This is a genomic window from Nocardia araoensis NBRC 100135 (genome assembly GCF_000308435.1).
Taxonomy (GTDB): Bacteria; Actinomycetota; Actinomycetes; order Mycobacteriales; family Mycobacteriaceae; genus Nocardia; species Nocardia araoensis.
In genome coordinates, this window is sequence record NZ_BAFR01000015.1 from 1 (window position 1) to 56,694 (window position 56,694).

50 protein-coding genes and 3 pseudogenes are annotated in these 56,694 nt (G+C 69.2%); 31 read left to right on the forward strand and 22 right to left on the reverse strand.

What is annotated here, in order from left to right:
• The first annotated feature begins 684 nt into the window (after window positions 1–684).
• Window positions 685–2,397 (forward strand): glycoside hydrolase domain-containing protein, encoded by a 1,713-nt coding sequence (locus ON21_RS36705; RefSeq protein WP_083880363.1) that lies wholly within the window; start codon window positions 685–687, stop codon window positions 2,395–2,397.
• 190 nt (window positions 2,398–2,587) lie between these two features.
• Here ON21_RS36705 and ON21_RS02745 read toward each other — a convergent pair whose 3' ends face one another.
• Together ON21_RS02745 and ON21_RS02750 are read right to left on the reverse strand one after the other, a co-directional pair.
• Window positions 2,588–3,013, reverse strand: a complete 426-nt coding sequence (locus ON21_RS02745) for an HIT family protein (RefSeq protein WP_039794948.1) — start codon at window positions 3,011–3,013, stop codon at window positions 2,588–2,590.
• Window positions 3,014–3,063: 50 nt separating this feature from the next.
• Window positions 3,064–3,441 carry a PH domain-containing protein gene (locus ON21_RS02750; protein WP_039794949.1) on the reverse strand — a complete coding sequence of 126 codons (378 nt, stop codon included), beginning with the start codon at window positions 3,439–3,441 and terminating at the stop codon, window positions 3,064–3,066.
• 181 nt (window positions 3,442–3,622) lie between these two features.
• On the opposite strand from ON21_RS02750, the gene purD reads away from it, so the two are divergent.
• Window positions 3,623–4,894: a phosphoribosylamine--glycine ligase gene (purD, locus tag ON21_RS02755; protein ID WP_039794951.1), complete on the forward strand. Its 1,272-nt coding sequence runs from the start codon at window positions 3,623–3,625 to the stop codon at window positions 4,892–4,894.
• 121 nt (window positions 4,895–5,015) lie between these two features.
• Here the strand turns inward: purD and ON21_RS02760 are convergent, their stop codons facing one another.
• Window positions 5,016–5,999 carry a M23 family metallopeptidase gene (locus tag ON21_RS02760; protein WP_039795007.1) on the reverse strand — a complete coding sequence of 328 codons (984 nt, stop codon included), beginning with the start codon at window positions 5,997–5,999 and terminating at the stop codon, window positions 5,016–5,018.
• Between the two features lie 53 nt (window positions 6,000–6,052).
• Here ON21_RS02760 and ON21_RS02765 point away from each other — a divergent pair, with 53 nt between their 5' ends.
• The 4 genes from ON21_RS02765 to ON21_RS02780 all read left to right on the forward strand — a co-directional run bounded on the left by ON21_RS02765 (window position 6,053) and on the right by ON21_RS02780 (window position 9,958).
• Complete coding sequence (locus ON21_RS02765) at window positions 6,053–7,219, forward strand: pyridoxal phosphate-dependent aminotransferase (RefSeq protein ID WP_086006347.1); 1,167 nt, start codon at window positions 6,053–6,055, stop codon at window positions 7,217–7,219.
• A 128-nt stretch (window positions 7,220–7,347) separates the two neighbouring features.
• Window positions 7,348–8,046, forward strand: coding sequence for a TetR/AcrR family transcriptional regulator (locus tag ON21_RS02770; protein ID WP_245562434.1), 699 nt, complete (start codon window positions 7,348–7,350; stop codon window positions 8,044–8,046).
• 6 nt (window positions 8,047–8,052) lie between these two features.
• Complete coding sequence (gene purB, locus ON21_RS02775) at window positions 8,053–9,474, forward strand: adenylosuccinate lyase (RefSeq protein ID WP_039794955.1); 1,422 nt, start codon at window positions 8,053–8,055, stop codon at window positions 9,472–9,474.
• Between the two features lie 61 nt (window positions 9,475–9,535).
• Entirely contained in the window at window positions 9,536–9,958 is a 423-nt protein-coding gene (locus ON21_RS02780; protein ID WP_039794956.1) for an HIT family protein, read from the forward strand.
• Window positions 9,959–10,140: 182 nt separating this feature from the next.
• On the opposite strand, the gene ON21_RS02785 is transcribed toward ON21_RS02780, so the two are convergent.
• Entirely contained in the window at window positions 10,141–11,229 is a 1,089-nt protein-coding gene (locus tag ON21_RS02785; RefSeq protein ID WP_039794957.1) for an alkene reductase, read from the reverse strand.
• 46 nt (window positions 11,230–11,275) lie between these two features.
• On the opposite strand from ON21_RS02785, the gene ON21_RS02790 reads away from it, so the two are divergent.
• The 3 genes from ON21_RS02790 to ON21_RS02800 all read left to right on the forward strand — a co-directional run bounded on the left by ON21_RS02790 (window position 11,276) and on the right by ON21_RS02800 (window position 14,672).
• Window positions 11,276–11,647 (forward strand): MerR family transcriptional regulator, encoded by a 372-nt coding sequence (locus tag ON21_RS02790; RefSeq protein ID WP_039795011.1) that lies wholly within the window; start codon window positions 11,276–11,278, stop codon window positions 11,645–11,647.
• A 10-nt stretch (window positions 11,648–11,657) separates the two neighbouring features.
• Entirely contained in the window at window positions 11,658–13,826 is a 2,169-nt protein-coding gene (locus tag ON21_RS02795) for a S9 family peptidase (protein ID WP_051020250.1), read from the forward strand.
• A 144-nt stretch (window positions 13,827–13,970) separates the two neighbouring features.
• Entirely contained in the window at window positions 13,971–14,672 is a 702-nt protein-coding gene (locus ON21_RS02800) for a DUF2334 domain-containing protein (protein ID WP_039795015.1), read from the forward strand.
• Between the two features lie 120 nt (window positions 14,673–14,792).
• On the opposite strand, the gene gad is transcribed toward ON21_RS02800, so the two are convergent.
• Window positions 14,793–16,184: a glutamate decarboxylase gene (gene gad, locus ON21_RS02805; protein ID WP_039794958.1), complete on the reverse strand. Its 1,392-nt coding sequence runs from the start codon at window positions 16,182–16,184 to the stop codon at window positions 14,793–14,795.
• Between the two features lie 183 nt (window positions 16,185–16,367).
• Here gad and ON21_RS02810 point away from each other — a divergent pair, with 183 nt between their 5' ends.
• Window positions 16,368–17,723, forward strand: coding sequence for a dipeptidase (locus ON21_RS02810; protein ID WP_039794959.1), 1,356 nt, complete (start codon window positions 16,368–16,370; stop codon window positions 17,721–17,723).
• Window positions 17,724–17,725: 2 nt separating this feature from the next.
• On the opposite strand, the gene ON21_RS02815 is transcribed toward ON21_RS02810, so the two are convergent.
• Entirely contained in the window at window positions 17,726–18,370 is a 645-nt protein-coding gene (locus ON21_RS02815; protein ID WP_039794961.1) for an MBL fold metallo-hydrolase, read from the reverse strand.
• Window positions 18,371–18,501: 131 nt separating this feature from the next.
• Between ON21_RS02815 and purS the strand changes: the two genes are divergently transcribed.
• Together purS and purQ are read left to right on the forward strand one after the other, a co-directional pair.
• Complete coding sequence (gene purS / locus ON21_RS02820) at window positions 18,502–18,738, forward strand: phosphoribosylformylglycinamidine synthase subunit PurS (RefSeq protein WP_039794963.1); 237 nt, start codon at window positions 18,502–18,504, stop codon at window positions 18,736–18,738.
• Complete coding sequence (purQ, locus tag ON21_RS02825) at window positions 18,735–19,412, forward strand: phosphoribosylformylglycinamidine synthase subunit PurQ (protein WP_039794965.1); 678 nt, start codon at window positions 18,735–18,737, stop codon at window positions 19,410–19,412. The genes purS and purQ overlap by 4 nt, the downstream gene beginning before the upstream one ends.
• Window positions 19,413–19,702: 290 nt before the next feature.
• On the opposite strand, the pseudogene ON21_RS02830 reads toward purQ, so the two are convergent.
• Window positions 19,703–20,305 (reverse strand): annotated as a pseudogene (locus ON21_RS02830) (ABC transporter substrate-binding protein); the annotation flags it as partial.
• A gap of 49 nt (window positions 20,306–20,354) precedes the next feature.
• On the opposite strand from ON21_RS02830, the gene ON21_RS02835 reads away from it, so the two are divergent.
• Complete coding sequence (locus ON21_RS02835; RefSeq protein WP_039794966.1) at window positions 20,355–20,786, forward strand: MarR family winged helix-turn-helix transcriptional regulator; 432 nt, start codon at window positions 20,355–20,357, stop codon at window positions 20,784–20,786.
• Between the two features lie 227 nt (window positions 20,787–21,013).
• On the forward strand, window positions 21,014–22,312 hold the full coding sequence (locus ON21_RS02840) for a M18 family aminopeptidase (protein WP_039794967.1): 1,299 nt from the start codon (window positions 21,014–21,016) through the stop codon (window positions 22,310–22,312).
• Here ON21_RS02840 and ON21_RS02845 read toward each other — a convergent pair.
• Complete coding sequence (locus tag ON21_RS02845; protein WP_083880364.1) at window positions 22,261–23,574, reverse strand: glycosyltransferase 87 family protein; 1,314 nt, start codon at window positions 23,572–23,574, stop codon at window positions 22,261–22,263. The genes ON21_RS02840 and ON21_RS02845 overlap by 52 nt on opposite strands.
• Before the next feature lie 170 nt (window positions 23,575–23,744).
• Here ON21_RS02845 and purL point away from each other — a divergent pair, with 170 nt between their 5' ends.
• Window positions 23,745–26,039 carry a phosphoribosylformylglycinamidine synthase subunit PurL gene (gene purL / locus ON21_RS02850; RefSeq protein ID WP_039794968.1) on the forward strand — a complete coding sequence of 765 codons (2,295 nt, stop codon included), beginning with the start codon at window positions 23,745–23,747 and terminating at the stop codon, window positions 26,037–26,039.
• 61 nt (window positions 26,040–26,100) lie between these two features.
• Here purL and ON21_RS37825 read toward each other — a convergent pair.
• Window positions 26,101–26,223: pseudogene (locus ON21_RS37825) on the reverse strand (YiaA/YiaB family inner membrane protein); the annotation flags it as partial.
• 227 nt (window positions 26,224–26,450) lie between these two features.
• Here ON21_RS37825 and ON21_RS02860 point away from each other — a divergent pair.
• The 3 genes from ON21_RS02860 to ON21_RS02870 all read left to right on the forward strand — a co-directional run bounded on the left by ON21_RS02860 (window position 26,451) and on the right by ON21_RS02870 (window position 29,433).
• Window positions 26,451–28,184, forward strand: a complete 1,734-nt coding sequence (locus ON21_RS02860; RefSeq protein ID WP_039794969.1) for an alpha/beta hydrolase — start codon at window positions 26,451–26,453, stop codon at window positions 28,182–28,184.
• Between the two features lie 32 nt (window positions 28,185–28,216).
• Complete coding sequence (locus ON21_RS02865) at window positions 28,217–28,903, forward strand: CPBP family intramembrane glutamic endopeptidase (RefSeq protein ID WP_063821005.1); 687 nt, start codon at window positions 28,217–28,219, stop codon at window positions 28,901–28,903.
• A gap of 140 nt (window positions 28,904–29,043) precedes the next feature.
• A complete protein-coding gene (locus ON21_RS02870; protein ID WP_039794971.1) occupies window positions 29,044–29,433 on the forward strand; it encodes a sterol carrier family protein in 390 nt (129 codons plus the stop codon).
• A gap of 52 nt (window positions 29,434–29,485) precedes the next feature.
• Here ON21_RS02870 and ON21_RS02875 read toward each other — a convergent pair whose 3' ends face one another.
• Window positions 29,486–30,754, reverse strand: a complete 1,269-nt coding sequence (locus ON21_RS02875) for a YhgE/Pip domain-containing protein (protein ID WP_039794973.1) — start codon at window positions 30,752–30,754, stop codon at window positions 29,486–29,488.
• Window positions 30,755–30,959: 205 nt separating this feature from the next.
• On the opposite strand from ON21_RS02875, the gene purF reads away from it, so the two are divergent.
• Entirely contained in the window at window positions 30,960–32,549 is a 1,590-nt protein-coding gene (gene purF, locus ON21_RS02880) for an amidophosphoribosyltransferase (RefSeq protein ID WP_039794975.1), read from the forward strand.
• A gap of 64 nt (window positions 32,550–32,613) precedes the next feature.
• A complete protein-coding gene (locus ON21_RS02885; protein WP_039794976.1) occupies window positions 32,614–33,000 on the forward strand; it encodes a hypothetical protein in 387 nt (128 codons plus the stop codon).
• 19 nt (window positions 33,001–33,019) lie between these two features.
• On the opposite strand, the gene ON21_RS39830 is transcribed toward ON21_RS02885, so the two are convergent.
• The gene (locus ON21_RS39830) at window positions 33,020–33,502 is read right to left on the reverse strand and encodes a hypothetical protein (RefSeq protein WP_245562435.1); all 483 of its coding nucleotides are present in this window, start codon (window positions 33,500–33,502) and stop codon (window positions 33,020–33,022) included.
• On the opposite strand from ON21_RS39830, the gene ON21_RS02895 reads away from it, so the two are divergent.
• From ON21_RS02895 to purM, 5 genes are all read left to right on the forward strand, one after another.
• Entirely contained in the window at window positions 33,402–34,970 is a 1,569-nt protein-coding gene (locus tag ON21_RS02895; RefSeq protein WP_373281097.1) for an ABC transporter substrate-binding protein, read from the forward strand. The two genes, ON21_RS39830 and ON21_RS02895, sit on opposite strands and share 101 nt — an antisense overlap.
• Window positions 34,971–35,095: 125 nt before the next feature.
• Window positions 35,096–36,106 carry an ABC transporter permease gene (locus ON21_RS02900; RefSeq protein WP_039795022.1) on the forward strand — a complete coding sequence of 337 codons (1,011 nt, stop codon included), beginning with the start codon at window positions 35,096–35,098 and terminating at the stop codon, window positions 36,104–36,106.
• A complete protein-coding gene (locus tag ON21_RS02905; RefSeq protein ID WP_051020242.1) occupies window positions 36,106–37,098 on the forward strand; it encodes an ABC transporter permease in 993 nt (330 codons plus the stop codon). The genes ON21_RS02900 and ON21_RS02905 overlap by 1 nt, the downstream gene beginning before the upstream one ends.
• Window positions 37,091–38,779, forward strand: coding sequence for an ABC transporter ATP-binding protein (locus tag ON21_RS02910; RefSeq protein ID WP_039794979.1), 1,689 nt, complete (start codon window positions 37,091–37,093; stop codon window positions 38,777–38,779). Before ON21_RS02905 ends, ON21_RS02910 begins: the two co-directional genes overlap by 8 nt.
• 130 nt (window positions 38,780–38,909) lie before the next feature.
• Window positions 38,910–39,986, forward strand: a complete 1,077-nt coding sequence (gene purM, locus ON21_RS02915) for a phosphoribosylformylglycinamidine cyclo-ligase (RefSeq protein ID WP_039794981.1) — start codon at window positions 38,910–38,912, stop codon at window positions 39,984–39,986.
• 148 nt (window positions 39,987–40,134) lie between these two features.
• Here purM and ON21_RS02920 read toward each other — a convergent pair whose 3' ends face one another.
• The 5 genes from ON21_RS02920 to ON21_RS39835 all read right to left on the reverse strand — a co-directional run bounded on the left by ON21_RS02920 (window position 40,135) and on the right by ON21_RS39835 (window position 43,735).
• A complete protein-coding gene (locus tag ON21_RS02920; RefSeq protein WP_039794982.1) occupies window positions 40,135–40,347 on the reverse strand; it encodes a DUF3073 domain-containing protein in 213 nt (70 codons plus the stop codon).
• A gap of 175 nt (window positions 40,348–40,522) precedes the next feature.
• Window positions 40,523–41,476 carry an asparaginase gene (locus ON21_RS02925; RefSeq protein ID WP_039794983.1) on the reverse strand — a complete coding sequence of 318 codons (954 nt, stop codon included), beginning with the start codon at window positions 41,474–41,476 and terminating at the stop codon, window positions 40,523–40,525.
• Window positions 41,473–42,213, reverse strand: coding sequence for an MOSC domain-containing protein (locus ON21_RS02930; protein WP_245562438.1), 741 nt, complete (start codon window positions 42,211–42,213; stop codon window positions 41,473–41,475). Before ON21_RS02930 ends, ON21_RS02925 begins: the two co-directional genes overlap by 4 nt.
• A gap of 77 nt (window positions 42,214–42,290) precedes the next feature.
• Complete coding sequence (gene ygfZ, locus ON21_RS02935; RefSeq protein WP_373281096.1) at window positions 42,291–43,400, reverse strand: CAF17-like 4Fe-4S cluster assembly/insertion protein YgfZ; 1,110 nt, start codon at window positions 43,398–43,400, stop codon at window positions 42,291–42,293.
• An 89-nt stretch (window positions 43,401–43,489) separates the two neighbouring features.
• On the reverse strand, window positions 43,490–43,735 hold the full coding sequence (locus ON21_RS39835; protein WP_245562441.1) for a hypothetical protein: 246 nt from the start codon (window positions 43,733–43,735) through the stop codon (window positions 43,490–43,492).
• On the opposite strand from ON21_RS39835, the gene ON21_RS02940 reads away from it, so the two are divergent.
• The 5 genes from ON21_RS02940 to cydC all read left to right on the forward strand — a co-directional run bounded on the left by ON21_RS02940 (window position 43,643) and on the right by cydC (window position 51,660).
• Window positions 43,643–44,503: an aminodeoxychorismate lyase gene (locus ON21_RS02940; protein ID WP_245562440.1), complete on the forward strand. Its 861-nt coding sequence runs from the start codon at window positions 43,643–43,645 to the stop codon at window positions 44,501–44,503. The two genes, ON21_RS39835 and ON21_RS02940, sit on opposite strands and share 93 nt — an antisense overlap.
• 207 nt (window positions 44,504–44,710) lie before the next feature.
• On the forward strand, window positions 44,711–46,204 hold the full coding sequence (locus tag ON21_RS02945) for a cytochrome ubiquinol oxidase subunit I (RefSeq protein ID WP_039794988.1): 1,494 nt from the start codon (window positions 44,711–44,713) through the stop codon (window positions 46,202–46,204).
• Between the two features lie 9 nt (window positions 46,205–46,213).
• Complete coding sequence (cydB, locus tag ON21_RS02950) at window positions 46,214–47,245, forward strand: cytochrome d ubiquinol oxidase subunit II (RefSeq protein WP_039794989.1); 1,032 nt, start codon at window positions 46,214–46,216, stop codon at window positions 47,243–47,245.
• Window positions 47,246–47,249: 4 nt separating this feature from the next.
• Window positions 47,250–49,349 carry an ABC transporter ATP-binding protein/permease gene (locus ON21_RS02955; protein ID WP_039794992.1) on the forward strand — a complete coding sequence of 700 codons (2,100 nt, stop codon included), beginning with the start codon at window positions 47,250–47,252 and terminating at the stop codon, window positions 49,347–49,349.
• A gap of 430 nt (window positions 49,350–49,779) precedes the next feature.
• Entirely contained in the window at window positions 49,780–51,660 is a 1,881-nt protein-coding gene (cydC, locus tag ON21_RS02960; RefSeq protein WP_051020246.1) for a thiol reductant ABC exporter subunit CydC, read from the forward strand.
• Window positions 51,661–52,037: 377 nt separating this feature from the next.
• Here the strand turns inward: cydC and ON21_RS02965 are convergent, their stop codons facing one another.
• The 6 genes from ON21_RS02965 to ON21_RS02995 all read right to left on the reverse strand — a co-directional run bounded on the left by ON21_RS02965 (window position 52,038) and on the right by ON21_RS02995 (window position 56,134).
• Window positions 52,038–52,745 (reverse strand): heme-binding beta-barrel domain-containing protein, encoded by a 708-nt coding sequence (locus tag ON21_RS02965; protein ID WP_039794996.1) that lies wholly within the window; start codon window positions 52,743–52,745, stop codon window positions 52,038–52,040.
• 190 nt (window positions 52,746–52,935) lie between these two features.
• The gene (locus tag ON21_RS02975; RefSeq protein WP_039794997.1) at window positions 52,936–53,241 is read right to left on the reverse strand and encodes a DUF1416 domain-containing protein; all 306 of its coding nucleotides are present in this window, start codon (window positions 53,239–53,241) and stop codon (window positions 52,936–52,938) included.
• 6 nt (window positions 53,242–53,247) lie between these two features.
• Window positions 53,248–54,081, reverse strand: coding sequence for a sulfurtransferase (locus tag ON21_RS02980; RefSeq protein ID WP_039794999.1), 834 nt, complete (start codon window positions 54,079–54,081; stop codon window positions 53,248–53,250).
• A gap of 29 nt (window positions 54,082–54,110) precedes the next feature.
• Window positions 54,111–54,605, reverse strand: a complete 495-nt coding sequence (locus ON21_RS02985; RefSeq protein ID WP_051020248.1) for a DUF4395 domain-containing protein — start codon at window positions 54,603–54,605, stop codon at window positions 54,111–54,113.
• A gap of 288 nt (window positions 54,606–54,893) precedes the next feature.
• Entirely contained in the window at window positions 54,894–55,337 is a 444-nt protein-coding gene (locus tag ON21_RS02990; RefSeq protein WP_039795001.1) for a thioredoxin family protein, read from the reverse strand.
• Window positions 55,334–56,134: an LmeA family phospholipid-binding protein gene (locus ON21_RS02995; protein ID WP_039795003.1), complete on the reverse strand. Its 801-nt coding sequence runs from the start codon at window positions 56,132–56,134 to the stop codon at window positions 55,334–55,336. Before ON21_RS02995 ends, ON21_RS02990 begins: the two co-directional genes overlap by 4 nt.
• A 294-nt stretch (window positions 56,135–56,428) precedes the next feature.
• Between ON21_RS02995 and ON21_RS03000 the strand changes: the two are divergent.
• Window positions 56,429–56,694, forward strand: a pseudogene (locus ON21_RS03000) (DNA-binding response regulator); the annotation flags it as partial.

The following is a 56,694-nucleotide window of genomic DNA, read 5'->3' on the forward strand; positions in this document are numbered from 1 at the left end:
GCTCCATTCGACAGCTCTGTGGCGCCAGCGGTGGCGTCGCCGAGCTGGACGCCGCTTGATTCGGTGGTGCTTCGGCGCGGTTCTTCGCGGTCGCGGAGTGAAACCGGGTGCGGCTCGAGTCCGGCTGCGCGATCCGGTTGGCTCGGAGACCTCCAGGGTGGGCGCCTGCTCTGAGAGCGCGTCACGACCGCAGGCGTGCGTGGGCCGCCGCGGGGCGAGTGCACTGCTTGCTGTCAGTGGGGCAATCTGTGGGCTGTGGAGCCCCAGGGGCAACTATCGCCCGTGTACGCGAACGACGTGTGATCGGACACGCCATTCGAATTCTGTGGATACGTAGAGGAATTCGACAGTGTGATCCGGTAGCGAGCGCCGAGCGAAAGCGGCCGACCAGTTTGAGGAGTGATGGCAAACGGTCAGCACATCTGACCACCGACTGACGAGCATGTTTTCGGCTACGAGTCCGTTTGTAGTCTGGTGTGCGCAAACATTTCTCGTGACGAGCATGTTCAGATCACGCGCAAACACCGGATGGGCCACAAATAGGGTATCGCGGCATACTTCGCGCACATTCGGGTGACTCTAGCTGTGTCGGGTTCTCCATCTGCCGAAAGTTGCTCGAGATGTACGAATACAACGCGTTGCCGCCGACCGTCGCGCGGGCTCGTACGACCCAGGGGGCGCGCGATGACTGAGCTGATCGACTTCTCCGCCGCGCTCATCGAGCCGCAAGCGATCAAAGACGCCGGATACGCGGGCGTCATAGGCTACTTCAGCGATTCCCGCCCGGGCACGAATTTCGGTGCCAAGCCGCTGCGGCGGGAATACTGCGACCGATTACGCGCCATCGGGCTCGAGATCGTGTCCAATTACCAGTACGGCAAGGGTGAGACGTCGGACTGGAAAGGCGGTTACGACGCGGGCGTGCACCACGCGCGGATCGCGCTCGATTACCACCTCGCGGCGGGCGGGCCACGCTTGCGTCCGCTGTATGCACCCGTTGACGCGAATCCATCGCTGAACGAGTGGAATTCGCTCATCGCGCCGTTTCTCCGTGGCTGGGCATCGGTCGTGGGGCTGGAATGGACCGGCATGTACGGCAATGCCCGATGCATCGATTGGGCGTTGGAGGACGGCGTCGCCACGTGGTTCTGGCAACACAACTGGTCCGGCGATTCCTCGATGAACGGCGACCATCCCGCCGCGCACCTCCATCAGATCCGCATCGACGCCGACCGGGTCGCCGGCGTCGTCGTGGATATCGACAAAGTTCTCGCCGACGACTACGGCCAATGGTCGAAGGCGATTCCGAATCCAGGGGGAACAATGCAGAAGCCCGATTACGTCGAATTGGACCGGATGGGCGACTCCGCGTCCAGCCGCCACGGTGCGCGCGTCGAGAACTTCCTGCTGCACACCCAGGAAGGCAACGGAACGGCGGAGAGCCTGGCCAACTATCTCAACAATCCGGCGAACGGGGTGAGCTACCACTACACCGTTCGCGATCGCGTGGTGGTCGACGTGGTCGACACCGACCTGGCCAGCTGGTCGGTGCTGGACGCGAACTCGTTCACCATCAATCTCTGCTTCGCGGGCAGCCGCGTCGCCTGGAGCCGGGACGACTGGCTGCGCATTCGCGACGACATCCGCATCGCGGCCTGGCTCGCGGTGCAGGACGCGCGTAAATACGGGTTCGACACCTATGTCATCGCGCCGCCTTACCAGCGGCGCCAGGGCATCTCCGACCACAAGTACGTCACCGAGTGTCTCGGCATCGGCACGCACACCGACGTGGGACCGAATTTTCCCTGGGACGTGTTCGCCGACGACGTGCGCGGCTTCGCCACCGGTGAGCCGGGCGGGTCGGAACCGAACGCGATCAACGATTGCGCGGCAGCGAATCCGTGGCTGGGTAAGCGGATCACGCAGGGGGAGATCACGACTCCCGACGGCGCGGGGCGCTTCGCCCAGTTCGAGCACGGGTACATCTATTGGCATCCGGACACCGGCGCGCACGCCATCCCGGAGACGCTGTGGGGCAAGTTCGAAGCGCTGGGCTGGGAGGCGGGCCCGCTCGGCTATCCGATCACCGACCGCACCGTGATGCACGGCCCGGACGGCCGGCCGACAGGCGAGGTGCAGGGCTTCCAGGGCGGAGCGCTCTACCGGCGGCAAGCCGGCGACAGTGTGTGCTGGGTGCACGGCGCGATCCGCGACCGCTGGAACCGCTCGGGTTACGAGAACGGACCGCTGGGCTGGCCGACGACCGACGAGATCCCCTGGGACACCGGTACGTATCAAGACTTCGAGCACGGCCGGATCTACTGGACCCCGAGCCAGACCCTGGCCACGGTCGCGGTCGGCGGAGTCGATACACCCCTGCACGACGTCGCGAGCTGAGCGCGATAGAAGAGAAAGGAAGGCCGACCGCTACGAGCGGCCGGCCTTTACCGCAGAGGCGACGCCTGATTTCGTACGAACATGGGTAACTCACCGGGTACGCTCAAAACCCTCCTACACCGCCAACGCAGGACCTGCGACCAACCCAGGTAGCACCCACTGGTACGGCCTGAATACCCGGAGAGGCGGGTCAGCCAGGGACGTTGGCGCCGTAGCCGAGGTCGCGCAGCGCCTGCTTGATCTTGGCCTGCGCCTCGTCCAGTGACTCGGGGCTCGGATTCGGATCGGCGCCGGAGATGTCGAAGTCACCCAGCGAGAAGGCCGGGAACACGTGCACGTGCAGGTGCGGCACTTCCAAACCGGCGATCAGCAGACCGGCCCGCGGCGCGTCCCAGGCCGCGCGTACGGCCTGGCCGATCTTCTGGGCGACGGCGCCGAGCCGGGCGAACGTGTCGGCGTCGACGTCCTGCCAGTGGTCGATCTCCTTGCGGGGCACCACGAGGGTGTGACCGGGAGTGACCGGGGCGATGGTGAGGAAACCGACGAACTCGTCGTCCTCCCAGACGAAACGGCCCGGGAGCTGACCGGCGATGATCGCGCTGAAGACAGAAGCCATGTCCCGCAGCGTAGACCGGTCCGTGCGCCGCGCCGCCGGACCTCCCCGCGCTACACCGCGACGAAATGCGACAGGATGCCCTGTACCTCGTAGATGTCCACCTGCCGGTTGAACCGCTTCAGCAGCGGCTCGTCGCTGCCCGAGATCCAGATGGCCAGCTCGGCGTCCAGATCGAAGGTGCCCGCGGTCTCCACCGAGAAGTGGGTGATCGCCCGATAGGGAATGCTGTGGTAGCTGACCTTGCGGCCGGTGACGCCCTGCTTGTCGATCAACACCAGGCGGCGGTTGGTGAACAGCATCGCGTCGCGGACCAGCAGGTACGCGGCATAGACCTGTTCGCCGTTGCCGAGGAGCTTGGCGTACTCCTGTTGCGCCTGCCCCGGATCGATCCGGCCGGCGTTGCCCATCAGTCCGTCGATCAGACCCATCTCAGCACTTCCTTCGGGTGCTCCGGTGGCACGAGTGGTCAGGCCCCCGCTCATGCCGGAAAAGGACACAGTGGTCGGTGGGGGCTGTGTGCCGCCCCACATCCGTTGTCCCCTTTCATCATCCCCTCCGCGCGCACCGGCAGCGGCGAAGACGCCGAACGGCTCGTTTAGGCTGTCTGCCGTGCGTGTACTCGTCATCGGTTCCGGAGCCCGTGAACATGCCCTCGTCCTGGCCCTGCGCCGGGACCCCGCGGTGACCGCGCTCTTCGCCGCCCCCGGCAATGCCGGGATCGCCCAGCACGCGCAGGTCCGCCCGGTCGACCCGTGCGCCGCCGAGGACGTGGTCGCGCTGGCCACCGAGGTGGACGCCGATCTGGTGGTGATCGGCCCCGAGGTTCCGCTGGTGCTCGGCGTCGCCGACGCGCTGCGGGTGGCGGGCATCCCGTGCTTCGGCCCGTCGGCCGCGGCCGCCCGGATCGAGGGCTCCAAGGCGTTCGCCAAAGATGTGATGGCCGCTGCGGGCGTGCGCACCGCGCACAGCGAGGTGGTGGACAACCCGGCCGAGTTGGACGACGCGCTCGACCGCTTCGGTCCCACCTGGGTGGTGAAGGACGACGGCCTGGCCGCGGGCAAGGGCGTGGTGGTGACCGCCGACCGTTCCGCCGCCCGCGAGCACGGGGCCGAACTGCTCGAGCAGGGTCACCCGGTGCTGCTGGAATCGTTCTTGGACGGACCGGAAGTCTCGCTGTTCTGCCTGGTCGACGGTGAGACCGTGGTTCCGCTGCTGCCCGCGCAGGACCACAAGCGCGTCGGTGACGGCGACACCGGACCCAACACCGGCGGCATGGGCGCCTACACGCCGCTGCCCTGGCTGCCCGAGCAGACCGTCACCGCGATCGTCGACGACGTGGTGAAACCCGTTGCCGCCGAGCTGGTGCGGCGCGGCAGCGGCTTCTCCGGCCTGCTCTACGCGGGGCTGGCGATCGGCGCGGCCGGGCCCGCCGTGGTCGAATTCAATTGCCGCTTCGGTGATCCCGAGACGCAGGCGGTGCTCGCGCTGCTGGACAGCCCGCTCGGCGAGCTGCTGTACGCCACCGCCACCGGCACGCTGGCGCAGGTCGCCCCGCCGCGCTGGCGCGACGGCTCCGCGATCACGGTGGTGCTCGCCGCGGAGAACTACCCGGGGCGGCCGCGTCTCGGCGACGCGATCACCGGCGCGGGCGAAGGCGCGTCCGATGAGAACGCGACGGTGCTGCACGCGGGCACCGCGCAGCGCGAGGACGGCGCCTTGGTCTCCACCGGCGGACGGGTGCTGAACGTGGTCGGCGTCGGCGCCGACCTCGTCGAAGCCCGCACCCGCGCCTACGACCGCATCGCCGCGATCAAACTCCCGGGCAGCCACTACCGCACGGACATCGGCTTGGCGGCGGTCGAGAACCGCATCGAGGTCTGAGCCCGCGCCGGTCGGCTCGGGCACTGATGGCCGCACAGAGGCCGCGCCCGCTCGAGGCCGGTCCTGCACCGGCAGCCGCGCACCCGGCCTCACGTTGGGCCGAGCCCGGGTGCGTCGCGGCTCAGCCCAACGTGAGGCCGCGCACCGCCAGCCACTGCTGCGGGTCCACGTGCTGCCCGCCGACGATCACCTCGAAGTGCAGGTGCGGCCCGGTGGAGTCGCCGCGGTTGCCCATGCGGGCGATCTGCATTCCCGCGGGCACCCGCTCGCCGACCGAGACGAAGAAGTCGTACATGTGCCCGTAGACGGTGATGCTGCCGTCGTCGTGGCGGATCCGCACCCACAGCCCGAAGCCCTGTGCCGGTCCCGCGTCGATGACGGTGCCGTCGGCGACCGCGTAGATCGGGGTGCCGATCGGGCCCGCGATGTCGATGCCGTTGTGGAACGTGCCCCAGCGGGACCCGAAGCCGGAGGTGAAGACGCCCCGGGCGGGCAGGACGAAGCCACGGCCGCCCGGCAGGAGCGCCCCTGGCTGCACCGGCGCGGTTCCGGTCATCCACGGCTGCTGTTCACCGGCGAAGGCGGCGGCCGCCTCCGCCTTCGCGCGTTCGAGCGTCGCGCGCGCGGCGGCCGCGACCACCGCCTGCTCGCGCAGCCGCTCGCCGTTGGCGATCGCGTTCAGCAACCTGGTCACCGAGGGTGGAGTGTTCTGCATCTGCGGCGGATACGCGACGGCGACGAGCTGGGCGCGGTCCGGCGCGGGCGTGCGGTCGGTGACCGTCCCGGCGAACGACGTGTCGCTCGCGGCGAACACCGCGGTCGCCACGAGGCCGCCCAGCAGCACCTGGTGCTTGCGCGCGAGCGCGAGCAGCTCCTCGCCGGTGGGTTTGCGCCGCCACAGGTCGCGGGGATCCGGCCTGCGCCGCCACCAGGCCCGCAGGCGGCGGCGCGCCCGCAGCGCGCGGGGATCGAACCGACCGCCGTGCCCGAAAAGCCGCCGTCGGGAACCTCGCGGCGAGCGCACGCGCCAATCACGCGGTATGACGCCGATGCCGGCGACTCCGCGCACTCGGTCGAGTCCGTCTCGTCGAGACTTATCGAGCATCGGGTAGACCATAACCGCGACTGCGCGGTGAACCGTGCTCTACCGTCTGTCGAGTGTCCAGAGAATCTCGCCGGTCGACCATTCCACCTTTCTACGTGATGGATGTGTGGAAAGCCGCCGCGGAACGCGCCCGGACCCACGGTGATGTGCTCGTGCTCGCGGCAGGGCAGCCGTCGACGCCGGCGCCCGCGCCGGTCCTGCGCGCGACCCAACTGGCCATTGAGTCCGAATTGCTCGGTTATACCGAGACTTTCGGCATCCTGGCGATCCGGGAAGCGATCGCCGAACATCATCGGGAGACCTACGGTTACCAGGTCGACCCGGACGAGGTCGTCGTGACCACCGGCTCGTCCGGCGCGTTCTCGCTGATCTTTCTCGCCGCGTTCGACCCCGGCGACACCGTCGTGGTGGCGCGTCCGGGCTATCCGGCCTACCGCAACACGCTCGCCGCGCTCGGCTGCCGGGTGCTGGAGCTGGACTGCGGCGCGCAGACCAGATTCCAGCCCACCGTCGCCATGCTCGAGGCGCTTCCTGAGCCGCCCGCCGGTCTGGTGGTGGCCAGCCCCGCCAACCCCACCGGCACCATGATCGCCCCGGCGGAGCTCGCCGCGCTGGCCCGCTGGTGCGAGGAGCACGGCACACTGCTGATCTCCGACGAGATCTACCACGGCATCACCTACGACACGGGCCCCGACAGCGCGACCTCGTCGGCCTGGGAGACCTCGCGGGAAGCGGTGGTGATCGGCTCGGTCTCCAAGTACTTCTCCATGACGGGCTGGCGGCTGGGCTGGATGCTGGTGCCGAGCGGGCTGCGTCCGGCGTTGCAGCGCCTTGCCTCGAACCTGACCGTGTGCCCGCCGGCGATCTCGCAGTACGCGGCGCTGCACGCGTTCGGCGCGGAGGCCAAGGAAGAACTCGACGGGCACGTCCGGCGGTACGCGGTGAACCGGCGGTTGCTGCTGGACGGCCTGCCGAAGCTGGGCATCACCGACCTCGCCCCGGCCGACGGCGCCTTCTACGCCTACGCCGACATCGGCCACCTCACCGGCGACTCCCGCGCCTGGTGCGCCGACGTGCTGCACCACACCGGCGTCGCGCTTGCCCCGGGAGTGGATTTCGATACCGTCAACGGACATCGAACGGTTCGTTTCTCATTTGCCGGAGCCACCGCCGACATCGAGGCGGCGCTACTGCGTCTAGGGCACTATCTGGCCGTTTGAAAGCGCTGTCCGGCAAGAACTTTTCGCAGTTCGGCACCCTGGCCGCGCGGATGCGGTAAAACAACGATGGTTGCTTTTCCTCGCTGATTTCCCCTGGAAGAACTGATGACGACTGGCACGATGGCACGGTGATCACCGCGACGACCCCGAAAGGCGAACGGCGTCGCCAGGCTTTGATAGCCGCCGCTGCCGAGCTGTTGCTCGAAGGCGGATTCGAGGCGGTGCGGCATCGTTCGGTTGCGACGCGCGCTGATCTGCCTCTGGCGTCGACCACCTACTACTTCGAATCCCTGGACGACCTCATCGCCCGGGCGGTCGAGTTCAGCGGCAATGCCGAGCTGGACGCGATGCGCAGGCGGGTCGGCGAGGTGAGCCACCGTCGCCGTGGCGCGGAGGCCACCGTCGACCTGGTGCTCGACCTCTTGGTGGGCAGCGACGGGGCCGACGAGGGCGCGCGCGGGCAGCTGATCGCCCGCTACGAGCGTTCGGTCGCCTCGGCGCGGCACCCGGAGCTGCGCGAAGTTCAGCTACGGCTGCGCGCCCAGCTGGACGAACTGCTGGCCGACGTGCTGCGCCGATCCGACCGGATGGTGCGGCCGGAACAGTTGCGCCGGCTGATCGCGGTGGTGGACGGAGCCGTGGTCGCCGCGCTCACCGAGATGGATCCGGAACCGCGGCGGATGGCGCGTGGTGCGCTGCTGGAAGTGATCGACATCGTCGCGCCGCCCGCCCGCGGGGCCACGCCGGAACCGGCGGCCTACGCGGCCACGGACGTACCCATGCGGGCTACGCCCCAGCAAGTGGATCGTTACCGCGCACTAGACTGACCGGACGTGAGCATCGTCCCCAATGTCCTCGCCACCCGCTACGCCAGTCCCGAGCTGGTGCACCTGTGGTCGCCGGAGCACAAGGTAGTACTGGAGCGGCGGCTGTGGCTGGAGGTGTTGCGGGCGCAGGCGGAGCTGGGCGTCGACGTGCCCGATGGAGTGATCGCCGACTACGAGCGGGTGATCGACGAGGTGGATCTGTCCGCCATCGCCGAACGCGAGCGGGTGACCCGGCACGACGTGAAGGCGCGCATCGAGGAGTTCAACGCGCTGGCCGGGCACGAGCACGTGCACAAGGGCATGACCAGCCGGGATCTCACCGAGAACGTGGAGCAGCTGCAGATCCGGCTCTCCCTCGAGCACGTGCACGCGCACGGCGTCGCGATCGCCGCGCGGCTGGCCGAGCGCGCCGCCGAATACCAGGCGTCGGTGATGGCGGGCCGCTCGCACAATGTCGCGGCGCAGGCCACCACACTCGGCAAGCGGTTCGCCTCCGCGGCCGACGAATTGCTGATCGCGCTCACCAGGCTGCGCGAGCTGATCGACCGTTACCCGCTGCGCGGGATCAAGGGCCCGATGGGCACCGCGCAGGACATGCTCGATCTGCTCGGCGGCGACCCGGCCAAGCTCGCCCGGCTGGAGCAGCAGGTCGCCAGGCACCTGGGTTTCGCGACCGTGCTCACCAGCGTGGGCCAGGTCTACCCGCGCTCGCTGGATCACGATGTCCTGTCCGCGCTGGTTCAGGTGGGCGCGGGCCCGTCCTCGTTCGCGCACACCATCCGGTTGATGGCCGGACACGAGCTGGTCACCGAGGGTTTCCAGCCCGGGCAGGTGGGCAGCTCGGCGATGCCGCACAAGATGAACACCCGCTCCTGCGAACGCGTCAACGGTCTGCAAGTGGTGCTGCGCGGCTACGCCTCGATGACGGCCGAGCTGGCGGGCGCCCAGTGGAACGAGGGCGACGTGTTCTGCTCGGTGGTCCGCCGCGTCGCGCTGCCGGACGCCTTCTTCGCCATCGACGGGATGATGGAGACCTTCCTCACCGTGCTGGCCGAGTTCGGCGCCTACCCGGCGGTGATCGCCCGCGAACTGGACCGGTACCTGCCGTTCCTCGCCACCACCCGCATCCTCATGGCGGCCGTCCGGGCCGGCGTCGGCCGCGAGACCGCGCACGAGGTGATCAAGGAGCACGCCGTCGCGGTCGCCCTGGCGATGCGCGAGCAGGGGCGTGAACCCGACCTGCTCGACCGCCTCGCCGCCGACGCCCGCCTGCCGCTCGATCGCGCCGCCCTCGACGCGGCGCTGGCCGACAAGTCCGTCTTCGTCGGCGCCGCCGAGGCCCAGGTCGCCGACGTGCTCGGCCAGGTGCAGAAACTCGTCGACCGGTACCCGGACGCGGCCCGGTACTCGCCGTCGCCGATCCTGTAGCGGGACTACCACTTTCGCGGCGAAATCGTTCGTCGGCCGATGACCGCATAGGCTGCGGGTCGTGAATCCGTACACGATTTTCGCCGATATCGTTGCCGGGCGGGCGCCGTCGAGCAAGGTCTACGAGGACGACGATGTGCTGGCGTTCATGGACATTCGGCCCATGACGCCGGGGCATCTGCTGGTGGTGCCCAAGGTGGCGGCGCGCAGTCTGGCGGAGCTCGATCCGGTCGTCGGGGGGAAGTTGTTCCAGGTGGGGCAGCGGCTCGCGGCGGCGTTGCGGACCAGTGAGGTGGGGTGTGACGGGGTCAATTTCTTTCTGGCGGACGGGGTGACGGCCGGGCAAGAGGTGTTTCACGTGCACTTGCACGTGATCCCGCGTACGCCGGGCGACGGATTCGGCTTGCGCGGCCGTCCGACCAGTCCGCGGCGGGAGGATCTGGACTACCTGGCCGCCTCGATCCGCGGCGCGCTGGGCGGCTGAGCTCGCCACCGCTCGGCTCGTGCATGCCCCTGTCCGCTCTTCGTGGTCGTCGGCGATCATCGCCTGAGGCATCGGCGCGCTCGCGGAGACGGCTCCCGCGAACGCTCGGCTGTGACGCCCTCGGCCTTTCGGGTTCGCGGGACGCGGGAATCAGCCGCGCCCGCGTTTCCCGTGGTGACGAGTCAGTCGCGCACCAGTTCGGCCGCGGTCCAGTTCGGGTAGTCGCTGTAGCCCTCGGCGGTGCGGCCGTACAGGTACTCCTCGCGGATGGGAGCCAGCGGCAGGCCATGGCGAATGCGGTGTACCAGATCGGGATTCGAGATGAACGGCCTGCCGAAGGAGACGAGGTCGGCGTGACCGGCGCGCAGCACCTGTTCCGCGCCCGCCGCCGTGGTCGGCTCGCGGTTCTCGCCGATGTTCGCGATCAGCGTGCCGTGCCAGCGCGGCCGTAGGTCGGTGAGCGCCGGGTAGCGGTCGTTGTCGGTCAGGTGCAGGTAGGCCAACTCGCGTCGGTCGAGCTCGGTGACGAGTGCGCGGTAGAGCGGGGCCGGGTCGGCCTCGTACATGTTGAACTGGGGATTGCCCGGCGAGAGCCGGATGGCGGTGCGGTGCGCGCCGATGGCTCCGCTCACCGCGTCCACCACCGCGAGGGGCAGCCGCATCCGGTTGACGATCGAACCGCCGTACTCGTCGTCGCGCAGGTTGGTGTTGTCGGCGAGGAACTGGTGCAGCAGATAGCTGTTCGCGCCGTGGATCTCCACGCCGTCGAAGCCCGCTGCCACGGCATTGCGCGCGGCGGCGGCGTAGTGCTCGATGGTGGCCTCGATATCGGCGCGATCGAGTGCGGCGGGTGTGATCGGATCGGCCTTGCCGCCGTCGATCAGATGCACGCGGTCGTCGTCGAGCACCGCCGACGGTCCGGCCGGCCAGGACCCATCGATCCGGGCGAGCGGGTGCCCCTTGCGTCCACCGTGCATGAGCTGAGCGAATATCCGCCCGCCCCGCGCGTGCACCGCCTCGGTCACTCGCCGCCACGCCGTGACGTGCGCGGGCGTCTGCAATCCGGGCACCCACGCCTCGCTCTGGCCGGTCGAATGCGGCCAGATGCCCTCGGTGACGATCAGCCCCGCGGTCGCGCGCTGGGCGTAGTAGTCGGCGACATCGCCGGTCGGCGAGCCGTCGGGCAGCGAGCGCAGCCGGGTCATCGGCGCCATGACGATCCGGTTGGGCAGGTCGAGTGGATGGTTGCGGTATTCGGTCAACAGCAGCATGGCTGTACCGTAAAACCTGACATCTATGTTAGGTCAAGGAGTGATGGTGCGGATCGGTGAACTGGCCGAGCGGACCGGCGTGAGCGTGCGGTCGCTGCGGTACTACGAGACCAAAGGGCTGCTGGCTTCGGAGCGGACTTCCGGCGGGCAGCGGGAGTACGCGGAGGCGGCGGTCGACCGGGTCCGGCGCATCCAGGAGATGTTCGCCGCGGGCCTGCACAGCGACACGATCGGCGCACTGCTGCCGTGCATCCACGACGTCGACGGCACGCCCAACGCCACGGCGACGCCGTTTCTGGTGGAGAAGCTCACCGAGGAACGCGCGAGGATCGATCAGGCGATGCGGGATCTGCGCAGGACCAGTGACGTGCTCGACGGGATCATCCGTGCGGCGGGCGGCGAGGCATCCGAACAGTAGGGTGGACGCCATGGCTCTCGACAGCGGAACGATCTCCGAACCCGGTAGCGGCGCGGTGGCGCCGCCGGTCGCCAAGACGGTGCCCACCGAGCGGGTGCACCACGGCGACGTGTTCGTCGACGAGTACGAGTGGCTGCGGGACAAGGACAATCCCGACGTCATCGCCTATCTGGAGGCGGAGAACGCCTACACCGAGGCACAGACCGAGCACCTGAGCACGCTGCGCGAGACCATCTTCGACGAGATCAAGGCGCGTACGCAGGAGACCGATCTGTCGGTGCCGACCCGGCTGGGCGACTACTGGTACTACTCGCGCAGCTTCGAGGGCAAGCAGTACGGCGTGCACTGCCGGTGCCCGATCGCCGTCGGCGCCGAAGGCATCGACGTGTGGACTCCGCCGCAGCTGGACGCCGAGACGGAGGTCCCGGGCGAAGAGGTGCTGCTCGACAGCAACGAGCTGGCCGAAGGGCACGATTTCTTCGCGCTCGGCGCGTTCTCCATCAGTCACGACGGCACGCTGCTCGCCTACTCGGTGGACAACGTCGGCGACGAGCGGTACGTGCTGCGCTTCAAGGATCTGCGCACCGGCGAACTGCTCGGCGACGAGATCGCGGGCACCGCTCCGGGCGCGACTTGGTCGCTGGATGGTAGCCACGTCTTCTATCAGACCGTCGACGAATCGTGGCGACCCGACACGGTATGGCGGCACCGGCTCGGCGGCACCGATCCCGACGTCAAGGTGTTCCACGAGCCCGACGAGCGCTACTGGGTGAGCATCGGCGCGAGCCGCTCGGAGAAGTACCTGATGATCTGGGTCGGCTCCAAGATCACCAGCGAGGGTTGGGTACTCGAGTCCGACGATCCCGAGGGCGAGTTCCGCGTGCTGCTGCCGCGGCGCGAGGGCGTCGAGTACTCCGCCGAGCACGCGGTGATCGGCGGGCAGGACCGCTTCCTGATCCTGCACAACGACGTGGTCGACGGCGTCAAGGCGGAGAACTTCGTGCTCGCCGAGGCGCCGGTGGACGACCCGTCGAACCTCACCCAGCTGATCGGCCACCGCGAGGACGTGCGGCTGGAGGACATCGACGCGTTCCGCGACCACCTGGTGCTCAGCTACCGGCGCGAGGCGCTCACCCGGATCGCGGTGTGGCCGCTGACCGACTCCGGTTACGGTGAGCGCCGGGAACTCGAGTTCGACCTGGAACTGTTCGCGGTCGGCGTCGGCTCCAACCCGGAGTGGGCTCAGCCGACCCTGCGCATCGGACTGACCTCCTTCATCACGCCGATGCAGGTGTTCGACTACGTCCCGGCCACCGGTGAGCTGCTGTTGCGAAAGGAGCAGCCCGTGCTCGGCGGCTACGACGCCGACGACTACGAGCAGCACCGGGATTGGGCGGTGGCCGAGGACGGCACCCGGATCCCGATCTCGCTCGTGCGGAAGAAGACGACGGCAGACGGGCCGAAGCCCCTGCTGCTGTACGGCTACGGCTCCTACGAGGCGAGCATCGACCCGTCCTTCTCGGTTGCCCGATTGTCGCTGCTGGATCGCGGCATGGTCTTCGCGGTCGCGCACGTGCGCGGCGGCGGCGAGATGGGCAGGCTCTGGTACGAGCACGGCAAGACGCTCACCAAGAAGAACACCTTCACCGACTTCGTCTCGGCCGCACGGCATCTCGTCGACACCGGGGTCACCGCCCCGGACCGGATGGTCGCCGACGGCGGCAGCGCGGGCGGACTGCTGGTCGGCGCGGTGGCGAACCTGGCTCCCGAGCTGTTCACGGGCATCCTGGCGAACGTTCCCTTCGTGGATCCGCTCACCTCCATCCTCGACCCGTCGTTGCCGCTCACCGTGATCGAGTGGGACGAATGGGGGAACCCGCTCGCCGACAAGGACGTCTACGCGTACATGAAGTCCTACTCGCCGTACGAGAACGTCGAGGCCAAGGACTATCCGTCGATCCTCGCCATCACCAGCCTGAACGACACCCGCGTGCTCTACGTCGAACCCGCGAAGTGGATCGCCAAGCTGCGCGCCACCGCGACCGGCGATGCGCCGCTGTTGCTGAAGACGGAGATGAGCGCGGGCCACGGCGGGGTCAGCGGGCGCTACGAGAAGTGGCGGGAAGTGGCCTTCGAGCACGCCTGGGTGCTGGACACGGTCGGTCTCGCCGACGCGTAGCGCACCGGCGCGCCGAGGCAGGCTCTCCGGTGGCGCCGGCGCGCCGACCGCGGGGCGGCCGCGCGACACAGGCGTGGCGGAGTGTTCGCCACCTGGTCATACAGTCTGCACATCACGGACACGTGCGGCTGGCACCGTGGGGTCATGAACGCTCAGCTGATCGTGTCGATTTCCGGGATCAGGGACACCACCCGGGACACGGCGATCGAATTCGCCGAAGAGATGGATCGGCGCGGCGTGCCGCTCTCGCTGCTGGTCGCGCCGCGGCTGAAGGGCAAGTACCGGTTGCTCGACGACCCGGCGACGCAGGCCTGGCTGCGCGGGAGGCGGGCCCGCGGCGACGCGATCGTGCTGCACGGCTACGACCAGGCGGCCACCAAGCGGCGGCGCGCCGAGTTCGCCACGCTGCCCAAGCACGAGGCTCGGCTGCGGCTGACCGCCGCGGACCGGGTTCTCGAGCAGGCCGACCTGCGCACCCGGCTGTTCGCGGCCCCGCGCTGGGATGCCTCGGCGGGGGCGCTGGAGGCGCTGCCCGAGGGCGGTTTCCGGCTGGCGCTCGGCCTCACCTCGATCATCGACTTGGAGCGCAATACGGCGCAGAAGGCCAGGGTGTACGGCATCGGCGACGGTTTCCGCGCGGAGCCGTGGTGGTGCCGCGCACTGATCATGGGCGCCGCGCGCACCGCCCGCCGCGGCGGCGTGCTGCGCCTGGCCGTGTCCGCCGCCCAGTTGGGCCGGTCCGGCCCGCGCCAAGCCATGCTCGACGCCGTCGACCTCGCGCTCTTCCACAATGCGGTGGGCGCCACCTACCGGTGGGAGCCCTTCGCGGCGGCTCGGGCCGCATGACTGACGCCGCGGGCGACGTGGGTCGGCTCCATCGCCCGCGGCCGGTCGGGACCGCTCTCGCGCGACCGATCGGCGCCGCCGCCCGCGAATGGCGTAGCCGGGCGGCGGCGCTGTCATTGCTCAGGACGCGGCGATCGTCGTCTCCGCTACGGCGGGCGCCGCGTCGTGCGTGAAACCGCCCGCCTCGTCGCGCGTGAGCGAGGTCGCGAACGGCCGCTGCCGCAGCTGACGCATACAACGTTCGAGATCGGCGAGCAGCAGGTCGGCCATGTCGATGGTGAAGCCGTGGCGCAGCACCGCGCGCATGACCGTCTCGTCGTCCCGGTCGGCGGGCAGCGGATAGGCGGCGATCAGCCAGCCTCGCGAGCGCAGCCGATCGGACAGGTCGTAGAGGTTGAAGCCGGGATCGCCGGTCAGGCGCCAGCACACCGCCGTGATCCCGCGCTGCGGGTCGCCGTCGTGGATCAATTCGAAGACGCCGAGCCCGCGCACTCCGGCGGCCAAGTGCTGCGCCGCGCGGTAGATCGCGGACTGCACCCGCGCGTAGCCGGCGCGCCCCAACCGGATGAACTGGTAGTACTGCGTGATGGCCTGCCCGCCGGGCCGGGAGAAGTTCAGGTTGAAGGTGGCCATGCTGCCGCCGAGGTAGTCGACGTCGAAGATCAACTCCTCGGGCAGGTCGCCGGCTTCCCGCCAGATCGCCCAGCCCGCGCCGAGCGGGGCCAACCCGGTCTTGTGGCCGGAGGCGTTGATCGACTTCACCCTGGGAATCCGGAAATCCCAGAGCAGATCCGGCGCGGCGAACGGAGCCAGGAAGCCGCCGCTGGCCGCGTCGACATGAATGGGGATGTCCAGGCCCTTCTCCCGCTGCAACGTGTCGAGCGCCGCGCTGATCCCGGCGACGTCCTCGAACAGGCCGGTATAGGTCTGGCCGAAGGTGGGCACGACCATCATGGTGTTCGCGTCGCAGTACCGCGCGAGGTCGTCGGGGTGCATGGTGAGCCGGTCGCCGCGTAGCGGAATCTGCCGGATCTCCACATCGAAGTAGCGTGCGAATTTCTCCCAGCACACCTGGACCGGGCCACAGACGAAATTGGGCGTCCCGGTGCCGCCGCGCTTGCGCCAGCGGAATTTCGCCGCCAAGCCGCCGAGCATGGCCGCCTCGCTGGACCCGGTGGTCGAGGTGCCGTGCGTGGCGGCCGGGTCCGGCGCGTGCCACAGATCGGCGACCATCCGGACGGCCCGGCGCTCCAGTTCGGCGGTCTGCGGATACTCGTCCTTGTCGACGATGTTCTTGTCCAGGCATTCGGACATCAGCCTGCGCGCCTGGTCGTCCACCCAGGTGGTGCAGAACGTGGCCAGGTTCATCCTGGAGACGCCGTCGAGCATCAGTTCGTCGTGCACGATCTCGTAGGCGACCTGTGGGAACATCTCGTGCGCCGGAAATCCGGCCCGCGGCGCGGACCGGCTGAGCCCCGGCAGGGCGAACAGGTCATCGGCTGCTTCGGACATGAGAACGGCCTCCCGGATTCGACGGTGTGCGGGTGTGCCTGCCGCGAATGCCAGCAATTTGCCGACATCCTCGACGCTCAGCTTGGCACACCCTTTCCGACATCGGACGCACTTCGCCCCTCCCGCGCGGACACCCGCCCGCGGCGCGAACTCAGCCCCGGGGACGGGGGCTAGGGTGGGGGAATGGCGGAGGATGCGCGGGTGGCGGAATTGCGCGGTGCGGTGGCCGGATTGATGCAGCGGGCGAAAACCGATTTGGCGCAGCTTGTTTCGTTTCGATCGGTAGCCGATCCACGGCAGTATCCGATGGAGGAGTGCGACATGGCGGCGCAGTGGGTGGCCGACGCTTTCGTCGCCGCCGGGCTGACCACGGTCGGACTGCACGAAACGCCGGACGGCACCAAGGCGGTCGTCGCGTCCCGGCCCGCGCCCGATGGCGCGCCCACGGTGTTGCTCTACTGTCACTACGACGTTCAGCCGCCGATGGACGAGGCGGCATGGCGCACCCCGCCGTGGGAACTGACCGAGCGCGACGGGCGCTGGTACGGACGCGGCAGCGCCGACTGCAAGGGCAACATCGTCATGCACCTGACAGCGTTGCGCGCCCTCGGCCCGGATCTGCCGCTCGGCGTCACCGTCGTCGCGGAAGGCTCCGAGGAGCAGAGCACCGGCGGGCTGGAGCGCTTCGTGGAGGCCAATCCCGAACTGCTGCGCGCGGACGCGATCGTGGTCGGCGACTGCGGCAACTTCGCCGCAGGTGTGCCGACCCTGACCCAGACGTTGCGCGGCGGCGTGAACGTGGTGATCGCCGTCGAAACCCTCGCCAGCCCTTTGCATTCCGGTATGTTCGGCGGCCCAGCCCCCGACGCGCTCGCCGCGCTGATCCGCTTGCTGGCCTCGCTGCGCGACGAGCGGGGCAACACCACGATCGACGGGTTGCCGAACGACCAGGTCTGGCCGGGCGTCCAGTATCCGAGCGAGCAGTTCCACGCCGACGCGCGCGTGCTGCGCGACGTCGAACTCATCGGTGACGGCACCGTCGCCGACATGCTCTGGGCGCGACCGGCGCTGACGGTGCTCGGCATCGACGCGCCACCGGTGGTCGGATCCGCCGCGGCGATCCCGGCCGTCGCGCGCGCCCGCTTGAACCTGCGCATCCCGCCGGGCACCGACCCGGAGGACGCGTACCAGACGCTCGTCGCGCATCTCGAGGCGCACACGCCGTGGCGCGCGCGGCTGACCGTCGAGCTGGAGGGCACCGGCGCGCCGTTCCGGTCCCCGACCGGCGGACCCGCGCGCGCCGCGATGGAAGCGGCGCTCGCCGCGTCCTATGGCCGCCCGGCGACCACCCAGGGGCAGGGCGGCTCGATTCCGCTGTGCAACGTCTTCGCCACCACCTACCCGGACGCGGAGATCATGCTGATGGGTGTCGAGGAGCCGAAATCGTTGATCCACGCGCCCAACGAGAGCGTCGATCCGAAGGAGATCGAACACATGGCGCTGGCCGAGGCGATATTCCTCGCCACCTACCGCGGGTAGCGCTACAGCTCGGTGTCGTTCTCCGGTTCGAGCACGCGGAATTCGGTTCCGGCCGGGGCCATTTCCGACAGCCTGCCGAAATAGATGCCCTGCGCCTCCTCCCGGATGATGCCGTAGTGGATGGGCAGCGCGACACGCGGAGCGACCGAGCGCAGGTAATCGACGGCCTCGCTGACCCGCATCCAGGGCGCGGCGGCCGGAGCGGCGAGCACGCCGACCGGTACCGGCGGCACCCACAGCGAGTCACCGGGGTGGACGAGCTGCGCCGGGTCGTCGGCGGTGCCCAGCTGGAAGACGGTGTTGTCGATCACGGGAATCTCCGGATGGATGACGGCGTGCCTGCCCCCGCCGCCGGTGATCCGGAGATCGCCGAGGGTCAGCACGTTGCCCGCGTGCACCGCCTCCCACGGTTCCCCGCGCTGCCCGGCGGTCTGCGGGTCCGACAGCAACCGTGCGCCGGGGTTCGCCTCGATCAGCGCCTCGATCCGGTTCGGGTCGATGTGATCGGGATGCTGATGGGTGACCGCGATCGCGTCCAGGCCGGTGAGGCCCTCGAAGCCGTGCGAGAAGGTGCCCGGATCGAACAGGATCTTCTTGCCGTGCAGCTCGACGAGGAGGCAGGAATGACCGAAGTGGGCTATGCGCATGCCGTCATGCTATCGGCGTCGGATGTGTTCTCCACGACAGCGCCACGGTCTCGGCGTACCCCGCGGATGACGCACGCGACCAGCACAACTACGCTGCTGAGGTAACCCCCCAACCACATGAGGAGCAACGCGTGGCACGAGTCGTGGTCGAGGTGATGCCGAAGGCCGAGATCCTGGATCCGCAGGGGCAGGCCATCGTCGGCGCACTCCCGCGCCTGGGATTCGAGGGCGTCTCGGACGTGCGGCAGGGCAAGCGATTCGAACTCGACGTCGACGACAGCGTCGACGACGCGGCGCTCGAGCAGATCGCCGAATCCCTGTTGTGCAACACGGTGATCGAGGAGTGGAAGGTGGTTCGCGTCTCATGACCGCCCGTATCGGGGTGATCACGTTCCCCGGCACGCTCGACGACATCGACGCGGCCAGGGCGGTGCGCCTGGCCGGCGCAGAGGCGGTCGATCTGTGGCATGCCGACGCCGACCTGAAGGGCGTCGACGCGGTCATCGTGCCCGGCGGCTTCTCCTACGGCGACTACCTGCGCGCGGGCGCCATCGCCCGATTCGCCCCGGTGATGGGTGAGGTCGTGCGCGCGGCGGGTTCCGGGCTGCCCGTGCTGGGCATCTGCAACGGTTTCCAGGTGCTGTGCGAGGCCGGGCTGCTGCCCGGCGCGCTGACCCGCAACGAAGGGCTGCACTTCATCTGCCGCGACGAGTGGCTCACCGTGGAGTCGGTCTCGACCGCGTGGACCTCCCGCTTCGAGCCCGGCGCCCAGATCCTCGTCCCGCTCAAGTCCGGCGAGGGGCGCTACCAGGCGTCTGAGGCCGTGCTGGATCAGCTCGAGGGCGAGGGCCGAGTGGTCTTCCGCTACGCGAGCGACAACCCGAACGGTTCGCAGCGCGGCATCGCGGGCATCGCCTCGGCCAACGGTCGCGTCGTCGGCTTGATGCCGCACCCGGAACACGCCACCGAGCCGCTCACCGGCCCCAGCGACGACGGGCTCGGCCTGTTCCTCTCGGTGCTGGACACGCTGGTAGGGGTGTGATCGGCCCGCGTCCGCGGCGTCGTTTCAGCTGATCCGGTCGACGATTTCGAAGTCGACGCCGTTCGCGCGGGCCACGTAGCCGTGCTGAATCGCCTGGTTGCCTCGGAAACCCCGGATTCCGGAAGGGGTTTCGAGGTACCGGCCGTGGTCGAGCGCGTCGAGGATCTCCGGCACTTCCAGTGACCCGACCGTCCGCGCGAGCGCGCCCAGCGTGTGGATGGCTTCGTAGGGGCGGCGTACTGCCGGTTGATGCGGGCGACATCGGCGCCGACCATCAGGATCACCACCCCGTCGGCCAGGTCCAGCGCCGGATGCGCGAGGAAGTCCGAGAAGTCCGCGTATCTCAGCGGCACATACCGTTCCAGCACGATCGCGGCCGGATCGGACAGGCTTTCGCGAATCGCCTCGGCGGACCGGCGCGGCCAGATGTAGTCGTTCCCGATGACGGCCCAGCGCCGCACGCCGTACTCGCGTTCGAGCCACCGCACGGCGGCCACGGTCTGCCCGGAGGGGTGCTCGCCGAGCATCAGCACGCCCGGTAGTTCGTCGGCCAGCCCCTCGTGGCTGGTGGCGTACAGGTGCGGCACCCGGCCCGCACCGGCTCGCGCCACGGCCCGCCGCACCGCGGAGGTGTGCCAGCCGGTGATGGCGTGCACCATGCCGGGGGCCAGCAGGGCGGAGACCTCGGCGGCCACTTCGCGCGGCGGACGTCCTCCGTCGATATTCGTAGTACGAATTTCCCGCCCCAGAATTCCCGCGCCCAGATTGATTTCTTCGACCGCGAAGGATATCGCCGCATCGCAGGACGGTGCGACGATACCGCCGGGTCCCTGCCGTGGAACTATGTTCAGGATCTCGATCGTGCCGTCGGGGCTCTCGATCGGCGTCGACATTCGGTACTCTTCTTCTCGTTCGATCGGAATTCACGGCAGGCAGGAAATAATGACGTCCATTGTAAGCGGAAATTCCACGCTGCATGGTGCCCTGCGTGCCGCGGAGCGCGGTTGGGTGCGGCACTTGGACACGGCGCTGTGCGCCAGGCAGCTCTCACCGGACCAGTGGTCGATGCTGTCGAACCTGTGTGGCGACGCGGGCATCACGATGACCGAGCTGGCGGCCAAATCGCAGCTGGCGCCCTCCTCGGCCACCAGGCACGCCGACTATTTGGCCGAGCGCGGCCTGATTTTCCGGCTCGCCGCGCAGGATGATCGCCGCCGCATCCTGATCGGTCTGAGCAGGCTCGGCGCCGACCTGGTCGCCGAGGTGCGCGCGGAGGAGGCGCGCGCCGAGCAGGAGTTGCGCGGGCGAATCGGCGCACGCCGATATACCGAACTCATGCGATTGCTCGACCTGGTTTCCATCGCCTCGGAGTAATACTCTCGCGTACCGGACATTCGTCCGATGAATGCCCCGGACGTCCGATTCGTGATCGGACGCCGGACCATTCTTACCCTTATGTTCCGGGATGAATCGGCGGCCTTCTCGTGCTGATCTCGGTGCCGCTATAACGGCGTAGTCCACACCGATTCGACCGGGATTCGCCACGCGTGCCCAGCGACCGGAACACGCCGGTCGCGACCCGCTTGCCTAGGATCGCAGGCATGCCCGTCTCCACCACCGCAGCCACGGCCGCCGGGCTGTGCGCGTTCATCGATGCGTCCCCGTCGCCGTTCCACGTCTGCCGCACGGTCGCCGGGGAATTGGACGCGCGGGGGTTCACCCGGCTCGCCGAGTCGCAGACCTGGCCCGCGGACACTCCGGGCAGGCATTACGTAGTTCGTGGTGGGTCGCTGGTCGCCTGGGCGGCGGGAGACAGCGCTGGCGCCACCCCGTTCCGCGTGGTCGGAGCGCACACCGACAGTCCCAACCTGCGCGTCAAGCAGCATCCCGACCTGACGTCGGCGGGCTGGCAACTGGTCGGGCTCGAACCCTACGGCGGCGCGTGGCTGAACTCGTGGCTCGACCGTGAGCTGGGCGTGTCAGGGCGGCTGAGCGTGCGGGACGGAAACACGGTGCGCGAGCACCTCGTTCGCATCGACGAGCCGATCCTGCGGGTGCCGCAGCTGGCCATCCATCTGTCCGAGGATCGCAAGGGCGTCACGCTGGATCCGCAGCGGCACGTCAACGCGGTGTGGGGCGCGGGTTACGAGGCGGCGGCTTTCATCGATTTCGTGGCCGACCGGGTCGAGGTCGATCCCGGCGACGTGCTCGGCTGGGAGCTGATGACCCATGACCTGACGCCGAGCAGGCTGATCGGCCGGGACGAGGATCTGGTCAGTGCCCCGCGTCTGGACAACCAGGGCACCTGTTTCGCGGGCTTGCGGGCGTTCCTCGCCGCGATCGAGGAGCCGGGCGCGGCCATCCCGGTACTGGCCATGTTCGACCACGAGGAGGTCGGCAGTCAGTCCGACCGCGGCGCGCAGTCCGATCTACTGCCCACGGTGCTGGAACGCATCGTGCTCGCGCGCGGCGGCGGCCGCGCCGATTACCTGGCCGCGCTGGCCGGTTCGGTGTGCGCGTCCGGCGACATGGCGCACGCGACGCACCCGAACTATCCGGAGCGGCACGAACCCGCCCACCGGATCGAGGTCAACGGCGGGCCGGTGCTGAAGGTCAACCAGAACCTGCGCTACGCCACCGACGCCACCGGCGCGGGCGCGTTCGCGCTGGCGTGCGCGCAGGCAGCGGTCCCGTTGCAGCGCTATGTACATCGCGCCGACCTGCCCTGCGGCTCCACCATCGGGCCGATGACCGCGGCGCGCACCGGCATGCCGACCGTCGACGTGGGCGCGCCGCAGCTGGCGATGCATTCGGCGCGAGAGCTGATGGGCGCCTTCGACGTTCCGGCCTACGCCGCCGCGCTGGCGGCCTTCCTCACGCCGGAGATCACCGGGCGGTAGGTGAACACCGCGACGATGAAGACGGCGAAAGTGGCCAGCACGTAGTTGCTTCCGATGATCTGCTGCCACCAGGCCCAGTCCAGCTCGCGGTCGCGCGAGTGCGGCAGCAGCCAGTGCGGGCCGATCAGGAACAGCAGGGCGGCGACCGTGACCACGGCGATCGTCCGTGGGCTGCGCGCGCCGCGCACCATCAGGTCGGCGGTGACGACCAGCGCGGGCGCGATCCACACCCAGTGATGCGACCAGGACACCGGCGAGACCAGCAGTACCGCGGCGGCGTTCACCAGCAGCGCCGCCACGGTGGCGCCCGCCTCGATCAGCCTGCGCATCCACACCGCGGCCAGCGCGACGGCCAGCACCGAGAGGGTGATCCACACCACGGTGGCCGCCGTGTCGTCGATGCCCAGGCGGAATGCCATGCCTTTGATGGACTGGTTGCCCGCGAAGTAGGGAGGCCCGATCCGGCCGGTGTCGGCGAGGGTGCGGAACCAGTAGTCCACGGAATCACCGGGAAACAGTAGGAATCCGAGACCCACCGCCGCGATCGCGGAGACCACCAGTGTGCCCGCGGCTTTCCAGTCCTTGCGCAGCACGAAGTACAACAGATAGCCGGCCGGGATCAGTTTCACCGACACCGCGACGCCGATCAGCATGCCACGCGGCCAGAACGGCTTGCGCACCAAGCAGTCCAGTGTGATCGCGGCCATCAGCACCAGATTGATCTGGCCGAAACCGAAGGTCTGGCGGATGGGTTCGAAGAACTGCGCCACCGCGACCGCGCCGATGACCAGCGTGAGCAGGATCGGGCGGGACAGCTCGGGCCGCAGGCGAGCCAGCACCAGCCACAGCGAGATACCAAGGCTGACTACGTTGGTGACCACCACCACCACCTCGGCGACCACCAGTGGCATCAGGGCCAGCGGCGCGAAGAACAACGCGGCCAAGGGCGGATAGGTGAACGGCAGCCCGATTCCCTCGACCGGCGGCATCGGGCCGTACAGGTCGCCGCCGTCCAGCCAGGCCCGGGCGCCGTTGCGATAGACCTGGAGGTCGATGTAGCCGTGCCACCAGTGCGCCAGCAGCGAGACGAGTGCGGACACCGCGAACAACGCGATCGCAGCAATCAGCCAGCGTACTTGCGGCGCCCGCGGGTTCGACACCGCGTCACCGGATACGGTTCCCGATCCGCCGCCGCGGGTCGGCGCGGCGTTCGAGGTGACCGATCTCTCACCCGGATTCGCGACCCCCGATCCTTCGTTCACCGGCTCAGACTAGCCGGTGCGCATGGTCGGTACCCAGTGCCTCTAGACTTGTACCCAGGCATCTCGCCGCCCGCCAGTGGCAATGCTCGTCGCTTCGCTGAGCTTGCCCACCCCGCCGGCTCCGCCGGCTTGCCGACCCCCTTGCCCGGCCGAAAGGACCCTGGTACTCCGTGACTCCGCAGGTCGACACCGTCAGCGCAGCCGCAGCAAACCCCGACGTGGCGCAACCATACAAAGAACTCGGCCTCAAAGACGACGAGTACGCCCGCATCAAGGAGATCCTCGGTCGCAGGCCGACCGACGCCGAGCTGGCGATGTACTCGGTGATGTGGAGCGAACACTGCTCCTACAAGTCCTCCAAGGTGCACCTGCGCTACTTCGGCCAGACCACCACCGACGAGATGCGCGAGTCCATGCTCGCGGGCATCGGCGAGAACGCGGGCGTCGTCGATGTCGGCGACGGCTGGGCGGTCACCTTCAAGGTGGAAAGCCACAATCACCCCTCCTACGTGGAGCCGTACCAGGGCGCGGCCACCGGCGTCGGCGGCATCGTGCGCGACATCATGGCGATGGGCGCGCGCCCGATCGCGGTGATGGACCAGCTGCGCTTCGGCGCGGCGGACGCGGCCGACACCCGTCGCGTGGTGGACGGCGTGGTGCGCGGCGTCGGCGGGTACGGCAACTCGCTCGGCCTGCCGAACGTCGGCGGCGAGACCGTGTTCGACGCCTCCTACCAGGGCAACCCGCTGGTGAACGCGCTGTGCGCCGGCGTCATGCGGGTCGAGGACCTGCACCTGGCCTTCGCTTCCGGCACCGGCAACAAGATCGTGCTGTTCGGCGCGCGCACCGGCCTGGACGGGATCGGCGGCGTCTCGGTGCTGGCCTCGGACACCTTCTCCGGCGACGAGTCCGGCTCCGGCCGCAAGAAGCTGCCCTCGGTGCAGGTGGGCGACCCGTTCACCGAGAAGGTGCTCATCGAGTGCTGTCTGGAGCTGTACGCGGCGAAGCTCGTGGTCGGCATCCAGGACCTCGGTGGCGCCGGATTGTCCTGCGCCACTTCGGAACTCGCGGCGGCCGGCGACGGCGGCATGCACATCGAGCTGGACAAGGTGCCGCTGCGCGCGGCCGGCATGACGCCCGCCGAGGTGCTCTCCAGCGAATCGCAGGAGCGCATGTGCGCGGTCGTCACCCCAGAGAACGTGGACGCGTTCATGGCCGTGTGCCGCAAGTGGGACGTGCTGGCCACGGTGATCGGCGAGGTCACCGACGGTGACCGGCTGGTGGTCACCTGGCACGGCGAGACCGTGGTCGACGTGCCGCCGCGCACCGTCGCGCACGAGGGTCCGGTCTACGAGCGCCCGGTCGCGCGCCCTGACGAGCAGGACGCGCTGATCGCCGACACCCCCGACCGGCTCGCCCGGCCGAAGACCGCCGACGAACTGCGCGCCACGCTGCTGCAGATGATCTCCAGCCCGCAGCTGTGCAGCCGCAAATGGATCACCGAGCAGTACGACCGCTACGTGCGCGGCAACACCGTGCTCGCCGATCAGGCCGACGCGGGCGTCATCCGGATCGACGAGGAGACCGGCCGCGGCATCGCGCTGGCCACCGACGCGTCCGGCCGCTACACCAAACTGGACCCCTACGCCGGCGCCCAGCTCGCGCTCGCCGAGGCCTACCGCAACGTGGCCAGCACCGGTGCGACGCCGAAGGCGGTCACCAACTGCCTGAACTTCGGTTCGCCGGAAGATCCCGGGGTGATGTGGCAGTTCCAGCAGGCGGTGCGCGGCCTGGCGGACGGCTGCGTGGCGCTCGGCATCCCGGTCACCGGCGGCAACGTGAGCTTCTACAACCAGACCGGCCAGACCGCGATCCTGCCGACCCCGGTGGTCGGCGTGCTCGGCGTGATCGACGACGTGCACCGCCGCATCCCGACCGGAATCGGCCTCGAGCCGGGCGAGACGCTGATCCTGCTCGGCGAGACCCGCGACGAGTTCGGCGGGTCGATCTGGTCGCAGGTGGCGCACGACCACCTCGGCGGCGTCCCGCCGAAGGTCGACTTCGCCCGCGAGCAACTGCTCGCCGAGGTGCTGACCGCCGGTTCGCGCGACGGTATGATCAGCGCCGCGCACGACCTGTCCGAGGGCGGTCTCGCCCAGGCCGTGGTCGAAGCCGCGCTCGCGGGTGAGACCGGTTGCCGCATCCTGCTTCCCGAGGACGCGGACCCGTTCGTCACGCTGTTCTCCGAGTCGGCGGGTCGCGTGCTGGTCGCCGTTCCCCGCTCGGAGGAGACCAGGTTCACCCGCATGTGCACCGCGCGCGAACTGCCGTGGGTGCGCATCGGCGTGGTCGACCAAGGCTCGGATTCGGTCGAGGTGCAGGGCCAGTTCTCGATCACCATGGACGAGCTGCGTGCCGCGCACGAAGGCACGCTGCCGAGGCTGTTCGGCGCGGGAACCGTCTGACGAAACGCCCACCTGGGCGGGCCTGGACCCCTCGTTACCGGGCCCGCCCAGGTGCGCGTATTCAGGCGACGGAATTGAACGGATCGTGCTCGGAGAGCAGCTTCTCCATCCGCGCCTGATCGATGCGACCGTGAACGGTCGCCGCCTCGTGCTGGTCGCGCACCACCTTCGCCAGCGTGAAGGTGTAGGCGGCGCCGGCTTTCTGCGCCGCGGTCGTTGTGCTCATGGAACAAAAGTTTCCGGTCGGCGCGACCCGTGCACCCGTGTACAACTACTCGAGCGGAATGGGTAGTTGCCATTCACGCGCAGCGTTCGATTACGGGGCCGCGGGCGGTGTGATCCGCGTCGTGCGCGCCCGCGTCGCGGTGGGCGACGCGCCGGACCGTCGGTGCCGACCGCCATACTGGTCGAATGCTGGAGACCGCCGGAACCATGCGGAAACTGCGCACGCGCGCGGTCGCGGTGATCCGGCGCGTCGAGGACGTCATCGACCTCAACTACGTCGGCTTGGTGGTGGCGACGGTGTTCTTCGCGCTGTCGGTGACGCCGTCGCTGCTGCCGCGCGACTGGCTGTTCCAGGGGTTGATCAGCGGGATCAACGCCGCTATCGGCTACGGTGCCGGCTGTTTGCTGGAGTGGCTGTACCGGCTGTGGGTGCGACCGCGGCTGAAGATCTCGCCGCCGCCCACGTGGGCGCGTTACGCGATCAAGTCCGCCGTGCTGCTCACCGCCGCGCTGAGCGCCGCGCTGATGCTGGTGCAGTCGGCGCGCTGGCAGCGGGAGATCACGGCGTTGATGGGCATGGAGGGCACCACCACGCCCGCGTATCTGCGCACCGGTCTGCTCAGCTTGGCGGTCGGTGCGGCGGCGGTCGCGATCTACCGGACGGTGCGAGAGATCATCCTGTTCGTTGCCCGCCTGCTCAACCGGTGGGTGCGGGTGCCGCGCGAACTCGCTCCGGCCGCCGGGTTCCTGGTGCTGGTGGTGCTGGCGGTGACCATCTTCAACGGTGTCGCCACGCGGGCGTTCTTCGCGGTGGCCAACTCGGCGTTCAGTGTGCGCAACGACCACACCTCGGTCAACGCGGTGCAGCCGCAGCAACCGGAGCGCTCCGGCAGCCCGACCTCGCTGGCCAAATGGGAGACCCTCGGGTTCGAGGGGCGCTGGTTCGTCTCGCACGGACCCACGGCGAGCCGCATCGCCTCCGTCACCGGCCGTCCGGCCAAGGAACCGATCCGGGCATACGTCGGCCTCGAGTCGGTCGAAGGGGACCGGGAACCGGCCGAGCTGGCGGTATCCGAACTGGAGCGAACCGGGGCATTCGACCGGAAGGCACTCGTGGTGGTCACCACCACCGGGACCGGATGGGTGAACTCGCTGGCGGCGGGGGCGATCGAGTACATGTACGACGGCGACACGGCGATCGTCGCCACCCAGTACTCGTATCTGCCCAGCGTGCTGTCGTTCCTGGCCGACCGAGGCAAGGCCACCGCCGCGGGCAAGGGCCTGTTCGACGCGGTGTATCAGCATTGGACCGCCCGCCCGCCGCAGCTCCGCCCCAAACTGCTGGTGTACGGGGAGAGCCTCGGCTCGCAGGGGTCCGAGGCGGCGTTCGACGGTCTGGCCGACCTGCGGGCCAAAGTCGACGGCGCGCTGTGGGTGGGCCCGCCCAATTCCAACCGGCTCTGGCAGCAGTTCGTCGCGCGCCGCGATCCGGGTTCTCGTGAGGTGCAGCCGCTGTACGCGGACGGGCTGGTGGTCCGGTTCGCCTCCGACAGCGCCGATCTGGCGCGGCCTTCGTCGGAATGGCGGCCGCCGCGCATCGCGTATCTGCAACACGCGTCCGACCCCATCGTGTGGTGGTCGGCCGATCTGATCTTCTCGCGGCCGGATTGGCTGTCGGAGCCGCGCGGCTCGGACGTCTCCGCGCAGATGCGCTGGTGGCCGTTCGTCACGTTCTGGCAGGTGGCCGCCGATCTGACCAACGCGCAGGCCGTCACCGACGGGCACGGACACCGCTACGGCAGCCTGGTCCTGGACGGTTGGGCGGCCATCGCCGCGCCGCCGGACTGGACCGCGGAACGTTCCGAGCGGATCCGCGTCGAAGTCGAGGCGGCGGAGGACTTCGAGCGGAAGGCCAAGTGAGACCGCAACGGGCCGGGCGAACCGTTGCGGCCGTGGCCGTTCCGTTGCTCTGGAGCAATGCGGTTCTGCCCCGCCTCCGTCTCGGCATACGCGGACGAACCGCCGCCAACGCCGGCTTCGCCACCGCCTACGCTCTCACGCTGCGCGCCGAACCGGGCCGGTGGTCGTGGAGCGGCGTGCGCTGCGGGCTGCTCGCCGCCTCGGTCGTCGCGGCCGGTTACGCAGCGGCCCTTGCCGTTCCATCGCTGCGGTGGCAACTGGCCGAGCTCGCCGAACGAGGGCCCGATGTGTCGACGCGGGAGTGGGTGGTTGTGCACATTCCTCTCGGGACCGTCTACAGCGAGGAACTCGTCTTCCGCGGCACGCTGGATCCCTTGCTGGACCGCGTTTTCGGTCCGCGAGCCGGTGCGGTTCTCGGCGCGACGACCTTCGGGCTCTGGCACATGACTCCCGCGCGGGCCGCGGGCGACAGTGTTCCCGCCACTGTGGCGGCGACCACGGCGGGCGGACTCGTGTTCGGTTGGCTGCGCCGCCGCACCGCGGGCACCGCCGCCCCCGCGTTGCTGCACCTCGCCATGAACGCGGGAGGAGCGGTCGCTCCGCGCCTGGCCCGCCGCTTGCGGGGTTCCGCGCGCGGGATGGCGGGGACACCGTGGGAGCTTGGGACAACTGTGGATGAATTCACCACTGCGGCTTCGGGTATACCGCGTTCCCGTTGACGGGGCGGCCGACGCGGGGTGCCGGACCGCCGCCGTGCCTGAAGCCGCGCCGGCACCGTCGTGTCGACCGTCCTCGCCGGAGAAGGGTGGGAGTCGATCGCGTGCGGCGGGCGAGCGGAGCGGGAAGTAGGGTCGGGCAGGTGGCAGGACGAGGCACGGTCGACCCCGCGCAGACGCGGGCAGCGGTGGCGGTGGTGAGCGAGTGGTTGCGCGACGAGTCGGTCGACGCGCCCGCCCGCGCCGAACTCGCGGCCGCGGTGCGCACCACGGCGCGCTCGCTGGCGGCCTCCGCACCAGGGCACTCGGTCGAGGTCCGGGTGCCGCCGTTCGTCGCGGTGCAGTGCGTCGAGGGCCCGCGGCACACCAGGGGCACGCCACCGAACGTCGTGGAGACCGACCCGCGCACCTGGCTGCTGCTGGCCACGGGACTGCTCGAGTTCGATGACGCCCTCGACTCCGGCGCGGTGAGCGCCTCCGGCACACGCGCGGCCGAGATCGCGCACTGGCTGCCGATCGTCCGGGTCGAGTGAGAGGCCGCTGCGCGACCCGATCCGCCGTCGCGCGAGTCGCCTCGCGAACGGTTCACGGCCGGACGATGTTGCGGCGCTCCAGCCCCTTGCGGTCGTAGAAGCGGGTGACCGACGCGCCGAAGATCAGTCCGATCGCGAGCCCGAGGACCGCCATCCACACGCCGCGGGTGAGCCCCGCCTCGAAATTCGCGTCGAAGTACAGGATCGACCGCACTCCCAGGAAGACCTGGTGCATGGGTTCGAAGGAAGCCAGCCAGCCGAAGTACCTCGGCGTCGCCTCGATCGGCACGGTGCCGCCGGAGGACGGCAAGCCGAGGATGACGAACAGGATGAGGTTCACCAGCAGGCCCGCCGAGCCGATCGCCGCCAGCATGGACAGCCCGGTCACGCCGACGGCGATCATGGCGAGCGCGCTGTAGAGGTACAGGGCGAGCGGATTGCCGATCGGCATGTCCAGCAGTTTCCCCACGACGAGGAACACCGCGGCGACGATGTTCGCCGCCAGCACGAACACACCCCACTTGATCAGCAGCGTCCTGAACCGCGAGATCGGCGTGGGCGGGTAGTGCACGTACCAGGGGCCGTACTCGGTGGGCACGAACCCGAGCTGCGCATCGATCATGGTGTGGATGACCATCGCGCCGACCACACCGGCCAGCAGCAGCAACAGGGAGTAGAAGAACGCGGTCAGGCCCTGGCCGCTGCCGTGCGGCAGCGGGTGGTACTGCTGCTGCACCACCTCGATCGGCGAGGCCAGCGCGACCCTGGTCGCGCCGGTCAGCTCGGGCGCGGGCGGACCGCCGGGACGCGGGGCGAGCTGCGCGTTCACTTGGTCGAGCAGCTGCTTGCCGACCTGTTTGTTCACCTCGGTCAGCGCCTCGTTGCCGACCCGCAGCACGATCTGGGTGCCGAACGCGCCGGTGCGCGGGTTGGTCTGCACCGTGATGATCGGGCGCGGGATGTCGCCGGGTATGACACTGCCCACACCGAGATTGCCGAGCTGCTTGCTGAAATCGCTCGGGATGACGATCGCGCCGTAGACCTGCCCGGACTGCATCTGCCGCTCGGACTCGTTGATGCTGAGCACGCGCAGGTCGACTTTGTCCGAGGGCACCCCGTCGGCCAGCGCCCGGGTGATCTGGTCGCCGAAATTGACCTTCTGCTGGGTGCTCCCGCTGCCGATGGTGTCGCCGACATCCTGGTTCACCAGCGCGATCGGGAAGTCGTGCAGGTTCTGCTCCGGGTCGACGACATAGTCGAGGTACATGATGCCGAGCAGGGCGGTGAGCAGGCTCAGCACCGCGATGGGAAACAGCACCATCCGAGGCCATGGCCTGCGCGCCGGTCCCGACGTGCTCGCGTCGTCCGTAGTCGTCACGGTCCGCACCGTAACAGTCGACGGCCCCGCGGCAACCCCGCTTCGGTCGCCTCGGATTGCTGCTCGGATGCGGCGGGGGTGCGCGGGCACCGCCGCGGCATCCGTAGAATGAAATCTGCCCCCAGCCCGCCCGAACAGGGAGCAAACGGTGACCAACGCCGAACTGCCGGTCCAGAGCATTTCCGCCACCTCCTGTCCCGCCCCGGACGTCGACGAGAACGAGCCGCGCGAGGAGTGCGGAGTCTTCGGAGTCTGGGCGCCGAGTGAAGAAGTGGCGAAACTCACGTACTACGGGCTTTATGCTCTGCAGCACCGTGGACAGGAGGCCGCGGGCATCGCGGTGTCGGACGGCTCGCAGATCCTCGTCTTCAAGGATCTCGGCCTGGTCAGCCAGGTGTTCGACGAGCAGACGCTGGCTGCCATGCCGGGTCACATCGCCGTCGGGCACTGCCGCTACTCCACCACGGGCGGCGTGACCTGGGAGAACGCCCAGCCCATCTTCCGCACCACCGCGGTGGGCTCCGGACTTGCCCTGGGGCACAACGGCAATCTGGTCAACACCGCCGAATTGGCGGGCCGCGCACGCGAACTCGGCCTGCTCGCCTCCGTCCGGGGCGGACGGCCGCAGCCCGCCGCGGCGACCTCCGACTCCGACGTGGTCACCGCGCTGCTCGCGCACGCCGCCGCCGACTCCAGCATCGAGCAGGCCGCGTTGGAACTGCTGCCCACCCTGAAGGGCGCGTTCTGCCTGACCTTCATGGACGAACACACCCTCTACGCCGCGCGCGACCCGCACGGCGTGCGCCCGCTGTGCCTGGGCAGGCTGGAGCGTGGCTGGGTCGTTGCCAGTGAGACCGCCGCGCTGGACATCGTCGGCGCCGCCTTCGTCCGCGAGATCGAACCCGGCGAATTGCTGGCGATCGACGCCGACGGCGTGCGCTCGATGCGCTTCGCCAACCCCGAGCCCAAGGGCTGCGTCTTCGAGTACGTGTACCTGGCCCGGCCGGACAGCACCATCGCGGGCCGGTCGGTGCACGCCACCCGGGTGGAGATCGGCCGCCGCCTGGCCAAGGAGCACCCGGTCGAGGCCGACCTGGTGATCCCGGTTCCCGAATCCGGCACCCCGGCCGCCGTCGGCTACGCACAGGGGTCGGGCGTGCCCTACGGCCAGGGCCTGATGAAGAACGCCTACGTCGGGCGAACGTTCATCCAGCCCAGCCAGACCATCCGGCAGCTCGGCATCCGGCTCAAGCTCAATCCGCTGCGCGAGGTCATCCGCGGCAAGCGCCTGATCGTCGTGGACGACTCGATCGTGCGCGGCAACACCCAGCGTGCGTTGATCCGGATGTTGCGTGAGGCGGGCGCGCTGGAGATCCACGTGCGGATCGCCTCGCCGCCGGTGAAGTGGCCCTGCTTCTACGGCATCGACTTCGCCTCACGGGCGGAGCTGATCGCCAACGGCGCGGGCACCGAGGGCGACGTCGCGGACATGGTCGAGGGCGTGCGCCGGTCGATCGGCGCCGACACGCTCGGCTACATCTCGCTCGACGGCATGATCGCCGCGACCGAACAGCCGCGCTCGCGGCTGTGCGCCGCGTGCTTCGACGGCAACTACCCGATCCCGCTGCCCACCGAGGCCGCGATCGGCAAGAACGTGCTGGAGGGCATGCTCACCGGCCAGACCGAGGCCGAGCTGCTGGGCGACAACGCGAATGCGAGCGCGCTGAGCCGTCCGTGAACGCGGGACGTCGCTCGGGATCCGCGTAGCCGAACTCGCTCACCGCGTGCCGCACAATGAGCGCATGGATGCGAAGTACGCCGCCGCGCTGGAGCCCGTGCGTCGGGATCTGGCCGCTACCTGCGCGGTCCAGCCCATCGTGGTCGAGGAGACGCATCAGGGCATGGACTGGGTGATGTTCTACGAGCCGGACGGTAGCGGCGCCGGGATCGGACCGCTGGTCGGCGACGACTACGCGGAGCAGGTGGCGTATCTCGCCGACAAGGCGCACGAGTGGGCGGTAGAGGCGTTGTGGACGGCGGGCGAGTCGCCGGTGTGGCCGGTGTGCCCGGCACATCCGAACACTCATCCGCTGGCGGCGGGCGTGCGTGGCGGGGTGGCGGTGTGGTCGTGTCCGAGGACACGTGCGATGGTGGCGCCAATAGGGCAGTTGGGAGTCAGCGTGCCGTGACCCCGCACGTCGCAGACGATCACGAACCACCGCTGGAGTTCAGGCCAGTCGCGCTGCTGGGCGAGAACGCGAACGCGGTGCGCTGCTGATGCTGTTCGCTGTCTCGCGCGGTGATGTGGCGTGCTCGAGACATCATGCCGCGCACCGTCCGGCAATTCTGGACGTACGACCGGTTTTTCGCGCCGGTCGTAGTCGCCGCGCATAACACCTGTTGAGAGCGCTGCGGATTTTCTTCGAAAACGTAACGTGCCGAAAATGCTTCGTAGGTACGGTGCCGATCAGATCGGAAGTTCACCCGTGTCCGCACCGCGCCTGCGATCCAGGGCAACGCGGTGCGGCGCTCGAGAAGTGGGGCCGTGATGAGGAATTCGAGGTTGGGGCGACGGATCGGGGCGCGAACCATCGCTGCCGTCGGTTTGCTGGGGTTGGCGGGATCGGTACTGGCAGGCTGCGGTTCCGGGCGAACCGGCGAGGAGGGTGACGGCGGCTTGGTGGCGGGCACCACCGACAAGATCTTCTCGCTCGATCCCGCCGCCGCCTACGACAATGGGTCGCTGGTCGCCGAGACGCAGATCTACCAATACCTGCTCAACTTCGCACCCGGTGACGCGACGCCGAAGCCGGACGCGGCGCAGAAGTGCGAGTTCACCGCGCCGACGGTGTACACGTGCACGTTGAAGGACGGCCTGAAGTTCGCCAACGGCAACCCGCTGACCGCGACCAGCGTGAAGTTCTCCTTCGATCGGATGCTGCGGATCAACGACCCGAACGGTCCCGCGTCGCTGCTGGGCAACCTGGAGAAGACGGATGTGGTCGACGCGCGCACCGTCGCGTTCACCTTGAAGGTGCCCAACGATCAGACCTTCCCCGCGATCCTGCCCACCCAAGCGGGGCCGATCGTCGACGAGAAGGTGTACGCGCCGGACAAGGTGATGTCGGACGAGGACGTGGTGAAGGCCAAGGGTTACTCCGGCCCGTACACCGTCGCCAGTTACGACAAGAACAAACTCGTCGAGTATCGAGCGTTCGCCGACTACAACGGCATCCTCGGCAAGCCGAAGACCGAGACGGTGTCCACGAAGTACTACGCCACCACCGACAACATGAAGCTCGACCTGCAGAACGGTTCGCTCGACGTCGGATATCGGTCGTTCACGCCCACCGACATCGAATCGCTGCGCAACGACGGCAAGGTCGCCGTGCACGAGGGCCCCGGCGGCGAACTCCGCTACATCGTGTTCAATCTGCACACCATGCCGGGTGGTACGCCCGCGCAGAAACTGGCCGTGCGCAAGGCTGTGGCGGCCGCCGTCGACCGGGCCGCGCTCGCCGACGGCGTCTACAAGAAGACCTACCTGCCCGCGTATTCGTCCGTGCCGCAGGGCATGCCGGGCGCGGCCGAGCCGTTCAAGGACATCTACGGCGCCGGGCCGAACAAGGATCAGGCGGCGAAGTTCCTCGCCGACGCTGGGATCGCGACGCCGGTCGAGCTGAATCTCCAGTACAACCCCGACCACTACGGCTCGAGCAGCTCCGAGGAGTACGCGGCGATCAAGTCGCAACTGGACGCCACGGGCTTGTTCAAGGTCAACCTGCAATCCACCGAATGGGTCACCTACCAGCGCGAACGCGCCCGTGACGGCTATCCGCTCTTCCAGTTCGGCTGGTTCCCGGACTTCCCGGACCCGGACAACTACCTTTCTCCGTTCTTCGGTCCGAACAACTTTCTGCAGTCGCATTTCGAAGACCCCGGCATCTCCGCCCAGCTGATCGCCCAGGCGACCCAGCCCGACAAGGACAAGCGGATCGCGCAGATCCAGCAGGTGCAGCGTGATCTCGCGCAGAACTTCCTGCCGATCGTTCCGCTGCTGTCCGGCAAGCAGATCGCGGTCGCCGCCACCGGCGTCCAAGGCGTCGAGCAGACGCTCGACGCGTCGTTCAAGTTCCGCTATACGGTGCTGAGCAAGTGAGTTCCGGCGACACGGCCGGGCCAGGGACGACGACATCGGCGGACATCGCGCCGACACCGGTCCCGGCCCGGCCCTTCGGTCTGCGGCGAACCGGCAAGGGCGGCGACGATTCTCGCCACGGCGCGTTGCTGCGCTACCTCGGCGTGCGCCTGCTGCTGATTCCGGTGACCGCGTGGATCCTGGTCACGGTCGTGTTCTTCCTGATGCGCGTGGTCGGCGACCCGATCAGCGCGGCGATGGGCGGACGCATGACCCAGGAACAGATCGAGGCGCGCAAGGAGGCGGCCGGGCTGAACCGGCCGATCCTGACCCAGTACTGGGACTACCTGTCCGGGCTGCTGCACGGGGATCTCGGTCGCTCCCAGGACAACCGGGAGATCAGCGAGGTGGTGATCACCTACGGCGCCGCTTCGCTGGAGCTGGTGTGCTGGGCCCTCCTGGTGGCGTTCGCGATCGGCGTCCCGTTGGGCAGATACGCCGCGACGCGGCGGGATTCGGCTGCCGACACCACGTTGCGGTTGCTGGCCATCCTGTTCTACGCCGCGCCGGTGTTCTTCGTCGGCCTGCTGCTGAAGCTGGTGTTCGCGGTGCGACTGGGCTGGCTGCCGGTGGCGGGCCGGGCCAGCACCACTGTGGAGCTGCGACTACAGCACGTCTCGCCGAAGACCAACATCATGGTGATCGACGCGATCCGCTACGGCGACGCCGGATACCTGGTCGACGTGCTGAAACACGCTGTGCTGCCCGCTATAGCGCTCGGCCTGCTCACCGCGGGCATCTTCCTGCGGCTGGTGCGGATCAATCTGATCCAGACCCTGCGCGCCGACTACGTGGACGCGGCACGGGCCCGGGGTCTGTCCCGCCGCGTGGTGACCGGGCGGCATGCCTTCCGCAACGCGCTGATCCCGATCGTCACGGTGATGGGCATGCAGATCGCCATGATGCTCGGCGCCTCGGTGCTCACCGAGACCACGTTCGAGTGGAAGGGCCTCGGCTACCAGTTCGCGCAGTACCTGTCGGCGCGTGACTTCATCGCCGTGCAGGGCATCGTCGCGTTCATCGCGCTCATCGTGGCGGTGATGAGTTTCCTGGTGGACGTCCTGGTGGCGTTGATCGATCCGAGGGTGAGGTTCTGATGACGGCTCCGGAATTGCTGAACGAGCCTCTGGTCACGCCGCCCGCGGCGCGCCGTGGCGTGCCCGGTCTCCGGTTGTTCGCGATGACCGCCGGTTTGCAGCGTGCGACGCTGGTCCTCGGGCTGGCTCTGGTCGGTCTCTTCGTGGTCGCCGCTGTCTTCGCGCCGCTGATCGCGCCGTACGGATTCGCCCAGAGCGCCGCCGACGGAGTCGATTTCGTCCGCCAGCAAGCGCCGTCGGCCGAGCACTGGTTCGGCACCTCGGTGCGCGGGGAGGACGTGTTCTCGCGGGTGATCTACGGTGCCAGGACGGCCCTGTGGGTGATCGCGATCTCGCTGGTGCTCTCACTGCTGATCGGAGTGCCGCTCGGACTGCTGTCCGGCTACGTCGGCCGGTGGCCGGACCGTTTGCTCGTGCTGTTCATGGACGCGATGTACGCGTTCCCGACGCTGCTGCTGGCGATCGTGGTGTCCATCGTGGTCGCCGGCGGTCGCTCGACCGGTCTGGGCGGCGTGCTGTCCGCGGCGGTGGCCATCACGGCGGTCTTCGTCCCGCAGTATTTCCGGGTGGTGCGCAACGCGACCGTGTCCGTGAAGCAGGAGCCCTACGTCGACGCGGCGCGGGTGACCGGCGCGTCGACCACGCGAATCCTCTTCCGGCACATCCTGGCCAATGTCACCCAGTCACTGCCGGTGATCATCACGCTCAACGGGTCGGAGGCCATCCTCACCCTGGCCGGACTGGGCTTCCTCGGTTTCGGCATCGAGCCGACCCAGGCCGCGGAGTGGGGCTTCGACCTGAACAAGGCGCTGCCGGACGTGTCCAACGGCATCTGGTGGACCGGCGTCTTTCCCGGCGTCGCCATCGTGCTCGTCGTGCTCGGGATGACTCTGGTCGGCGAGAGCCTCAACGAAGTGCTGAACCCGGTCCTGCGCACTCGTCGCGCCACAGCGGCCGGACCGGGCGGCGGGAAGGGCGCGACCGATGCCTGAGTCATCCGCGACGGGCCGGGGCCGTCCCGCCCTGTCCATCGAATCGTTGTCGGTCACCTTCGCCACCGATGCGGGGCCGGTACACGCGGTCACCGATGTCTCCTATGAGGTCTACCCCGGCGAAGTGCTGGCGATCGTCGGGGAGTCCGGTTCGGGCAAATCCGTGAGCTCGCGCACGGCCATGGGATTGCTGCCGGAGACGGCTACCGTGCACGGCTTGGTCACCCTGGGCACCGAGCAGGTCACCGCGATGAACGAAAAGCAGCTCACCGCATTACGCGGCGGAGCGATCTCGATGGTTTTCCAGGAACCGGGCTCGGCCCTCGACCCGCTGTTCACCGTCGGCTTCCAGATCGGCGAGGCGCTGCGCGCCCACACCGATCTGACCAAGAAGGCCGCCAAGGCGCGGGCGGTGGAATTACTGCGCCTGGTCGGATTGCCCGATCCGGAGCACCGGGTGGACTACTACCCGCATCAGCTCTCCGGCGGGCAGAAACAACGCGTGGTGATCGCCATCGCCATCGCCTGCGAGCCGAAGGTGATCATCGCCGACGAGCCCACCACGGCGCTGGACGTCACGGTGCAGGCCGAGATCCTCGCCCTGCTGCGGGACCTGCGCGACCGGATCGGCAGCGCGATCGTGCTGATCACCCACAACATGGGCGTGGTCGCCGACATCGCCGACCGCGTGGTGGTGATGCACGACGGCGCGGTGGTCGAGCAGGCGCCGGTGGAGGAGTTGTTCGCCCGTCCCACGGCGGACTACACCCGCGCCCTGCTGGCCGCGGTACCGCACCTCGGTACCGAGCAGATCGAGCACGGGCCGCCCGTCCGCGCCGAGACCGAGGGCGCCCCGGTGCTCGAGGTCCGTGATCTGGTGGTCGAATTCCCCGGACCGTTCGGCCGGCCGCGTTTCCGCGCCGTGGACGAGGTGAGCCTGCACATCGGCCCCGGCGAGACGCTCGGCCTGGTCGGGGAGTCCGGATCGGGCAAGTCGACCATCGGCCGCTGTGTCGCGGCGCTGCAACGGCCGACCTCGGGGACGGTGCGGGTGCGCGGGCAGGACATCGCGGGGCTGTCGCAGCGCCGGCTGCGGCCGATCCGGCGGCGCTTCGGGTTCGTCTTCCAGGATCCGGCCACTTCGCTGAACCCCCGGCTCACCGTGGGGGAGTGCGTGGCCGAACCGCTGATCGTGCACAAGGCGGGAAGCTCGGCGGAGATCCGGGCCCGAGTGCGCAGGCTGCTGGACGACGTACGGTTGCCCGCGGGCGCCGAACGCCGCTACCCGCACGAGCTGTCCGGCGGGCAGCGTCAGCGGGCCAGCCTGGCCCGCGCGCTGATTCTCGACCCGGACCTGCTGGTCGCCGACGAGCCGACCAGCGCGCTGGATGTCTCAGTGCAGGCGGCGGTGCTGGAACTGTTCGGTCAGCTGCAGCGCGAGTGCGGCTGGGCGTGCCTGTTCATCAGCCACGACTTGGCGGTGGTCGACCAGCTCGCCGACCGCGTCGTGGTGCTGCGCGACGGCGCGGTGGTCGAAGCGGGCGATCGGCATCGCATCCTGCGCGCCCCGACGGAGGAGTACACCCGCCGTCTGGTCGCCGCGGTGCCGATACCGGATCCGGTGCGGCAACGCCGCCGCAGAGCACGGGCCGACGGCTTCGATGGTGACAAGACGGACTGATCGTCCGCTTTACGGTTCGCTCTGCCCTATTGTCAAGAGGGCGAGCCAACACCGGTGCGGGGTCGTTATCCGGCTCCGGTAGCGTGAGCAGGCATCTATCCGCCGATTCGGTTTGGAGCTTTCCCCGAAAATGACTGAACAGACCCCCAGTGGTGGTGCTTCGTACGCCGCGGCAGGCGTGGACATCGAGGCAGGTGACCGCGCAGTCGAGTTGTTCGGGCCATTGGCGAAGAAGGCGACCCGGCCCGAGGTCCAAGGCGGCCTCGGCGGCTTCGCCGGACTGTTCGCGCTCAAGGGCGGCTACCGGGAACCGTTGCTGGCGGCCTCCACCGACGGCGTCGGCACCAAGATCGCGGTGGCGCAGGCGATGGACAAACACGACACCGTCGGCCTCGACCTGGTCGCCATGGTGGTGGACGATCTCGTGGTCTGCGGCGCGGAGCCGCTGTTCCTCCAGGACTACATCGCCATCGGCAAGGTCGTCCCGGAGAAGGTCGCCGAACTCGTCTCCGGCATCGCCGAGGGTTGTGTGCGCGCCGGGTGCGCGCTGCTCGGCGGCGAGACCGCCGAGCATCCCGGGCTGATGGATCCGGACGACTACGACTTGTCCGCCACCGGCGTCGGCGTAGTGGAAGCCGACGCGGTGCTCGGGCCGGACCGGGTCCGTCCCGGCGACGTGGTGATCGCCATGGGGTCCTCCGGACTGCACTCCAACGGCTACAGCTTGGCCCGCAAGGTGCTGCTCGAGATCGACCGCATGTCGCTCACCGGCCACGTCGAGGAATTCGGCCGCACCTTGGGCGAGGAACTGCTCGAGCCGACCAGGATCTACGCCAAGGACTGCCTCGCGCTGATCGCCGAGACCGATGTGCGCACCTTCGCCCACGTCACCGGCGGTGGCCTTGCGGCCAACCTGTCGCGGGTGCTGCCCGCGGGCATGGTGGCGGAGCTGGATCGCGGCACCTGGAACCCGGCGCCGGTGTTCAAGATGATCGCTCAGCGCGGGCGGGTCGAGCGGCCCGAGATGGAGAAGACGTTCAACATGGGCGTCGGCATGGTCGCCGTCGTCGCTCCGGAGGACGTGGACCGGGCGCTGGCGGTGCTGACCGCACGGCACATCGAGTGCTGGACGCTGGGCACGGTCAAGAAGGCCAAGGACGCAGACGCCGTGCGCGCCGTGCTGGTCGGTGAGCATCCGCGGTTCTGATCCGCGCGAAGACACGTCAGAGTCCCGCATCCTCGCTCGATGCGGGACTCTGGTGTGTTGCAAGCCTTTTCGGCGCCAGAGACGTCAACTCGCGACAACGCTCGAAGGGGGAGGCCCGTCGGCCTCCCCCTTCAGACGTAAATCCGAGTCAGCGGCGCCAGTCGTCGTAGTCGTCGTCCTCATCCCAGCGGGACAAGGAGTCGTCCGCGTCGTGCTCATCGGACAGCACACCACCACTCCGCTGGGAGTTGGGGCTTCCCGAAAGCTCGCGCTGAAGGCTCGCGAAGTCGGTCGTGGGCGAGCTGTACTTCAGCTCGCGTGCGACCTTGGTCTGCTTTGCCTTAGCCCGGCCACGGCCCATGGCTGACCCCCTCGCGTCACAGCGGGGCGGCCTGGGGTTTGGTGGCGGCCCCGTTCGAATTAATACTCTTCCTGACAGACACTTTAGCGTGTGTCCGGCGGTCTCGCTTCCAGGAGTGGGTGAAGAACTCCGGAACCGGTGCCGTTTGCCCGCTTGTCGCCCTGCCGTGGAATACCTAGACGACCCCGGGTATAGCACGAATCACACCGACTCGGATACCCCCGCCGAGCACCGCGGGGGCCGCCAGCTCCGCGTGCGCATCGGTCCACTCGATTCCCATGCGGTGCAGAATCGCCAGCGTCAGCGGCATTCGCGCACGATCGTGGCCGTCTTCGATCTTGTACGCGAAGGCCGATCCGTCCGGCAGCGCGCCCGCGTGCACGCCGTCCGCGCCGATCTTGCACACCAGTCCGGGGGTTGCCCGCATGGTCAGCAGATCGGGCGCGTTCGTGCCGGAAATCACTCGCGGATGCGCGCGTACCGCGTCGGCGACGCGGCGTTCCGGGGTGCCGGGCTCGGCCGTGGCCATGGTCGAGAACACTCGCGCGAGGTTGACCAGTGACACCGGGATGATCGGCAATCCGCAGCCGTCGATGCCAAGATCGGCTTCCGGTTCGCCGGTCAGGTCGGCCACCGTCGCGATCACCGCGCGCTGGAGCGGATGCGCCCGGTCCTGGTAGCCCTCGATGGGCCAGCCGTTGATCGCGCAGGTCGCGAGCATCGCCGCGTGCTTGCCCGAACAGTTCATGTAGATGGGATGGGGTTGCCCTCCGCCCGACAGCAGCGCGGTGCGAGCGCGCTCGTCGTACGGCAGATCGGCCGGGCAGGCCAGCGACGAATCGGGCAGGCCGAACCGGTCCAGCAGCCTGCGCACCAGCGCGATGTGGTCGGGTTCGCCGTAGTGCGAGGCGGTCGCGATGGCCAGTTCGGCGTCGTCGATCGGCTGAAAACCGTTGCGCAGCAGGGTGATCGCTTGCATCGGCTTGTTCGTCGAGCGCGGGAAGATCGGCAGGTGCACTTCGCCGAGCTGCACGGTGGGCTCGCCCGCGGCGTCGAGCACCACCACCGAGCCGCGGTGCACGCACTCGCGGAAGCCCGAGCGGACGACTTCGACCAATTCCACACTCACGATTTCGCTCCCGTGCCGATGTCGTCGGTGCTCGCTGTCGTCGTGCGCCGGTTCGCGGCGGCGCGCTCGGCGTTGCCGTGCCTGCGCGTGTGCCGTTCCACCTGCATGCGCACGTCGTCGGAGATGGTCGGCTCGTCGGCGATCAGGATCGCGAGCAGGTCGAGATCGGCGCCGGTGAACAGATCGCGGACGGTGATGCCGTGCTCCGGCACGTGCACCACCGAGATCCGGTCACCCGCTCCGATCGTGCCCTCGGTGAGCACCCGCAGGTAGGCGCCGGTATCGCTGCGCAGGGCGAACCGTTTGACCCACTGCTGCTCGCCGCTCCAGTGCTGGAACGTGGCGCACGGTACGCGCGGTGCGCTCACCTCCAGCAACGTGTCGCCGACCGACCAGCGCGCGCCGATCACCGAGTCGCTGACCGGAAGACCACGCACGCGCAGGTTTTCGCCGAACCATCCCGCGGGCAGTTCCCGGCCGAGCTCCGTGCCCCACCGGAGGGCGTCCTCGTCGGCGTAGGCGTAGACGGCCTGGTGCACACCGCCGTGATGCTTGGTGTCGCAGACGTGGTCGCCCTCCAAACCGAGGGCGCGCACTCCGACCCGGCCCGCCACCGGCCGCTTGTCGATGGCGGTGCGGCCGACCCGTCCCGGCACCTCGAGGTCGGCGTGCACGACGCACGTCGCGAGGACCTCGCCGGAATCACCGACGCGCATGGGCAGCGCTCCTCTCGTCATGGCTGGGCAGCTCGGCGCTGAGCAGGGCTGGGATGTCGGCTGGGAAGTCCCACGCCGGCGGGTGGCTCGTCAACGGGTCAGCGCCCGCGCAGCCGGTCGACCGCTAGGCGGCCCGCCTGCGGCTCGTCCTCCGCGGGCACCGAATCGGGATCGATGGACGCCGCGACCGGGCCCGCGACCAGCGCGGTGTCGGCCGGGACCGCGCGCTTGACCAGCGCGAGGGCGATCGGGCCCAGTTCGAAGTGGTCGACGACCGTGCCGAGCCTGCCGACCGCGCGCCCGCCCGCCGTGACGTCGTCGCCGATGGCGGGGCGCTCGTCCGCTGAGCCGTCCAAGTGCAGCAGCAACAGGTGGCGCGGCGGCTTGCCGAGATTGTGCACCCTGGCCACGGTCTCCTGGCCGCGGTAGCAGCCCTTGTCCAGGTGGACGGCTCCGTGTTCGGCGACGCCGCCGATCCAGCGGGCCTCGTGCGGGATGGTTCGCTCGTCGGTGTCCAGTCCGATCCGCGGGCGGACGGCCGCGACGCGCAACGCCTCGAACGCCCACATACCGGCGGGGACCGCGCCCGCCGCGGTGAGCCGGTCCCACAGCCCGGTCAGCTGTTCACGCGGGACGACCAAGTCGAAAGAGTCGGCCGTCGGCCACGGCATCCGGCGCAGGAATCCGCCGCCGGCCAGCGGCGCGGCCTCGTACACGCCGGGAAGGGCGGTGATGCCGAGCGTCTCGGTAAGGCCAGCGACTCCGGGGCCGAGCAGACTCAGCACCGCGTGGTCGGCGGCCTCGGGCTTGGCATCGGCCCAGAACACCATCTTCTGCAAGAACGTCAACAGGTCGGGGCCGCGCTCGGCCTCGGTATCGATCCAGACGGTGCCGCCCAGTTCGGTGAGCACGAAGTGATGCTGGACCCGGCCGTTCAGATCCAGGTCGAGGTTCTCCGCGGACTGCCCGTCGCCGAGGGCGGCGACATGCTGGCTGGAGATGGTGTGCAACCAGGTGAGTCGCTCCGCGCCGCTGATGCGAAGGACGAACCGGTGCGACCGGTCGACGATCGCGGCGCGCTGCACCGCGGCGCGCTGTTCGCCGAACGGATCACCGTAGTGCCATGCGACGGCGGCGTCGGGCGAACCCGCCGCTCCCGCGACGGCTCCCGACACACTGAGGATGGGGCTGGGCGCAACCACGGACACCTCTACCACTCTAGGCGGGGCCGCCCGGCGGCGTGCGAACCGGGCCACGACGCCGCAGATCGGCATAGCCGATGGGCATTGTCCGAGCATTACGGCGGGCGCCACGGCGCGGTCGCACAAAAGGTCTGGCAAAAGCGGCCGTGACATAGGCATTGTCCGCTCACACCGCCTACGCTCGTCGCATGGTGGATCGAGTTCTGGTAACTCTCGATGGCGAAGTCCGAGATGCGGATGCGCCGTTGTTGTTTGCGGACGATATTGGCGTATTGCGTGGCGACGGTGTCTTCGAAACGGTGCTCGTGCGCGCGGGAGTCGCGTGCGCGATCGAATTTCATCTAGGCAGATTGCGTCGCTCCGCCCAGGCGCTCGATCTGCCCGAGCCGGAATTGAGCAAATGGCGCGAGGCGGTGGAGACCGCCGCCAAGGAGTGGGGCAGCGAACGCGAAGGCGTGATGCGGCTGGTGCTCACCCGGGGCCGGGACTCCGAGCTGGCCGCCACGCCCGACAAGGTCAAGACCGGTGACCTCGCCGCCGCCGTGCCGGTGCCGACCGCGTTCGTGCTCGTGGTGCCGGTGCCCGAGCGCGTGCAGAAGGCCCGCACCGAAGGCGTCGCGGTGGTGAGCCTGTCCCGCGGCATCTCGATCGACCTCGCACAGGCCGCGCCATGGCAGCTGCTCGGAGCCAAGACGCTGTCCTACGCCACCAATATGGCCGCCCTTCGGTTCGCCGCGCGAATGGGCGCGGACGACGTGATCTTCACCAGCACGGAGAACCGCGTGCTGGAGGGCCCGCGGTCCACCGTGGTGATCGCCCGCGACAAGCAGTTGATCACCCCGCCCGCGAAGAACGGCGTGCTGCCCGGCGTCACCCAGCGCGCGCTGTTCGCCGAGGCCGAGAAGGCGGGTTGGCAATGCCGCTACGACTCGCTGTTCACCGCCGACCTGCTCACCTGCGACAGCATCTGGATGCTGTCGAGCATTTCGCTTGCGGCGCGGGTCAATTCGCTGGACGGGCTGCGGATGTCCGCGCCGGACAACGCCGAAGAGATCATCGCGCTGGTCGATCGCGGCATCGAGCGAGCGGGAGCCATCGGCGACTGGTGAGGCCGGGTATGGAGGGCGGCGCCGTCGTCGTGATCGGCGCCGCTGCGTGATCTCCGTCCTACTCGGGCGGGCGCGGGTGCTGACGAGCACGGAAAACAGGTCGTGACAGGCGGATCAGCCCTGGTGACGTGGCGTAGGACTCATTTTTCCAGGTCCACTCCCGCGTAGGCTTTACTACGACTTGTCGTAGACACGCAGGAGGCCGGCTTGAACGCCTTGGACATCTCCCGATGGCAGTTCGGCATCACGACCGTTTATCACTTCCTCCTGGTGCCGCTGACCATCGGACTCGCGCCGTTGGTGGCGGCCATGCAGACGGCGTGGGTCGTGACCGGCAAGCAGCACTGGCTGCGGCTGACCAAGTTCTTCGGCAAGCTGTTCCTGATCAACTTCGCGCTCGGCGTCGCGACCGGCATCGTGCAGGAGTTCCAGTTCGGCATGAACTGGAGCGAGTACTCCCGCTTCGTCGGTGACGTGTTCGGCGCCCCGCTCGCGCTGGAAGGCCTGATCGCCTTCTTCATGGAGTCGACGTTCCTCGGGCTGTGGATCTTCGGCTGGACCCGGTTGCCGAAACTGCTGCACCTCGGTGCGATCTGGATGGTCGCGATCGGTGTGAACGCCTCGGCGTACTTCATCGTCGCGGCCAACTCGTTCATGCAGCATCCGGTCGGCGCCCGCTACAACCCGGAGACCGGGCGCGCGGAACTGGAGAGCATCGTGAAGGTGCTCACCAACAACACTTTGCTGGCCGCTTTTCCGCACGTGGTGGCCGGATCCTTCCTCACGGCGGGCAGCTTCGTCGCGGGCATCGCGGGCTGGTGGATGGTGCGCAACGCGCGCAGCGGTGACGAGGCGAAAAAGGCCGAGGCACGACAGATGTGGCGTCCCGCGGCGCGGGCGGCCATCGTCGTGGTGATCGCGGCTATGGCCGCTCTGGTCTACACCGGCGATGTGCAGGGCAAGCTGATGTTCGAACAGCAGCCGATGAAGATGGCCTCGGCGGAATCGCTGTGCCACACCGCACTCGACCCCGACTTCTCCGTGCTCACGGTCGGCACGCACAACAACTGTGACAGCGTGACGCACGTGCTCGAAGTCCCCTACGTGCTGCCGTGGCTGGCGAAGGGGGAGTTCACCGGCGTGACGCTGGACGGCGTCGTCGACCTGCAGAAGACCTACAACGAGAAGTTCGGCGTCGGCGACTACCGGCCCAACCTCTTCGTCACCTACTGGTCGTTCCGCGCCATGATCGGGCTGTCGGCGGGTTCGGTGCTGCTCGCGCTGGCCGGGCTGTGGCTGACCCGGCGCGGCCGGGTGCCGGACCAGCGCTGGTTCGCCTGGCTGAGCCTGCTGGCCATCCCCACCCCGTTCCTGGCCAACAGCGCCGGGTGGGTGTTCACCGAGATGGGGCGGCAGCCCTGGGTGGTCGTGCCCAACCCCACCGGCGACCCGAATCTGCGCCTCACCGTGCAGGAGGGCGTCTCCGGTCACGCGCCAGGCGTCGTGCTGTTCTCGCTGATCGTCTTCACGCTGCTGTACGGGGCGCTCGCGTGCGTGTGGTTCTTCCTGATGCGCCGGTACGTGATCCACGGGCCCGATCCGGCGGCGCCTGCCGGGTCCGAGCCGCACGACACAGACGCGGCCTCGGGCGGCCGCCGCGCCGAAGAGCCTGCCGTCGAAGTACTTTCGTTCGCCTACTAGGAGCCGGCGATGAGTCTGCAAGAGTTCTGGTTCGTCCTGATCGGTGTGCTGTTCACCGGCTACTTCGTGCTCGAGGGCTTCGACTTCGGCGTCGGCATGCTCATGCCGATCCTCGGCAAGGGGTCCGACCGGCGCAGGCGCGCGGTGCTCAACACGATCGGCCCGGTGTGGGACGCCAACGAGGTCTGGTTGATCACCGCGGGCGCCGCGATGTTCGCCGCGTTCCCGGAGTGGTACGCCAGCCTGTTCTCCGGTTTCTACCTGGCATTGCTGCTGGTGCTCGTCGCGCTGATCCTGCGGATCTGCGCCATCGAGTACCGCGGCAAGATCGACGACCCGCGCTGGCGGGCCCGCTGCGACATCGGCATCGGCATCGGTTCCTGGGTTCCGGCGCTGGCCTGGGGCTGGGTGTTCGCCAATGTGGTGCACGGGGTCCCGCTGAACGAGAAGAAGCAGTTCGCGGGCTCGGTCGCCGACCTGTTCGGGCCCTATGCCCTGCTCGGCGGGCTCGCGACCGGACTGCTGTTCGCGTTGCACGGAGCGATGTTCCTGGTGCTCAAGACCGCGGGCGAGGTCCGCGACGACGCGCGCCGCACCGCCCGGCTGCTGCTGGCGCCGACCGTGGTCGTCGTGGGCGGATTCGGATTGTGGACCCAGCTGGCCCACGGATCCGGCTGGACGTGGATTCCGCTGGCGCTGGCGGTGCTCGGTCTGGTCGTGGCGGCGGCGGCCGATCTCGCGCAGCGCGACGGGTGGGCGTTCACCGGCACCACGGTGACCGTCGCCGCGGCGACCGCGCTGCTGTTCGGTTCACTGTTCCCCGCGGTGCTTCCCTCGACGATCGATGCGGCGTTCGACCTGACGATCCACAACGCGTCCTCGACGCCGTACACGCTGAAGGTGATGAGCTGGGCCGCGGCGCTGGTCACACCGGTCGTGCTGGTGTACCAGGGCTGGACGTACTGGGTCTTCCGCAAGCGGATCACCGTCGAGCAGATCCCGCCCCCGGTCGGCCTGCCCCTGCGGGCCGCGCAGGATTGACGCCATGGCCCGCCCTCCGATCGATCCGCGCCTGTGGCGCTACGCCCGCTCCGCGCGCAGCTACCTCGCGCTGAGCGTGGCGCTGTCGCTGGTCGTCACCGGCGCGATCGTGGTCGCGGCGGTGCTGATCGGACGGGTGCTCGCCGGGGTGGTCACCGATCCGAGTGCGCGCACGCTCGGCGCGTGGACGGTCGAGCTGGTCGGGATCGCGGTCGCGATCGCAGCGCGGGTGCTCGCCACCTGGTCGCAATCCAGACTGGCGCACCGAGCGGGCGCGAGCGTGGTGGCGGAGCTGGAAGGCGCGGTGCTCGGTGCGGGCGCACGGCTGTCGCCTCGCGAACTCGACACGCGCCGAACGGAATTGGCTGTAGTCGTCGGCACGGGCTTGTCCGGGCTGCGCGGGTATCTCGTCGGCTACCTGCCCGCCCTGTTGCTCGCGGTGCTCGTCCCCCCGATCGTGCTCGCGGTCATCGCGGCACACGATCCGACTTCCGGCGTGATCGTGGTGATCACCCTGCCGCTCATCCCGGTCTTCATGGTCCTCATCGGACTGTTGACCCAGGGGCGGGCGGAAGCCACGCTCGCGGCCACCACCCGGCTGTCGGACCAACTGCTCGACCTGTTCGCGGGCATGCCGACGCTGCGCGCGCTCGGCCGGGAGACCGGCGACGCGGAACCCGAGCCCACTGCGCGCGGACAGCAGAACGGCACCGGGACGGGCGATGCGGCCGCACCCGCGCGCACCATGCGGCATCGTGTTCGCGATCTCGGCGACGCGCTGCGCCTGCGCACGATGCGCGCGCTCCGCATCGCCTTCCTGTCCTCCATGGTGCTGGAGTTGCTCGCCACCCTGAGCGTCGCCCTGATCGCGGTGTCCATCGGGCTTCGGCTGGTGTTCGGCGAGATGAGTCTCTATGCGGGCTTGGTGGTGCTGGTGCTCGCCCCCGAGGTGTACCTGCCGCTGCGCATGGTGGGCGAACGCTTCCATGCCGCGCAGGACGGAATGGCCGCCGCGGACAAGGCATTCGCGATCCTCGAATCCACGCCCGCCGAGCGCGTCGGCGCCGCGATCGGCGCTGATCTGGAGCCGACTGATCGGCGACCCGGTCACAGCATGCAAGGCGCGGCGCTCGTCGAGTTGGCGGCACGGGACGAGTCGGCCCGCGCCTGCGGCGGCACGGAGCCGGTGGAAGCCGTGCTCCGGGCTCGCCACCGCAGCCCCGCAGGCTCTGGCACGACGACCCCTGACGAGGAGCCCACCGAGCGGCCACCCGGCCACGCCGGGCAGGGCGGGCAGGGCGCGGCGCTCGTCGGTGGGTCGCCGGAGGACTCGGCGCGCGTCGATACGCGCGACCGCCGCACCTTGCCGCAGGCAGCATCGGCGACTGTTCGCCCTGGCAGCTCCGAGTGCCCCGGCACGGTCGAACTCCGCGATCTCTCGGTCCGGGCGCGGGACGGGTTCGCTCCCGCGTGCCTGTCGGCGACTTTGCGGCCCGGTTCCGTCACGGTGCTCGCCGGTCCCAATGGAAGCGGTAAATCGACCGCCGTGCAGGCGATCCTCGGCCTGATCACGCCCGACCGAGGCGCCGTGACCGTTGACGGTGTGGACGTCGGCGATCTGGACCCGGACCGATGGTGGGCGAACGTGGCCTGGCTGCCGCAGCGTCCCGTGCTGGTGCCCGGCACCTTGCGCGACAACCTGGAATTGCTCGGCGCGCGCGCTGTGGACCACGCCCCACGCGGCCCGGCGCGCATCCTCGACGATCTCGAAGCCGCTTGTCTGGCAACGGGATTCGACGCCGTGCTCGACGACCTGCCCGAGCGCTGGGACACCGTGGTCGGCCCTGGCGGCATCGGCCTTTCGCTGGGCCAGCGCCAACGTCTCGCCCTGACCAGGGTGCTGGCAGCCGATCGCCCGATCCTGCTGCTGGACGAGCCGACCGCGCACCTCGACGCCGCCGCCGAAGCGACCGTGCTGGCCGCCCTCCAAGCCCGCGCCCGTGCGGGCGCGACGGTGGTGGTCATCGGTCATCGCCCGACCGTACTGGCCGGCGCCGACCACGTCGTGCGGGTGCACGCCGACCGAGCGGAGGTCCCGCGGTGAGCGGAACGCTCGGGCAGACCGTCCGCTGGTCGGCGGCTGACGGGGTGGTGTCGGGTCGCCTGGCTCATGCGGGTGTCGGTTGGCGTGCAGTGCGTATGCGGTGGTCTGCCTGCTCATGTGCCGTCTGTCCGTCGGTCGCCGATCCAGGTAGGGCACTGCGGGGTGGCCGGGGTGCCCTCGGGTGTGTCCGGACATGTCGTCCGGGTGCACATCGGCGCAGGTCGCCGCGCGGTGAGGGTGGAATGTTGTCGGTGGGCGGACGCGTGGCCTCGCCCATCAGGGAAGAGCGCCGGTCACTGATGGTTCGTCCGGCTCGGCGCGGCGAGCTGTGCACCGTGTCCGGCACGCGTATCGCATCTGGAGATCGGCCGTCGGCGAGTGGTCCGGGTCGGCGACTCGGCGCGGACGCCGGGCGAGAGGAGCGATCGCGATGACGCGTCCTGTTTCGCGGCGGCCCGGCCTGTCAGGTGATCTGCGCCGGATGTGGGAGCTGCTCGAATTGTCCCGCTGGCGGGTCGCGGTGGCGATCGGGTGGGGCGTGCTGGCGCTGGGCAGCGGGCTCGGGCTCGCCGCGCTGGCGGCCTGGCTGATCGCGCGCGCCTGGCAGATGCCGCCGGTGCTCGACCTGAGCATCGCCGTGGTAGCGGTACGCGCGCTCGGCATCTCGCGCGGCCTGTGCCGGTACCTCGAACGGTTGGCCACCCACGACGTCGCGCTGCGCGCCATGACGACGGCCCGGACCACGGTGTACCGGACGCTGGCCGGCTCGGATTTCTGGTTGCGCAGGCCCGAGGCCGCACCGAGTGGACACGACCGGCCGGGCGCGAAGCCGCCGCGGCGGGGAGATCTGCTGGTCCGCATCGGTAGCGACATCGACGACTTGGGGGCCGTGGTGGTCCGCGTGTTCGTCCCGGTCGCGGTCGCCGTCATCCTCTCGGTCGCGGCGGTCACGCTGCTTGCCACGATCTCGCCCACCGCGGCGGCGATCCTGGCGGGTGCGCTGGTGCTATCGGGCATCGTCGCGCCGTGGTTGTCGGCCGCGGCGGCGTCCGAGGCGGAACGCGCCGTGCGCGCCGACCGGGCGGAATTCACCGCGCAGGCCCTCACGGTGCTCGATCACGCCGCCGAACTGCGCGTCGCCGGTCGCCTCGACGCGGCCCTCGCCGCGGCCGGGCAAGCGTCGCGCCGTGCGGTCGCCGCGGAGGACCGGGCCGCCGCGCGCAGCGCCTGGTCGGCCGCTGCCACGCCCCTGTCGATCGGCGCCGCTGTCCTCGGTGCACTGCTGATCGGCATCACCCTCTACGGCCCGGACGGCGGCACGGCGGTCGGCATGACGCCCATGGCACTGGTCGTCCTGGTCCTCTTGCCCTTGTCGGCGTTCGAAGCGGTCGGCCCGCTGCCCACAGCGGCGCAGGCCCTGACCACGGCCCGCGCGGCACTGCATCGACTGGACGGGTTCGAACCCGATTCGCCCCCGGCTGCGTCGGCGGACCCTTGGGCGCGGCCGTCCATCCGGCCACCGCATGCCGAAGACACGGCGAACATGGCTCAGACCAGTGACGAAATGGCCCCCGTGAGCGAGACCACTCGCGCCGCGGCGGACCGATCCGCCGGGCTCCCAGGCGGATCGGAGCGGCAACAGCAACGGCGGGCGAGCGTTGCCGACCAGAGTCACCCTGTCGACGCCCACGCGCCGGAATTGCCCGAGGGGCGGCGGATCGCCGTGGTCGGCCCGAGCGGCGCAGGCAAGACGACCCTGTTGATGAAGTGGGCCGGACTGTTCGACACGCCGCGTCCCGGCGTCACCTTCTTCGCCGAGGACGCGCACCTGTTCGGCACCTCCGTGCTGGAGAATCTCCGGGTGGCACGCGGTGACCTGACCGTGGAAGAAGCCGAAGAAGCTTTGCGAACGGTCGGTCTCGGGGACTGGCTGCAGGGGCTGCCGCAGGGTGTGCACACCGATCTCGTCGGGGGAGCGGCAGCCGTGTCGGGCGGCCAGCGTCGCCGGATACTGCTCGCGCGCGCACTGGTGTCACCGGCGCGGGTGTTGCTGCTGGACGAACCGACCGAGCATCTGGAGGCAGAGGCCGGGGCGAAGCTGCTGCGCGACCTGCTCGACGCCGACAGCGGTCTCGTCGAACCGGATCGAATCGTGGTCGTCGTCACACATCAGCTGCCGGACGACCAGCGGGCCGACGCGGTGCTGCGAATATCCGCATCAGGGCAGGTCACGACCGACTTCACGGTGCGTGGAAGGACCTGCGGCAGCGCTGATTCCGCCGACCGAGAAATTCCGTTGCCGAGTTACTGACGCATCGCTAGATTCGTTCGTACACGAGGAAGGAGGTGGTTCGAAGAATGATTATTCATAGGACACGTGAGGTGGCTGTCCGCTAGCGCCACCGCTGCAGGTGGATTTCGCCCGCGCGAGCGCCAGCGAATTCCAGGCAGTCACCCGGCCCCCGAGCCCCGGTCCGTCCGACCGGACCCGTGCGACCACAATCGCACCGGTATGGCTCGGGGGCTGTTCCGCCTCTGCGGGTATTCAGGCCGTACCAGTGGGGGTGTTGTGTGGGTTGGTCACAGGTCTTCCTGCGTTGGGATGGGCAGGGGTTCTGGGCGTACCCGGTGTTCGATGAGGCCGACCGGTACCGGTCGGCAGGACGCCGAGCGCGGGCAGGGTTCCCCTCAGCCGATGTAGCGCTGGAGGCGGGCCGAGAGGCGCGGTTCGAGGGGGCCGTCGGCTACCACGCGTTCCTCGACGTAGGCCAAGTCGCCGCCCTCGACGATGCCGTAGAGACGCTTGGCGCCGCCCACGACGATGCCGGACTGGCTGCGGATCACCACGTCGGTGGCCAACTCCCAGGACGACTGGGTCAGCGCTTGCCCGTAGAACAGCTCCACGATGCCGCTGCTGTGCGACAGCAGCAATTCGATGACCTCGTCGTTGCCGTCGATGCCGACCCGCCAGAAGCCGCGCTCGCGCAGATCGGGGCCGCCGTAGCCGCCGTCGGCCTCGATGACCCAGGACCGGGATTCCCAGGCGAGATAGTCGCCGCCGTCGTGCGAGACGACGATCTGCTGGCCGAAGCGGTAGTCCCCGCGCTCGGGATCGTTGCCCTCGCCCTCGCCGCGCCACACGCCCACCAGCGGGAGCAGCGCGAGCATCGAGGAACTCAGATCCGGGCCGAGGCGCAGGTTGGCCGTGTCCTCGGGCAGCGGAAGATCCGGTAGGACCGGGATGTTGCGGACCCCGGTCGATTTCGCCCGTTCGGCAGCCTCGGCCACGGCCTGGTCGCCGCTGCGGCGACCGGCGGCATCGGCCGGAGCGTTGCCGTTCAGTTGTTCACTCGCTCGCTCGGCCGGGTTGGAACCTTCGCTCGCGAGTTCGCTCATGATTCGGTGAACAGCCGGTAGAAGACGTAGAGGCCGAACCAGCCGATCAGCACGGCCACGGCCACCAGCAGAATCTCGAAGAAGAGGACCACGTTTCGAGTCTAACGACCCCCCTGCGGCGGCACGCAAACGGCCCCGGTGCTTCCGCGGAACGGGAAGCGACCGGGGCCGTTCGACGAGTGGCGAACTCTTACTTGGCGACCGCGACGTCGACCGAGTGGATGCCCGCGCCTTCGGGGCGCACCTCAGCGGAGCCGTTGCCGGCCGAGGAAAGGGCGCGGACGGTCCACGCGCCGGGAGCCGCGAAGAACCGGAAGTCACCGGTGCCGGAGGCGACGACCTCGGCGGTGAAATCACCGTTGCCGTCGAGCAGACGCACGAACGCACCGCCCACCGGCTGGCCGTCGGCGCTCAGGACACGGCCGGTGATGACCGTCTCCTTCTCCACGTCGACACCGGCGGGGATGGCCTGACCCTGAGTAGGTGCTGCACACATGTCGATTTACTCTCCCAACTCGATCGGAGCGCCGACGAGCGAGCCGTATTCGGTCCAGCTGCCGTCGTAGTTCTTGACGTTCTGGTGTCCGAGCAGTTCCTTCAGCACGAACCAGGTGTGCGAGGAGCGCTCGCCGATCCGGCAGTACGCGATGGTCTCCTTCTCACCGTCCAGACCGGCCTCCTTGTAGAGCTCGGCCAGTTCGGCGTCGGACTTGAAGGTGCCGTCCTCGTTCGCCGCCTTGCTCCACGGCACGTTGATGGCGCCGGGGATGTGGCCCGGACGCTGGCTCTGCTCCTGCGGCAGGTGCGCCGGAGCCAGGATCTTGCCGGTGAACTCGTCAGGCGAACGCACGTCGACCAGGTTCTTGGTGCCGATGGCCGCGATGACCTCGTCCCGGAAGGCGCGGATGGCCAGGTCGGGCGCCGACGCCTTGTACTGGGTGGCGGGCCGGTTCACCGGCTCGGAGGACAGCGGACGGCCGTCGAGCTCCCACTTCTTGCGACCGCCGTCGAGCAGCTTGACGTTGTTGTGGCCGTACAGCTTGAAGTACCAGTAGGCGTACGCGGCGAACCAGTTGTTGTTGCCGCCGTACAGGATGACCTCGTCGTCGTTCGAGATGCCGCGCGCCGAGAGCAGGTCGGAGAACTGCTCCTGGTTCACGAAGTCGCGACGAACCTGATCCTGCAGGTCCTTCTTCCAGTCGAGCCGGACGGCACCCTCGATGTGGCCACCGTCGTAGGCGGAGGTGTCCTCGTCGACCTCGACGAACACGACGCCGGGGGTGTTGAGGTTCTCTTCGGCCCAGTCAACGGAGACCAGGACATCGGAGCGAGCCATTGTTTTCCTTTCAGAGATGACGTGCAGGGTCAGTTCGATGCCGGTGACGGGGTCCGGCGGAGGCGGGCTACCAGCGGATAGATCCGGCAACCCAGGCAGAGCCCGAACGCCGCGTTCAGGAACGCCGCGAACAAGGCGAAGCCGGCGAACACCGCGCCGACGATTGTGGAGCCGAGCGCGAAGCCCAGCAGGCTGACGGCCGCGAACACGAAACCGAGCAGCTGCGCGAACCGCAGCGGGGCCGTCGGCTCGGTCTCGGTGGTCGGCGCGAGACGCGGCGCGACGAAGGCCGCGTAGATCCGGCCGTACGGGTGGCGGCGCGGTCCGAGGGCGGCGCCGACCGCGAAGACGACCGCTTGCAGGGCGATCAACACTCCCGCAGCCACCGGGGACACGGCGGCGGCGAGCAGCACCACGACGAGGACGGCGGTGGTCACCCATGCGGCGAAGCGGGGTCCGCGCACATCGACCTGGTCGTGGGAAACGGGGACGGCTTCGGAACTGTTACGAATCTCGGTGGACATTGTGCGTACTCCTGCGCTGAATAAGTCCGATGACTGAAAATTTGCCAATTCGCCGGGGGATCGTGAGATCACTCGCACGGCGGACAGGGGTCGGCGTCAGGAAATCCGGGAAAGCCGACCGATCAGCGGCACAGGCAGCAACAACCACCGAGCCGACACAGATCCACTGTGCGGCGTCGGGTGAGCATCAGCTCGTGGTTGGCAAGCACGTGAGCAGTTTACCCAATTCGGCGGGGAAATATGGACCCGGGGTGGATCACATCCGTCCAGTGGGCTTGTCGTCGCAGCTCAGGCCGCGGCGGTCAGTGGCTCGAGCGCGGAGTGCAGATCCGTGGCCTTCGGCACGCCGGAGATGCGGAACCGTTCCCTGCCCTCGATGTCGAAGACGAACGTGGTGGGCAGCGAGAGCACGTTCAGCTCCCTGGCGAGCGCGGGCTCGGCGTCGATGTCCACCTCGATGTCCTGCGGCGGCTGCGGCGATCCCGCGAGCTGGTCTGTGACATTGGCAACCACTCGGCGAACAGCGGCGCACGGTCCGCACCACTCGGCGGAGAAGTGCAGGACCGCGGGACCGGCGCCGGTCACGCCGACGGCGGCCAGCAACTGCGCGCGGGCGGAGGGGGACAGGTCGATGTCGTCGGTCGCGCGGAGCTTGCCATCGCGCCTGCGCAGCAGGATGCCCACCGCCAGCGCGGCGAGCAGTACCACTGCGAGGATAGTGATTTGGATCATGGTCGCTGCAATCGGTCCAAGTCGATCGTGACGTTCACGCCCTTGCCCTCCACGACGATCTGACCGCCCTGAGCGGAGACCTTGGTCGGACGGACACCGAACGGCAATTCCTTCGTGTCGATGGTACGGGTGAACCGGGCGAGGACCGCCGGGCGATCGGCCTCCGTGATCACCGCCACAGGCATGGTCTCGGTGCCGGGCGGGCCGCGGTAGAACCCGGTCGCCACGATCTTCACCTGATCGCCGTCGAGCAGAAGATCGGCCTGCACGCTGACCTTTTCCCCGCCGTACTGGGCGCCGGGCGTCTCCGGGAGGGTGCCGGTGAGCACCAGTGCTCCCGTGGTGGTCATGCCGGAACCGCCCGAGCCGCCGGTCCCGTCGGACTTGTCGGCGGGACGGGAATGCACCTGCAGATCGGGGATGGTGAACAGCCTGCCGAGTTCGGTCGGCTCCACCCGCAACCGGCTGTCCACGCGCTCCACCGGGACGCCGCGCAGGCTGCCGTCGACGAGTTCGCCGACCGGCAGCCGCACCCCGGTCAGCGTCGCCTCGAGCGCGATCTCGCCGGGGATGTCCATCCGCTTCGCGCGGGCCCGGATCTCCACATGGTCGTAGCGGCTGTCCCAGGCCTGGCCGAGGAAGGGGAAGCCGTGGATCGTCACCTCGGGATCGGCGGTGAGATCGGCGCCGTCGCGCAGCGCCCTGGACACGCGGTACTCCGAATAGGCCGCGGTGCTGAAGTCGATGACGACGGCGAACCCAGCCAGACACAGCAGGCCGATGATCAGCTTGCGCATGCTCCCCCGTCTCTCCGGGTCTCGGGCCGCGTCGGCCGGAAGCCGCGCGGCGCGCGTTCGGCTACTGCCTCGGGCGCCCCGGCGGCAGGGGGCATGCCCGATACGTAACCCATGTACGCACCCTATCGGTTGGCCCGAGCCGGGCTCCCAGGGTGTCCTGCGGGGCGCTCGGTGTACCGGAATGCGTGGTCACCCCGTGTTACGCGCTAATCTTGCATCCGATTACCTGTGATTAGCGACGTGGACGCGGCGGTGCTGCCGCATCCGCGTGGCTACGAGATGGGAGGAGGGCCCGTGGAGCTGCTCCTGCTTACCTCCGACCCCAACCCCGAGTCGGTGTTGCCCTCGCTTGCGCTGCTCGCGCACAACGTGCGCCCCGCGCCGACGGAAGTGGCGTCGCTGCTCGAGGCAGGCACCGCGGACGTCGCGCTGGTGGACGCCAGGACCGACCTCGCCGCGGCCCGTGGCCTGTGCCGCCTGCTCGGCAGCACCGGATCGTCGGTGCCGGTCGTCGCCGTCCTCACCGAGGGCGGTCTGGTCGCCGTGAACGCGGACTGGGG

What these genes read in the sequence shown, in the direction of transcription:
- ON21_RS36705 (WP_083880363.1), top strand. Translation starts at nt 685, where the DNA reads ATGACTGAGCTGATCGACTTCTCCGCCGCGCTCATCGAGCCGCAAGCG.
- ON21_RS02745 (WP_039794948.1), bottom strand. Translation starts at nt 3,013, where the DNA reads ATGGCTTCTGTCTTCAGCGCGATCATCGCCGGTCAGCTCCCGGGCCGT.
- ON21_RS02750 (WP_039794949.1), bottom strand. Translation starts at nt 3,441, where the DNA reads ATGGGTCTGATCGACGGACTGATGGGCAACGCCGGCCGGATCGATCCG.
- ON21_RS02760 (WP_039795007.1), bottom strand. Translation starts at nt 5,999, where the DNA reads ATGCTCGATAAGTCTCGACGAGACGGACTCGACCGAGTGCGCGGAGTC.
- ON21_RS02785 (WP_039794957.1), bottom strand. Translation starts at nt 11,229, where the DNA reads ATGCTGCTGTTGACCGAATACCGCAACCATCCACTCGACCTGCCCAAC.
- ON21_RS02795 (WP_051020250.1), top strand. Translation starts at nt 11,658, where the DNA reads ATGGCTCTCGACAGCGGAACGATCTCCGAACCCGGTAGCGGCGCGGTG.
- ON21_RS02800 (WP_039795015.1), top strand. Translation starts at nt 13,971, where the DNA reads ATGAACGCTCAGCTGATCGTGTCGATTTCCGGGATCAGGGACACCACC.
- gad (WP_039794958.1), bottom strand. Translation starts at nt 16,184, where the DNA reads ATGTCCGAAGCAGCCGATGACCTGTTCGCCCTGCCGGGGCTCAGCCGG.
- ON21_RS02810 (WP_039794959.1), top strand. Translation starts at nt 16,368, where the DNA reads ATGGCGGAGGATGCGCGGGTGGCGGAATTGCGCGGTGCGGTGGCCGGA.
- ON21_RS02815 (WP_039794961.1), bottom strand. Translation starts at nt 18,370, where the DNA reads ATGCGCATAGCCCACTTCGGTCATTCCTGCCTCCTCGTCGAGCTGCAC.
- purQ (WP_039794965.1), top strand. Translation starts at nt 18,735, where the DNA reads ATGACCGCCCGTATCGGGGTGATCACGTTCCCCGGCACGCTCGACGAC.
- ON21_RS02835 (WP_039794966.1), top strand. Translation starts at nt 20,355, where the DNA reads ATGACGTCCATTGTAAGCGGAAATTCCACGCTGCATGGTGCCCTGCGT.
- ON21_RS02840 (WP_039794967.1), top strand. Translation starts at nt 21,014, where the DNA reads ATGCCCGTCTCCACCACCGCAGCCACGGCCGCCGGGCTGTGCGCGTTC.
- ON21_RS02860 (WP_039794969.1), top strand. Translation starts at nt 26,451, where the DNA reads ATGCTGGAGACCGCCGGAACCATGCGGAAACTGCGCACGCGCGCGGTC.
- ON21_RS02875 (WP_039794973.1), bottom strand. Translation starts at nt 30,754, where the DNA reads ATGGTGCTGTTTCCCATCGCGGTGCTGAGCCTGCTCACCGCCCTGCTC.
- ON21_RS02885 (WP_039794976.1), top strand. Translation starts at nt 32,614, where the DNA reads ATGGATGCGAAGTACGCCGCCGCGCTGGAGCCCGTGCGTCGGGATCTG.
- ON21_RS02905 (WP_051020242.1), top strand. Translation starts at nt 36,106, where the DNA reads ATGACGGCTCCGGAATTGCTGAACGAGCCTCTGGTCACGCCGCCCGCG.
- ON21_RS02910 (WP_039794979.1), top strand. Translation starts at nt 37,091, where the DNA reads ATGCCTGAGTCATCCGCGACGGGCCGGGGCCGTCCCGCCCTGTCCATC.
- purM (WP_039794981.1), top strand. Translation starts at nt 38,910, where the DNA reads ATGACTGAACAGACCCCCAGTGGTGGTGCTTCGTACGCCGCGGCAGGC.
- ON21_RS02920 (WP_039794982.1), bottom strand. Translation starts at nt 40,347, where the DNA reads ATGGGCCGTGGCCGGGCTAAGGCAAAGCAGACCAAGGTCGCACGCGAG.
- ON21_RS02930 (WP_245562438.1), bottom strand. Translation starts at nt 42,213, where the DNA reads ATGACGAGAGGAGCGCTGCCCATGCGCGTCGGTGATTCCGGCGAGGTC.
- ON21_RS39835 (WP_245562441.1), bottom strand. Translation starts at nt 43,735, where the DNA reads ATGAAATTCGATCGCGCACGCGACTCCCGCGCGCACGAGCACCGTTTC.
- cydB (WP_039794989.1), top strand. Translation starts at nt 46,214, where the DNA reads ATGAGTCTGCAAGAGTTCTGGTTCGTCCTGATCGGTGTGCTGTTCACC.
- ON21_RS02955 (WP_039794992.1), top strand. Translation starts at nt 47,250, where the DNA reads ATGGCCCGCCCTCCGATCGATCCGCGCCTGTGGCGCTACGCCCGCTCC.
- cydC (WP_051020246.1), top strand. Translation starts at nt 49,780, where the DNA reads ATGACGCGTCCTGTTTCGCGGCGGCCCGGCCTGTCAGGTGATCTGCGC.
- ON21_RS02965 (WP_039794996.1), bottom strand. Translation starts at nt 52,745, where the DNA reads ATGAGCGAACTCGCGAGCGAAGGTTCCAACCCGGCCGAGCGAGCGAGT.
- ON21_RS02975 (WP_039794997.1), bottom strand. Translation starts at nt 53,241, where the DNA reads ATGTGTGCAGCACCTACTCAGGGTCAGGCCATCCCCGCCGGTGTCGAC.
- ON21_RS02980 (WP_039794999.1), bottom strand. Translation starts at nt 54,081, where the DNA reads ATGGCTCGCTCCGATGTCCTGGTCTCCGTTGACTGGGCCGAAGAGAAC.
- ON21_RS02985 (WP_051020248.1), bottom strand. Translation starts at nt 54,605, where the DNA reads ATGTCCACCGAGATTCGTAACAGTTCCGAAGCCGTCCCCGTTTCCCAC.
- ON21_RS02990 (WP_039795001.1), bottom strand. Translation starts at nt 55,337, where the DNA reads ATGATCCAAATCACTATCCTCGCAGTGGTACTGCTCGCCGCGCTGGCG.
- ON21_RS02995 (WP_039795003.1), bottom strand. Translation starts at nt 56,134, where the DNA reads ATGCGCAAGCTGATCATCGGCCTGCTGTGTCTGGCTGGGTTCGCCGTC.